A 53,711-nucleotide genomic window follows, 5' to 3' on the forward strand; every position below is an offset into this window, starting at 1 on the left:
GCCGCACCCGCAAGTCGAAGGCGGAAATCGCCCTGATGCAGCGCGCCAAGGACATGACCCTGGCCGTGCACATTGCCGCTGCCAGCATCCTGCGCGAAGGCATCACCACCACCGAGGTGGCGGAATTCATCGACAAGGCGCACCGTAAGGTGGGCGCGCCTGCCGGCTCCTACTTCGTGATCGTGCTGTTCGGCGTAGCCAGCTCCTTCCCGCACGGCGTCTCTTACGTGCAGGCGCTGAAGCAAGGCGACACAGTGCTGATCGACACCGGCTGCAAGCTGCACAACTACATTTCCGACATCACCCGCACTTATGTGTACGGCGAAGCGAGTGAGCGCCAGCGCGCCGTATGGAATGCGGAGAAAGCGGCGCAACTGGCCGCGTTTGAAGCAGCCCAGCTGGGCGTGCCGTGCGAAGAGGTGGACATGGCCGCGCGCCGTTCACTGCAGGCGGCCGGCTTCGGCCCGGAATACAAGCTGCCAGGCCTGCCGCACCGCACCGGCCACGGCATCGGCCTGGACATCCACGAATGGCCATACCTGGTCGGCGGCGACAAGACGCCGCTGGACGTCGGCATGACCTTCTCGAACGAGCCGATGATCGTGGTGCCAGGCGCATTTGGCGTGCGCCACGAAGACCACTTCTACATGGCGGAGGACGGCCCGCGCTGGTTCACAAAGCCATCTCACTCCATCGACGATCCATTCGGATTGCAGGCTTGATCAGTTGGACTTTGGCGCGCCGGTGAAGTTCAGGGACGGCAGTTCCCTGCGGGCTTCTTCGGCGCTGACCAGTTCCGGCACCACGCGGCCGACCTTCTCCTCAAACTGCGCCTTGGTGCGCACATACCTGGTCTCCCCGGGTTCAAGAACGAAACTGAGCTTTCTGGTAACCCTGGTAGCGGCGGATACTTCGTGCTTGCCCGGCGCCGCATCGAGATAGAAGTAGCCGCCTGGAAGAGAGTCGCCTACCACGATCCCATCCAGCTTGACCGGGGCCGTCATGCCGCCGCCAGTGAGCGCGTCAACGCGATAGAAATACACACGGCCCTGGCCGGGCGACAGCTTGGGCATGCCAGCCTCCTGCTGCGCAAACCTGGTTCCGGATACCGAAGTGCAGCCCGTCAGCAGGGCCATGGCGGCAATTGCCGCCAGCGATATGAATTTCATGCTTACCTTAAGAAGTTAAGAGCGGCGCAGCCCGCAGTGTAGCGAATCCATGTCCGCTTGTGGCATTTCATAATCGCTTCATTCTGAGCGCATACAGGCCATCTAAAGTACCGCTCATGAACATCTCTATTTCGATGCAGCGCGTCATGTACGCCCACCTCCTTGCGGTTAGCTGCGCCGCGCTCACCTTCGTCTTCGGCAACGAGCTGTGGGACTTCGTCGTGAACGGCGATAAAACCTTCCGCTTTCCCCTCGCTACACTGGTACTGGCATGGATCATGGCTTTCGCCGCCTCGGTCCTGCCTTTTGCAGGTGCGATGACGCTGGCCGTGCGCCGCGGCATCCGCAGCCCATGCTTCTTCATCGGCGGTGCAGTCCTCACCGCCATGGCATTCCTGCCGCTGCTGGCATGCGCCTATTCCGCGCGTCATCTGGTGCGGCTGGCCCCGATGCTTTTCCTCGCCGGACTTGCAGCGGGCAGCGCTTGCTGGCTTATGCTAAAGTCGGCGCACAATGAAGATATTGTTCCTGCTATTTAGTGCGCTGCTGGTGGCGGCGCTAGTGACCGACCGGCTGCGGCAATGGCGCGGCGGAAGGCGTAATGAGCGCGGTACCTGCGCGCTCTGCGCTGCTGAAATCAACTGGAATACCTATGAAGAGCTCCCGCTGGCAAGCGGTGGCGGTGCGAAAATGCGGGTTTGCCAGCGCTGCCATGCACGTCATTACAAGTTGAAGTGGTCGGCCGTGGCGCTGATCATTCTGGCGTTTGCAGGCGTGATCTACATAATGACGATGTAGCTGCGTTTCACAGCAGGTTCATACTGGCCGCACATTCGCCCGCTACAGTGCGGGACATGAAAAACACAATCACCTTTCGCCACGCAAATGTGGCATACCTCGCCGCTGTCACTGCTGCAGCAGCATGCGGCACCTTTACCTTCACCATGCAGGTCGGCGTCCAGATCGTGGGTGCCGTCATGCTTTTCGGGACCTCCTGGCTTTGCGCCTTTGTCAGCGCCCTGTTTCCGTACGTACTGACCATCCAGGTGGCCAACCGGCTGGGAACACGCCGCTGGAGCTATTTCGCCTCAGCGGGTGTCGTGACGGCCCTTGCTGTCTTCGGCACCGTGCTGGGGGTCGACGCTTATGCATGCGACGACGGCCCTGTGATGCAGGCCTGGAACTACGCCCTGCACATGGTGGCAAGCGGCGCCGCCGGCGGCACCGCTTGCTGGCATATGCTGGAACGTCAGGCGCGCTTGGATACGAGAGTCAGGATGTCGTAGCTGGCAACCAGTTCGTCGTTCTGGTTGGTCACCTGCACGTCCCACGCCACCACGCCCTGGCCACGGCCTTTGTCGTCGGTGCGGTTGCGGTCGACCTTGCGCTTGCAGGTCAGGCGGGCGCGGATGGTGTCGCCGATCGCTACCGGAGTGATGAAGCGCAGGTTGTCAAGGCCATAATTGGCCAGCACCGGGCCTGGCGCAGGGGACACGAACAGGCCCGCCGCCGCCGACAGAACGAAGTAGCCGTGGGCGATGCGCTTGCCGAACTGGGTGTCCTTGGCGGCGATCTCGTCGAAGTGCATGTAGAAGTAGTCGCCCGAAATGCCGCCGAAGTTGACGATGTCGGCTTCGCTCACGGTGCGGCGATGGGTTAGCAGCGAATCGCCGATTGCCAGATCTTCGAAGGTCTTGCGGAACGGATGGATGTCACCTTCCTTGACCGCGCCACCGCGCACGTACTCGCCGGTGATGGCAGTCAGCATCGTCGGCGAGCCTTGCACCGCGGCGCGCTGCAGGAAATGACGCACCGCGCGGATCCCGCCCAGTTCCTCTCCTCCGCCCGCGCGGCCAGGACCGCCGTGCTTCAGTTGCGGCAGCGGCGAGCCGTGACCGGTGGAATCCACCGAAGCTTCCCGATCCAGCACGTGCACGCGGCCATGCGAGGCAGCCGCGATCGGCACGGCGTAGGCAGCGGTTGCCGGGTCCTTGGTCACCAGGGTCGACACCAGCGAACCCTTGCCGCGCGCAGCCAGCTCCAGCGCCTCGTCGATGGAGTCGTAGGTCATCATGGTGCTGACCGGGCCGAAGGCTTCCACGTCGTGCACGGCATCGTTGGTCAGGGCGTTACGGCACAGCAGCAGGGTCGGCGAGAAGAAGGCGCCGTTCTCGACGCCTTCGCCCACCAGCTTCAGCGATCCGGCGCCACCGAACAGGATTTCATTGCCTTGCGCCAGCTGGGCTACTCGCTCGACCACGTCGCGCTGCTGGTCTTTCGAGGCCAGTGCGCCCATGCGAACGCCTTCCACCGAAGGATCGCCCACCACGACTTTGCCCAGGCGTTCGCGCAGTTTTTCCGCCACCGCGTCCGCATGCAGGCGCGGGACGATGATGCGGCGCACGGCGGTACATTTCTGCCCCGCCTTGGTGGTCATCTCACGCTGAACTTCTTTCACGAACAGGTCGAACTCGGGATCGTCAGGTGTGACGTCGGGCGCCAGGATGGCGCAGTTCAGCGAATCCGCTTCGGCCGTGAACGGGACTGAGTTGGCGATCAGGTTGCGGTTGGAGCGCAGCTTGGCCGCGGTGTCGGCGGAACCGGTGAAGGTCACCACGTCTGCACCGCCCAGGCGGTCCAGCAGGTCGCCGGTGCTGCCGATCACCAGCTGCAGCGAGCCTTCCGGCAGCAGGCCGGAATCGTTGATCATGCGGATCAGGGCTTCCGTCAGGTAGGACGTCGCGCTGGCAGGCTTGCCGATGCACGGCATGGCGGCAAGGAAGGAAGGCGCGAACTTTTCCAGCAAGCCCCAGATCGGGAAGTTGAAGGCGTTGATGTGCACCGCGATGCCGCCGCGCGGCACCAGGATGTGAGTACCGGAGAAGCCGCCGCGCTTGCCCAGCGCCATGGCCGGGCCTTCATGCAGCACGTTGGATGAAGGCAGCTCGCGGCTGCCCATGCTGGCGTAGGCGAACAGGGTGCCGATGCCGCCTTCCACGTCGACCCAGCTATCCGGGCGGGTGGCGCCGGTCAGGTGCGAGATCGCATACAGTTCTTCCTTGCGCTCCATCAAGTACATCGCCAGGGCTTTCAGGCGCTGGGCGCGGGTCTGGAAGTCCAGCTTCATCAGGGCCGGGATGCCGGTCTTGCGGCCGTAGTGCACGGCTTCGGCGAAGTCCAGTTTCTCGGCGTGGGTGTGGTAGATGACGCGGTTGTCCAGGGCGCTGTGCAGTGCGGTCGCGGCTTCCTTGCCTTGCCAGCGGCCGCCGATGAAGCTTTGCAGGGTGTGTACCATTTGTAGTCTCCGATTACTGTTTATTGTCGAATGCCTGCTTGTGCAGGTGCATAGGCAGCGAAGTGTCCCATTGCATGCGCTGGCGGCCCGGCGCTGCCTCGGTGTCGGGCTGGCACTCCACCATCGTCTGCATCGAGCGCACGGCCAGCTCATGATATTGGCCGGTGCCCAGCGTCTTCCAGGCGATCTCGCTGTCGCTGACCTGGCGCAGGATCTTGGCCGGCGCGCCGACCACCATGCTGCGCGGCGGGATTTCCATGCCGGCTTTGACGAAGGCTGCTGCACCGACGATGCTCTCTGCGCCCACCACCGCGTTATCCATCACCACCGCGTTCATGCCCACCAAGGCATTGCGGCCGATGCGGCAGCCGTGCAGCACTGCACCGTGGCCGATGTGGCCATCCTGCTCGACCACCGTGTCGCCGCCGGGGAAGCCGTGCATCACGCAGGTGTCCTGCACGTTGGCGCCCTCTTCCAGGATCAGGCGCCCGAAATCGCCGCGCAGCGATGCCAGCGGCGCCACGTAGCAGCGCGGGCCGACAATCACGTCGCCGATCAGCACCGCGGTCGGGTGCACATAGGCCGTAGGATGGACCACAGGCCGCACGCCATTGATCTCGTAGCAAGGCATGGTCAGACTCGCTCGATCACCAGCGCGATGCCCTGGCCTACGCCGATGCACATGGTGCACAGCGCGTAGCGGCCGCCGGTGCGTTCGAGCTGGTTCAGCGCGGTGGTCACCAGGCGCGCACCCGAGGCGCCCAGCGGGTGGCCGATAGCAATCGCACCGCCGTTCGGGTTGACGCGGGCGTCGTCGTCCTTCAGTCCCAGGTCGCGGGTCACTGCCAGGCCCTGCGCGGCAAAGGCTTCGTTCAATTCGATCACGTCCATCTGTTTGATGGTCATGCCCAGTTGCGCCAGCAGCTTCTTGCTGGCCGGCGATGGACCGAAGCCCATGATGCGCGGCGCCAGGCCGGCGGTCGCCATGCCCAGCACCTTGGCGCGCGGCTTCAGACCGAATTTGTCGACTGCAGCGGCGGATGCCAGCAGCAATGCGCAGGCGCCGTCGTTCACGCCGGAGGCATTGCCGGCGGTGACCGTACCATCGGGCTTGACCACGCCTTTCAGCTTGGCCAGCGCTTCAATCGTGGTGTCCGGACGCGGGTGTTCGTCGGTGTCCACTACCTTCGGTTCGCCTTTCTTCTGCGGGATGGTGACCGGCACGATCTCGCCCTTGAAGAAGCCGGCCGCATGGGCGGCTGCCCAGCGCTGCTGGCTGCGGATGGCAAAGGCGTCCTGGTCGGCGCGAGCCACGGCCCATTGCTCGGCCACGTTTTCCGCGGTCTCCGGCATCGAGTCAATGCCGTACTGCGCCTTCATCAGCGGGTTCACGAAGCGCCAGCCGATGGTGGTGTCTTCGATCTTCGCGCTGCGGGAGAACGCGCTGTCGGCCTTGCCCATGACGAAAGGCGCGCGGGTCATGCTTTCCACGCCGCCCGCAATCACCAGTTGCGCCTCGCCCGACTTGATGGCGCGGGCCGCGATGCCGACTGCGTCCAGCGAAGAACCGCACAGGCGGTTGATGGTGTTGCCCGGCACCTCCACCGGCAGGCAGGCCAGCAAGCCGGCCATGCGGCCCACGTTGCGGTTGTCTTCGCCGGCGCCGTTGGCGCAGCCGTAATAGACATCGTCCACCTGTTTCCAGTCGACGGAAGGATTGCGCGCCATCAGCGCTGCGATCGGGATGGCAGCCAGGTCGTCGGCGCGCACGCCTGCCAGTGCGCCGCCGTAGCGGCCGAACGGTGTGCGAACGGCGTCGCAGATGAATGCTTCGGTCATTATTATTCCTTGGGTCGTTTATCGATTACTCTTTTGGCCTTGCCGGTCGCGGTGCGTTCGATGCCGCCCACGCCGACCAGCGTGACGGTGGTGCTCACGCCGACATTGGTCTTGATGCGCTGTTCCAGTTCGCGCGCGACATCGCCTGCGTCGGCGCGCGCCAGTCCGGCGCGCAGCTCCACCAGCACTTCCAGCTTGTCGAGGTGGCCGTCGCGGGTTACCACCAGCTGGTATTGCGGTTCGAGCTTGGGCAGCTTGCAGATCTGCTCCTCGATCTGGGTCGGGAACACGTTCACCCCGCGGATGATCAGCATGTCGTCCGAGCGGCCGGTGATTTTGCCGATGCGGCGCATGGCGCGCGAAGTCGGCGGCAGCAGTCGCGTGAGGTCGCGCGTGCGGTAGCGGATCACCGGCATGGCTTCCTTGCTCAGGGAAGTGAACACCAGTTCGCCCTCTTCGCCATCGGGCAGCACTTCCCCTGTCTCCGGGTCGATGATCTCGGGGTAGAAATGGTCCTCCCAGATCACCGGGCCGTCTTTCGATTCGATGCACTCGCTGGCGACGCCTGGGCCGATCACTTCCGACAGGCCGTAGATGTCTACCGCGTCGATGCCGGCACGCCGTTCGATCTCTCCGCGCATGGCGTTGGTCCAAGGCTCGGCGCCGAAGATGCCCACCTGCAGCGAGGACTTAGCGCAGTCCAGTCCCTGGCGCTGGAATTCCTCGACGATGTTCAACATGTAGGACGGCGTGACCATGATGATCGATGGCTTGAAGTCCTGGATCAGCTGTACCTGCTTTTCGGTCTGTCCGCCGGACATCGGAATCACGGTGCAGCCCAGGCGTTCAGCGCCATAGTGCGCGCCCAGGCCGCCGGTGAACAGGCCGTAGCCGTAGGAGATGTGCACCATGTCGCCGGCGCGGCCGCCCGCTGCGCGGATGGAACGGGCCACCACGTCGGCCCACATGTCGATATCGCGCTGGGTGTAGCCCACCACGGTTGGCTTGCCTGTAGTGCCGCTGGAGGCATGCACGCGCACGACTTTTTCGCGCGGCACGGCAAACAGTCCGAAGGGATAGTTGTCGCGCAGGGTCTTCTTGTCCGTGAACGGGAACCTGGCCAGGTCAGACAGGGACTTCAGGTCGTTCGGATGCACACCCTTCTCGTCAAAGGCCTTGCGGTAGTGCGGCACGTTCTCGTAAGCGTGCATCAGCGACCATTTCAGGCGTTCCAGCTGGAGCGCCTGCAATTCGTCACGGCTGGCGCGCTCGATCGGCTCCAGGTCGGAAGGGGCGGGAATGCGTTGGACCACGGTGCTACCTCCATCAACTAGCTATGGGTTGGAACCACCTCTCCGGCGACGCGGTGCGATTTGCCGCGGAAAGTGGCGATCATCTTGCCCTCCTGGTTGCTGACGGTGACATCGTAGATGCCGGTCTTGCCGACCAGCGTTCGTTCAACCGCCTCCGCCGTCAGCAAGTCATCCATCCGCCCGGGGGCGAGGTAGTCGATCGTGCAGCCCGCGCCAACCGTCGTGTGGTTATAGCTGTTGCACGCGAATGCGAAAGCACTATCCGCCAACGCAAAGATAAAGCCGCCGTGGCAAGTCTGGTGCCCGTTCAGCATATCGCTCCGCACCGGCATGGTCATGCGCGCATAGCCGGGGCGGATTTCTACCAACTTCATGCCGAGGGCCTGGCTGGCGGCGTCGCGCGCGAACATCGCCGCGCCTGCCGCTTCGGCCAGGGCCTGCGGGTGCATCTTTGGGTCATGCATGGATCCTGGCTCCGCTCTGTTCGCGGCGGCGCAGCAGCGGCGACACGCGGTAGCGGTCTTCCCCGTAGCTGGTTGCCAGGTTCTCCAGCACTGTCACGATGTGCCTGACGCCCACCATGTCCGCCCAGGCCAGCGGGCCGCGCGGATAGTTGACGCCCTTTTGCATCGCCAGGTCGGCCGCCTGCGCGCTGCATACCCCCTGGTTGACGGCGTCGGCCGCTTCGTTGGCCAGCATGGCGACCGTGCGCATCACGGCCAGGCCTGGCACGTCATCCAGTCGCGTCACGGTGAAGCCGGCAGCCTGGAACATGCCGATGGCCGATGCCATGGCGCGCGGGCTGCACTGGTCGCTGCACGCGATGGCAATGCGCGGCGAAGCATTGAAGTCGAATACCAGGTCGTACACCACCATGTCGTCATGCTTGTCGTCGCGTGCGCGCTGGGTGGCGGTGCGGCCGTCGGTCAGGTAGATGGCGGCGCCGTTGGTATGGAAGGCAGGTGCTTCGGACGAACGGTGACCTTCGGCGGAATTGCGCTTGGTGACGGCAACGCCGCGCGCCTTCAGGCGCTCGATGAGCGTGGTCGCGATCGCGGTGTGGTCGCCCGGCTCGAAGCTGTAGCCGATGTACTCCGGCAGCGGCTGCGGCGCTTCGGAGCGCGGCAGCGGTGCTGCCGCGCCTTCGCTGTAATCGTAGAAGCCGCGGCCGGACTTACGCCCCAGGAAACCCGCGTTCACCATTTCCTGCTGCAGCACGGACGGCGTGAAGCGCGGGTCGTTGTGGTAGGCGCGGAATACGGATTCGGTGACGGAGTAGTTCACGTCGTGGCCGATCAGGTCCATCAGCTCGAAGGGGCCCATGCGGAAACCGCCTCCTTCGCGCATCACCGCGTCGATGGTGGCGGCATCTGCGGCCTGTTCGTTCAGCAGGCGCCAGCCTTCGGCGTAGTACGGGCGCGCAACGCGGTTGACGATGAAGCCCGGCGTAGACTTAGCGTGCACCGGGTTCTTGCCCAAGGCGATCGAGGTGTCGTACACGGCTTCGGCCACGGCGGCATCGGTGGCCAGGCCGCTGATCACTTCCACCAGCGCCATCAGCGGCACCGGGTTAAAGAAGTGCATGCCGACCAGGCGCTGCGGTTTGCGAAGCTTGGCGGCAATGGCGGTGACGGAAATCGAGGAAGTATTGGTGGCGAGGATGGCGTCGTCGGCAACGATGCCTTCAAGGTCGGCGAACAGGCTGCGCTTGACGTCCAGGTTTTCGACAATGGCTTCCACTACCAGCTTTGCATCGGCGACGTCCGCCAGGCCGGCTACGCCGTGCAGGCGACTGCGCGCGGCGTCGGCATCGGCGCCGGACATCTTGCCTTTTTCAACCAGCTTGCCGTACACCTTGCCGATATCGGCAATCGCCTTATCCACCGCTTCCGCGCGGGTGTCGAACAGTTTGACCGTGTAGCCGGAAGCCGCTGCGACCTGCGCGATGCCGGAACCCATTGCCCCGCTGCCGATGATGGCAACGACACTGCCTTTCGCCAGAGCCGCCATGCTTATTCCCCCTTGAAGTTTGGAGTGCGCTTGTTGATGAAGGCGTCCACGCCTTCGCGGTAGTCGTGGCTGTAGCCAAGCTCGCGCATCATTTCGCCTTCCAGCTTGAGCTGGTCGGACAGGGTGTTGCCGTAGCTGGCTTGCAGCGCGTGCTTGGTGAAGGCCAGGCCCTTGGTCGGGGCGGTAGCGAAGTGTTTGGCCATGGCCATCGTTTCGTTCATCAGTTCTTCGTCTGGCACCGCTTTCCAGATCAGGCCCCATTGCTCGGCGCGTTCGGCGGACAGCTTTTCGCCCAGCATTGCCAAGCCGGTGGCGCGGGCCTGGCCAATCAGGCGTGGCAGGTGCCAGGTGCCGCCGGTGTCCGGAATCAGGCCCAGTTTGCAGAAGGCTTCGATGAAGCTGGCGGATTTGGCGGCCAGCACGATGTCGCAGGCCAGGGCCAGGTTGGCGCCGGCACCGGCAGCAACGCCGTTCACGGCGCAGATGACGGGCATCGGCAGTTCGCGCAGCGCCAGCACCAGTGGGGCGTAGAATTTTTCGACGGATTCGCCGAGGTCCACTGCTGCGCCGCCTGGTGCGACTGCGCGGTCGCCCAGGTCCTGGCCGGCGCAGAAGCCGCGACCGGCGCCGGTCAGCACCAGCACGCGCACGGATTTGTCGGCGCGCAGCTGGGACAGGGCTTCGCGTACTTCCAGGTGCATGGCCTGGGTGAAGCTGTTCAATTTGTCGGGACGGTTCAGGGTCAGGGTGGCGACGCCTTCTGCGATTTCAAACTTGATGTTTTCGTAGCTCACTTTGTCTCCTTTTTAAACCAGGTAAACCAGTGTCAGACCCGCAGGGTCAGACACTGATACGCGGCGGTCGCGGGCCGGGTGTCGGACCCTGCGGGTCTGACACCGGTTCTCCGGTTTTATTCAGCCTGATCGAAATCGATAATCACTTTATCAGTGACCGGAAACGCCTGGCAGCTCAATACAAAGCCACGTGCAATCTCGTAGTCTTCCAGCGCGTAGTTGACGTCCATGTCGACTTTGCCTTCCACCATCTTGCAGCGGCAGGTAGAGCATACGCCGCCTTTGCAGGAATAGCGCATGTCCAGGCCCGCGCGCAAGCCGGCGTCCAGGATCGACTCCTTGTCCTTCTCCATGGTGAACGAAGCCGCATTCCCGTCCATGATCACGGTGACTTCCGTCAGGTGCGGTGCTGCATCGGCCTGCACGCGCGGCTTGTGCTGGTGCTTTGGAATGCTTGCAGCGAACAGCTCAATCTTGATGTTCGACTTTGGCATGCCAGCCTCCTGCAGGGCAGCGGAGACACCAAGCATCATGTCTTCCGGTCCGCAGATGAAGGCGGTGTCGTAGTCCTTGATGTCGATCCAGTGCTGCAGGAACTGCTCGGTTTTTTCCTTTGTGATGCGGCCGTTGAACAGCTCAATATCCTGCTGCTCGCGCGACATCACATAGACAATGTTCAGTCGTTCAAGATAGGCATCCTTCAGCTCCATCAGTTCCGTCTTGAAGATCACGGACGAGGAAGCGCGATTGCCGTAGAACAGGGTAAATCGGCTGGTCGGCTCGGTCATCAGGGTAGTTTTGATGATCGACAGGATAGGCGTAATGCCGCTGCCTGCCGCAAAAGCCAGGTAACTCCTGCTCTGCCCCGCATCCAGCGGCACGTTGAAGTGGCCCATGGGCGGCATCACTTCGATGGTCGCACCGGGCTTCAGCGCTTCGTTGGCCCAGGTCGAGAACATGCCGCCCGGCGTGCGCTTGATCGCCACGCGCAGCGCGCCGTCCTGCACGGCGGAGCAGATCGAATACGAGCGGCGCACGTCCTCGTTATTGATGTTCGTGCGCAGGGTCAGGTGCTGGCCTTGCTGGTATTTGAAGCTTTCCTGCAGTTCGGCAGGCACGGCGAAGGTGACGGCGATGCAGTCGCGGGTCTCCTGCTGCACCTTGGCGACGGACAGTGGATAGAATTTGCTCATGGTGTCAGTGGCACTTGAAGTAGTCAAAGGGCTCGCGGCAATCGAGGCACTTGTACAGCGCCTTGCAGGGCGTGGAGCCGAACTGGCTGGTGATTTCGGTGTGACTGGAGCCGCAGTGCGGGCAAACGACTTTCGGCGCCGACACCGCGCCGCGGGCAACTCCGGCCTTCAGCGGATCCAACGGCGCGGCGGAGGGGCGCGGGGCGCGCAGGCCGCTGATGTCGACCACGCGCTGTGCCGGCGGCGCGATGCCGTAGCCTTTCAGCTTGGCCTTGCCCGAATCGCTCATCCAGTCGGTCGTCCAGGCGGGCGACAGGCGGGTGATGATGTCGACCTGCCTGATGCCCGCATCGTGCAACGCGCCTTGCACCGCGTCGGCGATCACTTGCATGGCCGGGCAGCCCGAGTAAGTCGGCGTGATCGTGACCGCGCAGGACGATGCCCCGGTGACCTGCACATCACGCACGATGCCGAGGTCCACTACGGAGATCACAGGGATTTCCGGATCGGAGACCTGCTCCAGCAGCGTCCAGACACGCGCTGCGTCCATCACCACTCCGAACCCGGGTAAGCGCGCTGCAGGAACTGCATCTCCGCCAGCAGGTAGCCCAGGTGTTCGGTATGGCGGCCTTGCTTGCCGCCCTTCTGCATCCAGGCGTCGGCCGCTGGCATGGCCAGCGTCGCTTCTCCGAGGATATCCGACACGTGCGACAGCCACTGCTCGCGCAGCATGGCAGCCGGGGGCGCAACGCCTTCCGCAACCATGGCTTCATCCACCGCGTCGTAGTTGAACACCTCGCCGGTGTACATCCACAGTTCGTCAATCGCCGTCTGCGTGAACTGGTGCGACACGTCGGTGCCGTCGCCCAGGCGCACAATCAGGTCGCCGCTGCGGCGCAGGTGATAGGTCACTTCCTTCAGCGACTTCTCGGCGATCTCCGCGATGCGCGGATCGCTGCTCTTGGTCAGCGCGCCGATCAGGAAGTAATGCCAGGTATCGAAGAAGAACTGGCGCACCAGGGTGTGTGCATAGTTGCCGTTCGGCTGCTCGACCAGCAGCACGTTCTTGTAGTCATGCGCGTCGCGCAGGTAAGCCAGCTTGTCCTCGTCGCGGCCCGCGCCTTCCAGTTCTGCGGCGCAGGTGTACCACATGCGGGTCTGGCCCAGCAGGTCCAGCGACACGTTCGACAGCGCCATGTCTTCTTCCAGCGCCGGGCCCTTGCCGCACAATTCGCACAGGCGCTGGCTCAGCACCATGGCGTTGTCGCCCAGGCGCAGCAGGTAATTGACCTTGTTATCCATAGCAGGAAGCCTTACAGGTTCTTCACTTCTTCCGGCATCGGGAAGAAGGTCGGGTGGCGGTACACCTTGCTGTTGGAAGGCTCGAACAGCGGGCCCTTGTCGGCCGGCGCGCTGGCGACGATATCGGAGGCGCGCACCACCCAGATGCTCACCCCTTCATTGCGGCGGGTGTAGACATCGCGCGCGTTGTTGATTGCCATCTCCGCATCCGGAGCATGCAGGCTGCCCACATGCTTGTGCGCCAGGCCGTGCTGGCTGCGAATGAAGACTTCCCACAGTGGCCATTCTTTGCTCATCTTGTCTCCTCTCAGGCCGCAGCCTGCTCCTTATTATGTTTGTCGGCGTACGCCACCAGCGCGTCGCGGAACCACGCGCCGTCTTCATAAGCCTTGACGCGGGTGCGCAAGCGCTCGCGGTTGCAGGGGCCGTTGCCCTTCAGGACCTGGTGGAATTCTTCCCAATCGATTTCCCCGAAGTCATAGGAGCCGCGTTCCTCGTTCCATTTCAGGTCCGGGTCGGGGATGGTCAGGCCCAGGAATTCGGCTTGCGGCACGGTCTGGTCGACCATGCGCTGGCGCAGTTCGTCGTTGGAGAACAGCTTGATGCGCCATTGCGCGGATTGCGCGCTGTTGACCGATGCCGCGTCGGACGGGCCGAACATCATCAGCGAAGGCCACCACCAGCGGTTCAGCGCATCCTGCGCCATCGCCTTCTGTTCCGGCGTGCCTTTGGCCAGCGACATCATAATGTCGTAGCCCTGGCGGGCGTGGAAGGATTCTTCCTTGCAGACGCGGATCATGGCGCGCGAATACGGGCCATAAGAGCAGCGGCACAGCGGGATCTGGTTGATGATGGCCGAGCCGTCCACCAGCCAGCCGATGGCGCCCATGTCGGCCCAGCTCAGCGTCGGGTAATTGAAGATGGACGAGTACTTGGCTTTGCCGCTGTGCAGGGCCGCCAGCAGCTCGTCGCGCGATACGCCCAGGGTTTCGGCGGCGCTGTACAGGTAGAGACCATGTCCCGCTTCGTCCTGAATCTTGGCCAGCAGGATCGACTTCCGTTTCAGGCTCGGGGCACGCGTCACCCAGTTTCCTTCAGGCAACTGCCCGACGATTTCGGAGTGGGCGTGCTGGGAAATCTGGCGCACCAGGGTCTTGCGGTAAGCCTCCGGCATCCAGTCTTTCGGCTCGATCTTGATGCCGGCGTCGATGCGCGCCTGGAACTCGCGCTCCTGCGCGTCCATATCTTCTGCGGTCTGGACCTTTTTCAGGCCGGTTTCCACCATTTGTGCGTACATAAGGAGGGCCTCCTTGTTCGGGATAGCTTCATAATACGATACAAAAACCGCTTTGCAAACGAATTTTGTGTGTCATTTAAAAATTCTGTATCTAGATCAATGACAGTGTATAAAATCGGTCTATGCAAAAAAACCAGAAAATCAATGGCTGGATCGAAGAATTCCTGGCCAGCGACCCGCCGCGCTCCAAATCGCTGGTGATGACCATCTTCGGCGACGCCATCGTCCCGCACGGCGGCATGGTGTGGACCGGCAGCCTGATCGAACTGCTGACTCCCTTCGGCGTCAACGACCGACTGCTGCGCACTTCCGTGTTCCGCCTGGCGCAGGAAGGCTGGCTGGGCGCCCAGCGCGACGGCCGCCGCAGCAGCTACGCCATCACGCCCGACGCCATGCGCCGCTTCAGCCGCGCCTTCCGTCGCATCTACGCGCCGCTGAATGTGCACTGGAACGGCCAGTGGACCCTGGTGCTGGCCGCCGATGGCCTCGATGCCCCCGCGCGCAGCCAGTTGCGCAAGGAGCTGTTATGGGAAGGCTACAGCGTGATCGCGCCCGGCATCGCCGGCCATCCCGCCGGCGATATGGAGGCGCTGGAAGCCCTGCTGTCGCGCCTTGGCCTGCTGCAGAAGGTATATGTGGTACAGGCCAGCGAAGTGCCCGGCCTGCGCGCACGGCCGCTGGGCGAGATGGTGGCCGAAGGCTGGGACCTGAGCGAAGTGGCCGCCGGTTATGAGAAGTTCGTGGCCAACTTCAGCACCGTGCCCGGCCTGCTGGCCGAGGCAGGCGAAATCGATCCCGAGCAAGCCTTCGTGCTGCGCACTTTGCTGATCCACGCCTACCGGCGCGTACAGCTGCACGACCCGCAACTGCCGATCGAACTGCTGCCCGAGCCCTGGCCCGGCGCCCGCGCCTACGAACTGGCCAGCCAGCTCTATCGCCAGCTTTCCGGCCCTGCCGAAAGGCATATTCTCGCCGCCCTGCAACGTGAAGATCCCGGCGCCCCGCAACCCGAAACCAGCTTCCACCAGCGCTTCGGCGGCCTGCTATCATCAGCTTGATCACCGTGGTGCGACCGCCTCGGTGCCACCAGCACCCCCGTGGTCTACCTCGGCATCAACAACAATCCGCGCGAATATTTCGACACCCAGCACTGTCGCAATATCACCGGCGTGCTCGAACGCCCGAACATGAAACGCAACACGAAGTGTCCGGCATCCAGGTCGACCTGAAGCTGATTGCAGGTTGGGAGGACTGGCAGCATGAAGTGCTCAACGCCCGCGACGAGGTGGCGCGCTGGACATCCGAACACGCGCCCGTGCCCACGTTCGGCTTCTGTGACTGAGCGGTCGGCGCCGACAAGACCGCGGGAGGACTGGTGCTGTATGGTTACGACCAGGGCAAGGCAGCCGGCGAGATCGCGCTGCACATCCGGCGGCACGGGCCTTGCTGACAGAATGAAAGTCGGGGTCAGGTCTGGCAATCCGCCATTTTGGCGGATTGCCAGACCTGACCCCGACTTTCATTCGGTGTATCATGTCGGGCTTCGCGCGACGGCGCTTCATTTTTCCGACAGGACACACAATGTCTATCAAGATCAGCAGCCAGTTCGACGCTGGCGCCATCGATGTGGTCAGCGTTACCTCCGCTGGCGATATCGACGTCAATATCCGCAGGGACTCGCATGCGGACATCATCCAGTGGTTCTATTTCCGTGTGCAGGGCGCGCAGGCCGTGCCGCTGACCATCCGTTTCCTGAATGCCGGCAAGGCTGCCTATGCCGAGGGCTGGAAGGGCTATAACGCCGTTGCGTCCTACGACCGCGACAACTGGTTCCGCATCCCGACTTCCTTCGATGGCGAAGTGATGACCATCGAGCACGCGCCGGAACACGATTCCATCTACTACGCTTACTTCGAGCCGTATTCGTGGGAGCGCCACCTGTCCCTGCTGGACTCCGCGCAACTGCACCCGCTGGCCGAACTGGTCGACCTGGGCAGCACCGTGGAAGGCCGCGACATGAACATGCTGGTGATCGGCGACCAGGCAGCCGAAAAGAAGGTGTGGGTCATCGCGCGCCAGCACCCTGGAGAGACCATGGCTGAATGGTTCGTGGAAGGCATGGTCGAAGCCCTGCTCGACGCCGCCAATCCATATGCCCGCCAATGCCTGCAGGATGCCTGCTTCTACATCGTGCCGAACATGAACCCGGACGGCTCCGTGCGCGGCAACCTGCGCACCAACGCCGCCGGCGCGAACCTGAACCGCGAGTGGAACGAGCCGACCATGGAGCGCTCGCCGGAAGTCTTCTTGGTCAAGGAGAAAATGAAGGAAATCGGCTGCGACTTGTTCCTGGACGTGCACGGCGACGAAGGCCTGCCTTACGTCTTCGTGGCCGGCAGCGATGCCCTGCCGAACTTCACCAGGGAGCAGAAGGCCGCCCAGGACAAGTTCATCGCCGACTTCAAGCTGGCGTCGCCGGACTTCCAGTCCGAGCATGGCTATCCTGATTCGCCATACACCCCGGAAGTGTTGACCATGGGTTCGCCGCACATCACCCACCTGTTCGGCTGCCTGTCGCTGACCCTGGAACTGCCGTTCAAGGACAACGCCAACGATCCGGACGAACTGGTTGGCTGGAACGGCGCCCGTTCCGCCAAGCTGGGTGCGGACGTGCTGCAGCCTGTCCTGCGCTCCCTGCGCCGTTTCTAAACTATCGCAGCAGCGCCCGGAATGCCTTCGGTATCCACGGGCGCGCTGCCAGCATGATGGTCACCGCGCGGCGCTGTTCCCACGGCAGCCGCGCATCATCCTGGTGCTGCAGCGAGAACTCGTCCGCCACCTGCTTCAAGCGATCCAGCAAGGCACGTGTCGATTGCTGCGACAACATCACGCTCACCAGCCGCTGCACCTCATGATGGCCGTCGAAGCGGCTATCGAAATAATCGCTGTACGCTTCGTCGCGGAAGAAGCCCTGGATCGGGCCATTCGGCAGCCAGCTGAAAGTGCGCGCCACCAGCAGCTTCACCTTGTTGTTCGGCTTGAGCATCAGGAAGCCGATCTTGTCGAGCCTTAGCAGGCAGGCCGTCGCTTCGGCGGCGCTGATCTTGTAGTTCTTCACCACTTCTTCGATTGGCACCTGGTTCAGCGCCAGCACGGCCACCACCAGCAGCTTGGTGTCGCTGATGATTTCTTTCTCCTGCGCGTAGGTGAGTTGCGAGATCAAATGCGGCGTATCGGCGCTGGCTTGCGCCAGTTCGGCAAAGTCCATCTCCAGCACAGCCAATACCTGCTCCAGCCGGTCGAGCGTGAAATTGCGGGCTGCGAACATGCGCTTGATGCTGGGTTCGGAAAGACCGATCTTCTGCCCCAGGGCGGCGTAAGTGATGCCGCGCGCCTTGAGCTGGCGTTTGAGCGCGTCGACCAGGCGGATGACGTTGGACATGCTTGAATTTCCTGCAATAAAGTATCGCAATATGATACCACCAGCATGGCGCGGCGCTACAGTGCGCAAAGCAATTGCCCTGCCCCTGGCAACGCAGCAAGATGGCCGCTCCTTTAACCTGTGGAGCAAAAAATGAAACGCACCCTGATCGCTGCCTTGCTTGCTGTCGCTTGCGCCAGCAGCCAGGCGGTGAATGGTTCGCAAGCCCTGAGCCTCGGCGGCCTGTCCGCCGTGGTTGTCGTGGCGGGATCCGTGGTGACAATGATGACCGGCAACTCGCCGGTAGTCGATTCCGTCGAGACGGTCGGCGAAAGCGTGTTGGTCGTGGTCAAAGCGGTAGGCGACGGCAGCAAGGCTACCTTGCAGTTCAGCGGCAAGGCGCTGGAAGGCGTCTCGATGGTTGCCGGCACCGCGATCAGCGTTGTGGCCATGTCGGCCGGCCATGCGCTGGTAGTATCGGGCAAGGTGATCGCCTTCATCCCGAACGAGGCGGGCAAGGCACTGCTGCATCACAGCCAGGTGAGCTAAGCCATGCGACGCCTGATCCTTGCAGTGTCGTTGGCCGGTGCAATGGCCGGCGCGGCCCACGCGGGCCAGAGCTGCGAACACAAGCCCATGTCGGTGGAAGAGGTGAAACGCGGCCTGGACCTGGCCCAGCGCAGCATGCAGGCGCTTGACGCCAGCGGCGCACAAGTGGCCGTGATTGCACGCGCCGGGCAGGACCTGTCCAAATATGGCTTGCATTATTCCCACGTCGGCCTGGCATGGCGAGATCATCCGGCAGGCCGCTGGGTGGTGGTGCAGTTGCTGAACGAATGCGGCACGGCCGATTCAGCCCTGTTCAACGATGGCCTGGGGAACTTCTTCCTGTCCGGGGTGCACGAGTACAAGGCGCAGCTGATGCTGCCTGCGCCGGAAGTGCAGCAACGGCTGGCGCAGGTGCTGGCTTCGCGCACGCCGCTACGCCTGCACCAGCCGCACTACAACATGCTGTCCTACGCCTGGTCGACGCGCTACCAGAACTCCAACCAGTGGGCGCTGGAGACGCTGGCGGCAGCCAGTGCGGATGCCGGCCGCGTCGAAACACGCGCTGAAGCGCAGCAGTGGCTCGGCCAGGCCGGCTTCCGCCCGCAGCCGGTGGAAATCGGCGCCCTGACGCGGCTTGGCGGCCGCATGTTCCGCGCCAACGTCGCCTTCGACGACCATCCGATGGGCCAGCGCATGCAAGGCCATATTACGACCGTGACGGTGGACGGCATTGAGCAGTTCATGCACAGCCGCGGCGCGCAGGTGATTGAGCTGTGACTATTTTCGGCTGAGTTTCCGCACGCGCGTCACGTGCTTGCGGCGCAGCCGTTCAAGCTCACGCGCCTGCGGGTAGCCCGGCTGGCCGGGCGCGCGCAGGTGCGGCGGGATGAGGGACGGCGCCTCCGGCTCAAAATACAGCGCGGGAAGGCGCTCGCTTTGTCGTTTGCTGGTCATGCTTCATGTTAGGCCCAGCCCCCGGAAGTTGCCAGTTTTGCGCCGGCGCAAAGGCCGTGCCGCGATCTGCGCCGATCATGGGCCTTTATGGAGGCGAACATGAAGCTATTTATTCCCCTGCTGGCTTGCGCCTTGCTCGCCGGCTGCACCTCGATGCCCTATCGCCCGGCACAGGCGGATGGCGCCTTTCCCGGCCTGGCGGACTTTGCCGCCACGGCGCCGGGGCATAGCGTCGACGTGCTGCTGGTGCATGGCATGTGCACCCATGACGCGCGCTGGGCCGATGAAACAGTGGCGCAATTGGGCAGCGCACTCAAAGCCAGGGCGCCAGGCCCGTCCAGCGCGGTGCGCGCTATCGCAAGCGCGGATGGCATAGAGATAGTCGAGCGCACCATCACGTTGCAGCAAGGCGAATTGCGCATCAAGGCCCTGGTGTGGTCGTCCCTGACCACGGCCCTCAAGCGCCAGCTTGAATATGACCTCAGCACGCGCCTGCCGGCCACGCGCGCGAAGCTCAATGCACAGGCCAAGGACAAGCTGCTGGACGATTGCATCCCGGACGCCCTGATCTACCAGGGTGTCGCGCGCGACACCATCCAGCAGCGCATGGCGCAAGCAATCCTGCACGCGACCAGGGATGCCGCGCCGGACGCGCCGTTGCTGGTGCTGTCGTCCAGCCTTGGCAGCAAGATCCTGTTCGATACCCTGCTGCGCATGGAGGCCGCAGCCCAGAGCACCATCGACCGCATGGCCTACCTGGTGATGGCTGCCAACCAGATTCCCCTGCTTGCGCTGGCCGACCAGCAGCTGCCAGGCGCCACGCCAGGCTTGGCGGCAACCGTGGTGCAGCCGCCCGACAGCCTGCGAGCCGTCCTGCTGAAGCGCCGCGCGGGTCCAGCGCCGCGCAGCAGCAGCACGGGCAGACTGAACCTGGTGGCGTTCAGCGATCCCAACGACCTGCTGTCCTATACGCTGGAGCGCGAACGCTATGCCGGGCTGGGAGTGGACGTGGTGAATGTGCTGGTATCAAATGCGCCGACATGGCTTGGCCTGCTGGAGCGCCCCGACCACGCGCACACCAATTACCTGCTCAACCCAGACGTTGCCCGAATGGTCGCGTGTGGTGAGCCGCGGAGTGCGCGCTGCGAATGATTTCGTAGACCTTGCGCGCTTCGGCGATCGTGTCGAAGCGCGGCAGCTCTTCAACCCCAGGCCAGGAAGCCAGCCCGCTGAACATATTTCCCGCAGCTGATATGCCGAAGGCAATGGTGCCCTCGCCATTTCGGTTTTCGGTCAGCGAGAACTCGCCCATTGCGCGCAAGTTCAGGCTTTTCATCCTGCGCTTGAAAATGCCGGAGCGGATAATGATGCGTTCATCGGTGACCGCGTACTCGGTATACGCGCGCTGCCACGCTTCGACCACAAAGCGGCCGGCAATCATGTAAAGCCCGACCAGCACGAAGGGGATGCCCCACAGGCGAAACAACAGGGGCGCAGCTGAATTGAAGACGGAGTATTCCCAGAACAGGGCGAAGCCGCCCCACATCAGGCTGAATGGAATCATCAGCAAATCGGAAGCGCGCAGCATCAACCCCTGTCGCGGGGCGCCGCTCCATAAGACGCGTTCATTGATCGACAAGTTATCCATGCCGCCATCTTACCCGGCAGGAGTGCCTATAAATCTGGCAGATTGTCACTTCCAGAAAATCAGTAGGCGCTTCCACCAGCTTCGGCCCGTTGGCGCTGCGTCGTGCACGTTGGGAAGCACCGCGAAGTCGGTCACCAGGCTGGCCACGCGGCCATCCGCGCCATAACCGAAGTAGGAGGCGTACGGGCCGGCGCCAGCGCCGGCTGGAAAAGAGACGACGCAATCCGGGCCGGCCTGCGGGTCCATGAAACAGGCGCTGCCCGATTCCACGCTGTAGCCGAAGATCTCACCCGGCTTGAGCGTGCGGGCGTCCTGCGTCGCAACCAGCGCGGGGTACCAGTGGGCGACCGGCATGTCGGCAAGCTGCACACGGGCATAGGCGATGCGCTCCTCGCCGTTGTCGCACCCCGCCATCGCCAGCGTGACGGGATATTCGCCGTTCGGCACGCATTGCGTAAACGGCTGCAGCCCGGCTTCGGCCTGCGGGTCGCCAGCGGCGATCTTGCCGGAGATGACTGCCAGCCGGCCAGCTTCGGCCAGCGTGAACTGAATGGTGGTCTCTTCAAACGTAAAGCGCTCCGCGGCAAAGGCGGAGCGCAGTCCTTCGGGATTGGGCGCATAGCTCATGCGCCCATCATATTACTTTTGAAGGCGTGCCAGCAATTCCTTGCCCACCAACGGTGCCGACGCAGGATTCTGGCCGGTGATCAGTTCGCGGTCGGTCACCATATTGCCCTGCCAGTTGGCAGCCTTGGAAAACTGCAGGCCAGCCTTCTGCAGCGCGGTTTGCGGGTAGAACTTCATTTCGCCGCCGCCCAGTTGGGACTTGGACGCCTCCTCTTCATCGTTGGTGAAGACAGTGACCTTGTAGCCGGAGTAGATCCATTTCGGCTGGGCGGGCGTGGCGCCTTGCGCCAGCTTCATGGCGAAGCCCTTGGCATCAGGCATGGCCGACAGCAGTGCGATCGGACCGTGGCATACCAGCGCGGTCGGCTTGCCGTCCTGGTGGAAAGCAGCCAGCACCTTGCCCAGCGCGGGACTGGCCAGCAGATCCTGCATCGGTGCGTGGCCGCCAGGAACGTAGACCGCATCGAACTTGCCGTAGCCCTGCTGCTCCACGCGCGCCAGGCTGACCACTGGCGAATTGGCGCTGTCGGTCAGGCGCAGCTGTTCCAGCAGCTTGCGGTGCGCGTCCAGTGCCGCCTGGTCGCCGCCGAAGAACATGGCGTTGACCGAACCCTGGTCCAGCGTCGGCGCCTTGCCGTTCGGGGTGGCGAAGGTCACCGTGTGGCCTGCGTCCAGCAGCATCTTCACCGGCTGCATCAGCTCATTGAGGTAAAAGCCGGTCTGGAAGGTCTTGCCGGCTTTGAGGTCCAGCGTGGCCTCGTCGGACAGGACGACCAGCACGTTGCCGGCATTGGCGTGCATTGCCGCAGCGGCGAGCGCGATCGCAGTCAGTTTCTTCATCATGGTTTGCTCCTTGTGGAAGTTGATGGCGCTACTTTATTCGAACCTCCAACAACGATAAACTACCTTAAAACCAAACCATTTTTCCCTTAAAGGCAATAATGAGCCGAAAATACGACCACCTGGGCGACGTCGAAACCTTCGTCACCGTCGTGGAGCGCGGTTCGCTGACGGCGGCCGCCGTCGCCATGTCCACCACACCCTCGGTCGTCAGCCGCGCACTGGCCCGGCTGGAGGCGCGCCTCGGCACCCAGCTCCTGCGCCGCACCACGCGCAGCCTCGGGCTGACGGACGCCGGCCGCCTGTACCTGGAGCAGACGCGCGCCGCGCTGTCCCTGATCGACGACGCCGAACGCGCGGTGCAGGCCGAAGGGCGCGAAGTCACCGGCCGCATCCGCATCAGCGCCCCGACCACGTTCGGCCATTACCGCCTGCCCGCCCTGCTGCAGCAATTCTCCGAGCGCTATCCATCGGTACGCGTGGAGCTGAACATCACCAACCGCAACGTCGACCTGGCGGCGGAAAATTTCGATTTCGCCATCCGCCAGGGCACGCTGAAGGACAGCAGCATGATCGCCCGCAAGCTGGAGGATGCCCAGCTGGTGCTGGTCTGTTCGCCCGCATATGCGAAGCGGCGAGGCATGCCGCGCGACCTTGATGCGCTGGCAGGGCATGCGTGCCTGACATTCCAGCTGCCAAGCACGGGGCGCTCCTTCCCCTGGCAATTCCTGCGCGATGGCGAAGAGCTGGACTGGCCGCCGGCATCGGCGCTTGAAGTGACGGATGATGCGTTGGGAACGGTATCGCTGGCGGAGGCAGGCCTGGGCATATGCCAGACCTTCCGCTTCATTGCACAGGACCGGCTTGAACGCGGGGTGCTGGTGGAAGTACTGCCGGAACTGAAGGGCCGCAGCCGGCCCTTCTCACTGATCTACACGCCGCAGCGCCGGATGACCGCTGCGGCGCGCGCCTTCAGTACATGCCTCCTGGGACAGGCGTAATGGCTGATAAGCAATTTTGTTTGTTACAAAGAAAGTAACGTATAATTCCCGCCTTTACAAACCTGTCGTTCTGTCAACAATTCCGGATGGCAAGCGACCATCATCATGGAGCTCATATGGCTGCATTCCCTACCCGCACGCTGCTGATCGGCGCATGCCTCACCTCGGCCCTGTTTGGCTGCGCAACCGAAAGTTCGCGCAGCCTCGAAGTCGCAACCGTGGCAAGCGCCAGCCGCCCTTACGCCGGCCCGCGCAGCCTGATCGCAGTGGGTCGCTTCGACAACCGCTCCAGTTTCCAGCGCGGCATCTTTTCCGATGGCGTTGACCGCCTCGGCAGCCAGGCCAAGACTATCCTGATCTCCCACCTGCAGGAGACCAACCGCTTCAACGTGCTGGACCGCGATAACCTGGAGCAGTTGAAGCAGGAAGCAGACTTCAAACGGGAAGGCCAGTCCATCAAGGGCGCCGACTTCGTCGTGACCGGCGATGTGACGGAGTTCGGCCGCAAGGAAGTGGGCGACAAGCAGTTGTTCGGCCTGGCCGGGCGCGGCAAGACCCAGGTAGCGTACGCCAAGGTGACGCTGAATGTTGTCAACATCAAAACCTCCGAAGTCGTTTATACGGCGCGCGGCGCCGGCGAATTCAGCCTGTCGAACCGCGAAGTGCTCGGCTTTGGCGGCACCGCCAGCTATGACGCCACGCTGAACGGCAAGGTGCTCGACCTGGCCATGCGCGAGGCGGTGGAACGCTTGGTGGCCGGCGTCGAAAGCGGCGCACTGACGCTCGCCAAATAAGGACAGGCTGGGCATGAAACATATCTTCGTCAAAGCATCGATCATGATGCTCGCAGCCGGCGTGCTCGCCGGCTGCCGCACCAGTAATCCTGATCTTTACCAGTGGGGCTCGTACCAGCCGCAGGTGTACCAGCATTTGAAGGGTGAGAGCCCGAACGATCAAATCGCGGCGCTGGAGAAGGACTTGCAGCGCATGAATGCCGCCGGCAGGAAGGCGCCGCCGGGCTTCCACGCCCATCTTGGCATGCTGTATTCGATGGTCGGCCGAAGCGATCTGGTTGCGGCTGAATTCCAGGAGGAAAAAAGGCTGTTCCCGGAATCGACAACCTACATGGATCGCCTGCTTGGAACCATGAGCAAGGGTAGCAATTAAGATGTTGAAAAAAGTTTTCAAACTGGCCGCGGTATTTGCGCCGGCCGTCCTGATGGTCGGTTGTGCGACCCACACCGTGAAGCCTTACGACTACAAGGCATTCGAAGCGAGCAATCCGCGTTCGATCCTGGTGCTGCCGCCACTGAATAATTCGCCGGAAGTCGGGGCTACCGAGAGCGTGTATTCGAGCGTGAGCTACCCGTTGGCCGAAGCTGGCTATTACGTCTTGCCCGTTTCCCTGGTCAGCGAGACCTTCAGGCAAAACGGCTTGACCACCCCGGCTGACATCCACAACGTCGACACGGAAAAATTGCGGGAGATTTTCGGCGCCGATGCTGCCTTGTACATGACGGTGGAAAAATACGGCAGCACCTACAATGTTCTCAGCAGCGTTACCACGGTCTCTGCCAGTGCCAAACTGGTGGACTTGAAAACCAGGGCGCTGCTGTGGGACGGCAAGGCGACCGTCGTCGACGATGGCAACCGTGGCGGCAACAACGGGGGCGGCCTTGCCGGCTTATTGATCAAGGCCGTTGTCACGCAAATCATGAACTCCTCGACCAATCGCAGCCATGAGGTTGCCGCCCAGACCAATGCGCTCTTGCTGGCGGGAGGCAATTCGCAGGGCATTCTCTACGGCCCTCGCTCCCCGAAATACACGGGCCGCAATGGCGTCGCTCCGGGCGTCGAGGCAAATGCCGCGCGCGCCCAGCCGACCGCAGCGGCCCCGGCACCGGTTGCGCGGACGTCCCCCGCCCCAAGCGCCGATGCAGTTCAGCCAGTTGCCGCTGTGAAGCCCGTTGCAGCCATCAAGCCGGCAGCTGCCCCAGTCCAGCCAGTAGCGGCCACGGCGCCAGTTGTCGCGCAGCCTCAGCCGGCGGCGACAACGCCTGCGCCGGTGCCCGCGGTGCAGCGTAGTGCCGCGGAGCAGGGCTATGCGGATGCGCTGTCTCGCGCACAGTCCAGGTATCAGTCCCTCGATCCTGGCTCGCCATGGTATCGACAGGAGCTGTACGATTGGGTCATGGCGCGTAAAGATGAATTCGTCCGCGCTGGCAAGGCGCCTGAAGCCGCACTGAAGCTGGCACTGGCCTCCATGGAAGGCCGCTAATCGCGGCGCACGCAAGAAAAAATGCCGTTCAGCCTGCGCTGAACGGCATTTTTTTTGAACTACTTGCCTCCTCGGCCTGCCTTGATCAGGAAGTTCTGCATGGTCGATTCCGCCACCGAGGCCCACTGGTTCTGGTCGTTGCGGAAGCGCTTCCACGGTTCGTAGATCTTGGCGAACTTGGCGTTCTTCGAAGCTTCTTCCGCCATCAGCTCATTGGATGCCTTGTAGGCCGCTTCCATGATGTCGTTGGAGTAGTTGCGCAGCTTGACGCCGCTCTTCATCAGGCGGCCCAGCGCGGTCGGGTTCTTGAAGTCGTACTCGGCCTGCATCACCACGTGGGCCTCATAGGCGGAAGCTTCAATCGCGGCCTGGTACTCCTTCGGCAGCTTTTCCCATTCCTTGATGTTCACGTACAGGGTGAAGGAAGCGCCCGGCTCCCACCAGCCCGGGTAGTAGTAATACGGCGCCACCTTGTGGAAGCCCAGCTTTTCGTCGTCGTATGGACCGACCCATTCCGCCGCATCGATGGTGCCCTTTTCCAGCGCCGGGTAAATGTCGCCGCCGGCCAGCTGCTGCGGCACGGCGCCCAGGCGCTCCATCACCTTGCCGGCCAGGCCGGCGATGCGCATCTTGGTGCCCTTCAGGTCGGCCACGGATTTGACTTCCTTGCGGAACCAGCCGCCCATCTGGGTGCCCGAGTTACCGGCGATGAAGTTCATCACCCCGTAGTCCTTATAGAAGGCGCGCAGCAATTCCTTGCCGCCGCCCTGGTCGTACCAGGCGGTCTGCTGGCGCGAGGTCAGGCCGAACGGCACCGCGCAGTCGAAGGAGAACGTCGCGTCCTTGCCGTAGTAGTAGTACGAGGCGCTATGGCCGCATTCCACCGTGCCTGCCTGGACCGCGTCCAGCACCTGCAGGCCTGGCACCACTTCGCCGGCCGCAAACACGCGGATATTGAATTTGCCGCCGGTGAGCTGCGCCACGCGCTTGGTGAAGGTGTCGGCAGCGCCGTAAATGGTGTCGAGGGATTTGGGGAAGCTGGATGCCAGGCGCCAGGTGATGGCGGGCAGTTCGGCGGCGATAGCCGGTGCGGCGATAATTCCTGCGCCCGCACCTGCTGCGGCCTTCTTGATAAAGGAACGACGTTCCATACGTACTGTCTCCTTATGAGGGTTTTATCTCGGGACAGTGTATGGAAATATTTAGTTCCCGGCAACCACCATCTTTTCGATCAGGATCGAGCCTGTTTGCTTGGTGCCACGCACCAGGACATCGGTGCCGATGCCGACGATGTCCTGGAACATGTCCTTCATATTGCCGGCGATGGTGATCTCTTCCACCGGGTACTGGATCACGCCGTTCTCCACCCAGTAACCGGAAGCGCCGCGGCTGTAGTCGCCGGTCACATAGTTGGTGCCCTGCCCCATGAGCTCGGTGACCAGCAGGCCGGTGCCCATCTTGCGCAGCATGCCTTCGAAGTCGTCGTCCTTTTTCGTCTGCGAGGACGTGATGGACAGGTTGTGCGAGCCGCCGGCATTGCCGGTGGTTTTCATGCCCAGCTTGCGGGCCGAATAGGTCGACAGGAAATAGCCCTGCAGCACGCCGTTCTTTACCACGTCGCGCTTGTGGGTGCGCACGCCTTCCTCATCGAACGGCGCGGAACCGATGGCGCCCACCACGTGCGGGTCTTCCTTGACCTGGATGTGGGACGGGAAGATGTCCTTGCCCAGCGAGTCGACCAGGAAGGAGGACTTGCGATACAGGGCGCCGCCCGAAGTGGCCTGGACGAAGGCGCCCAGCAGGCCGGCGGCCAGCGGCGCCTCGAACAGCACCGGGCAGGTGCGGGTAGCCAGCTTGCGCGCATTCAGGCGCGCCAGCGAACGTTCTGCGGCATAGCGGCCGACGGCTTCGGCGCTGGCCATTTTCTTCGGATCGCGCACCGAGGTGTACCAGTCGTCGCGCTGCATCTTGGCGCCCTTGCCGGCGATCGGGGTCACCGACAGCGTGTGGCGCGAGTAAGGATAGCCGCCGATGAAGCCGCGCGAGTTGGCCGACACGAAGTGCGACTGCTGCACGTGCACGCCGGCGCCTTCGCTATTGGTCACGCGCGGATCGACCGCGAAGGCCGCCGCTTCGGCGCGCTGCGCCAGCTCCACAGCTTCTTCCGTGGAGATGGCCCATGGATAGAACAGCTTCAGGTCCTGCGGATTCTTCTCCAGCAGCTCTTCTTCCGCCAGGCCGGCGCAATCGTCTTCCGCCGTGAAGCGGGCGATGTTGTAGGCCGCTTCCACGGTCGCCTTCAGCGAAGCCGGGGAGAAATCGGAGGTGCTGGCATTGCCGCGTTTCTGGCCGATGAAGACCGTGACGCCGATGCCCTTGTCGCGATTCTGCTCGATGGTTTCGATCTTGCTCTTGCGGACCGAGACCGAAAGACCGCTGCCTTCGCTGATTTCGACGGCAGCATCGGTGCCGCCCTGCTCGCGCGCGTACTTCAACACGTCGCGGGCAAGCTGTTTCAACTGGTCCTGGGAATAGGAGAAGGCGGATTCGCTCATGGGGTCTTTTTGGGGGGCTGGGCGTTAAAACAGTTATCATAGCAGCCGTTTACCGTTTTTACAGGTAGGGTGTGACAGCCCCTGCCCCTCCTATCATGCCTAATCCAAACCGTGGCTCGTGCGGCTTCCAGTCCAGCGAGTTCGAACAAGAATACGAACGCCCATCCAAAACCGAAATGAAACGCCAGTCCGACGCCCTGCAAGACCTGGGCCGGGAACTGGTGGAGGCCCCGCGCGACCGCGTCAAGCGGGTGCCGATGCCGGAAGACGTGCGCGATGTCATTCTGGAATGCCAAAACATCAAGAATCACGAAGGCCGCCGCCGCCAGATGCAATTCATCGGCAAGAAGATGCGCACCCTGTCCGAAGAGGAAGTGGCGATCATCAAGCGCACCATCGAAGGCTGGAAAGGCGCCTCCAAGGCCGATACCGCCGCGCTGCACGCGCTGGAACGCCGCCGCGACAAGCTGCTGGCCGACGACAAGGCCCTGACCGTCCTGCTGGAAGAAGCGCCGCACCTGGACGTGCAGCACCTGCGCACCCTGATCCGCAACGCCCGCAAGGAACAGGCCGAGAACAAGCCTCCCAAGGCCTACCGTGAAATCTTCCAGATCCTGAAGGACCTGGACAAGAAGTCCGCCGCCTCCGAGCCATCGCCTGGTCCGGACGTTGACGTCGATGCGCCCGAAGGCGACGAAGATGAGTGACGAAACCCTGCTCGTTGGCCTGGTGTCGATCTCCGACCGCGCCAGCGGCGGCGTCTACCAGGACCAGGGCATCCCGGCGCTGGAAGATTGGCTGCGCAGCGCCATCGCCACGCCGCTGCGCTTCGAAACCCGCCTGATTCCCGATGAGCGTGCGCAGATCGAAGCCACCCTGGTGGAGCTGGTCGACCAGGTGCGCTGCCACCTGGTGCTGACCACCGGCGGCACCGGCCCCGCGCGCCGCGACGTGACGCCGGAAGCCACGCTGGCGATTGGCACCAAGGAAATGCCGGGCTTCGGTGAACAGATGCGCCAGGTCAGCCTGGCCTTCGTGCCGACCGCCATCCTGTCGCGCCAGGTTGCCGTGATCCGCGAAACCGCCGACCACGCTGCCCTGGTCATCAACCTGCCGGGCCAGCCGAAAGCCATCAAGGAAACGCTGGAAGGCCTGAAGGATGCCGACGGCAAGCAACTGGTAGGCGGCGTGTTCGCAGCCGTCCCTTACTGCATCGACCTGATCGGCGGCCCTTACGCTGAAACCAACGATGCGGTGTGCAAGGCATTCCGTCCCAAATCCGCCATTCGCAAGAAGGACAACGCATGACCCACCTGCTGGATTCCATCGTCATCGACACCAAGCCCAATCCTGAAGTCTCCGTGATCTGGATGCACGGCCTGGGTGACAGCGGCGAAGGCTGGGCGCCTATCGTCAATGAGCTGAACCTGGCCGGCCTGCCGGGCATCCGCTTCATCTTCCCGCATGCGAACACCATGCCGGTGACGATCAACGGCGGCTACGTCATGCGCTCGTGGTACGACATCGTGCATACCGACCTGGGTCGCCAGGAAGATGAAAAAGGCTTGCGCGAGTCGCAGATCCTGGTCGACGCGCTGATCGAACGCGAAATCGCACGCGGCGTTGCGGCCAACCGCATCGTGCTGGGCGGCTTCTCGCAAGGCTGCGCAATGACCTTGCAGGCAGGCCTGCGCTATCCGAAAAAGCTGGCGGGCCTGATGTGCCTCTCCGGCTACGTGCCGCTGGCCGACAAGGTGGCCGCCGAGCGCCACGCCGCCAACCAGGAGACGCCGGTCTTCATGGTGCACGGCCGCATGGACCCGGTGATCCCGATCGAGCGCGCAGTGGCATCGCGCGAGCTGCTGGTAAAGCTGGGCTACCAGGTCGAATGGCATGACTATCCGATGCAGCACTCGGCCTGCGCCGAAGAGCTGGTGCATGTCTCGGCATGGCTGAAGAAGGTGCTCGCCTAAAACTGCGCCGATCTCGCCGTTGCGGAACCCCGACGGCCCGCTGGTCGCCAAACCGCAAGCGTGAACGCACACGGCGTAGACCTGAACCGCAATTCTCCCGCCCTGCTGGCAGTACGAAGCGCCTCGCTACTGGGCCAAAGTCACTCGCAGCGACCCACGCCGCTTCTCCGGCAAGGCACCACTGTCGGAGCCGGAAAGCCGCTGGGTGCACGAGACCATCGAACGGTTTCCAGCCTGACCTGATCGTATCCTGCATGCGCCCTTCGTCGTGTTGGACTTCGACGGCGAGGCCGAACAGCGGCCAACACAAACAAAATGCCCGTGAACACGGTTAAATAGCCAGACGCCCAGGCCATGCCGATGGATGCGGAAATCCAGCGCATCTGGCTCGACATGATGGACTGGATCCGGCAGAACGTGAATTAGAGCCGGGCACTCAGTCCGCCTGCTCTGCCTTTTTCAGGTTGGCCTCGTAGCCGGCCAGCGCACCAGCATCCATCCCTTGCGATCGCCCAAGCGCCAATGCACGCTGGAACTGGGCCTTGGCCAGTTTCGTCTGCTTCATTTCGAGCAATGCTTCGCCATAGCTGTCATACGCGTTGGCCGACTCAGGGAAATTCTCGACGTTGAACTTCATCAGCATGGCCGCAAACTGAACCTTTTGCGGCTGTCCGAGCAGAGAGTAGGCCAGAGTGTTGATATCGGCTTCGCCAAGCTGGCTCGCTTTCAGCTGGGCGCCGACCAAGGACTCCGCTTCCCGCGCCCGTCGTGCCAGCACCAGTGGAGCTGCCTGGTCGACAGCCTTGAGCACACCTTCACGCGCCAACTGGCGGGCCTTGCGTTGTGCATGGGAGGTGGCACTAGCCATCACTTGCTCGACTGCACTGACCACCAGCTCCGGCTCGTCCAGCTGAATATAGTGGCCGCTGTTTGCCGTGACAATATGGCTGCCGTTGGAGAACTGCTTGAAAAACTCGTCGTGCAAGGTGCGCCAGGCTGACATGCCCGCTTGCGTATGCAGCACGAACTCGGGGTGTTCGTAAACCTTGGCGGAAGTCAGCACCACGGTTGGCACATCGGGCAATGGCGCGCCCTGCGGCAAGCTGCCCGCATCAAAAATTTGCTGAACCAGTCTGTATTCAGCCTTGTAAGGTGCGGGTATGAACGACTCGATTGCCTTCTGGTCTTGGGCAAACTTGGCCGGATCAATTTTCTTAAGTGCTGCGTCCAAGCCTTCAGCGCTGGCGTCGACAAATACCATACCCGCAACGTCGGCTGGGTGGTGCGCAGCAAACTGCCTCACCAGTAGCCCGCCATACGAATGGCCAACCAAGATGAAGGGCGGCTTGAGCTGGGCGGCCTTGATCATCTGCTCCAGTTCAGCGCCACTCTGCTCCAGTGTGCGCGGCTCCGGGCGAACATCCGACTTGCCGATGCCTGCGCGCGAATATGTGACGACCTTGGCCGACTTCGATAACGCCGGCGCAACCTTGCGCCAGACACTCAGGTCACCAGCAAATCCCGCTTCAAAAATAATCGTGTACGGCCCGCTGCCCGCGGTTTGTACATCCACGGAGTAAACACCAACACGCAGGCCCTCGGCCTGGCACACCGGGATAGTCATGCCCATCGCGAGCGACAAGAGGGAAACCTTCAGCAACTGCCTGGAGAGAAAATGCATAAACGACGCTGACCTTCTATTCGGGTTGAGGAATTTGCTTGCATATAATAAATTACAAAAAATGCAAACCACAACTCTATCTCACCCGCCGAACCTTGAGGGACCGAATCACCGCAGACTGGCTGGATCACCTGCCTGGCTTTGTTGGCTGTGAATTGAAGTCCGCCAAGAGCTCGTCAATCACTGGTGTGAGCTTCTCTTGCGTACGAGCCCATGTTCCTGAGCCAATTACCCTGGAATTTTAGTTGCGCACCAAGATCTAGACATTCATGTAATTAAAATTCGAGGAGATTGCGTGGATTTTTGTAGGAACAGGTCGGGCTCTCAGGGCGGAGTCACCTCGACCGCATCTAGCTAAGGTTGCGGCTCAACTTGTCGAGGCCCGCCGCCAGACGCTCCACGTCGCTGGCAGTGATCGCGCACGCTTCGGCGATCTGCTCGCTCACCTTCAACCCTGTAGCGCGCAGCTTGCGGCCTTTGTCGGTCAACGTCAGCACGAGGTTGCGTTCATCATTCGCATCGCGGCCGCGGGCAACGTAGCCTTCCGCCTCCAGGCGTTTGACCAGTGGCGTGATCGAGCCAGGGTCCTGCTGCAGGCGCTCGGCCAGCCCCTTGATGCCCAAGCCCTCCTGCTCCCACAGCACGACCATCACCAGGTATTGGGGATAGGTCAGGTTGAGCGGCGCGAGGATGGGCTTGTAAAGCTGGGTCAGCTTCAGCGAAGTCGAATACAGCTTGAAGCAGAGGTGCTGGTCCAGCGTAGGGGGCATGCGGTTTTCCATGGCGCGTACTGTAGCACAGCCCCCTGTCGGGATTAACGTTTGACCGCGGCCAGGATCACCTTGGCCACAGCTTCCGGTTGCGACGCCATCGGCACGTGGCTGCTTGGCAGCGTGGTGGTGGTCGCGTTGATCTTGGCAGCGAAGGACTTCTGCAGGCCCGGATCGATCATGCGGTCCTTGGAAGCGACGATGTAGTAGCTGGGCTTGGTCTTCCACGCAGCCACGTCCACCTTGTCGCCAAAGGCGCTGGCCTTGATCGGGCCCTGGGTCGCGGTCATCAGGCGATGCTCGGCAGGAGTCAGGTCCTGGGCGAAGTTGACTGCCATCGATTCGGCCGACAGGTGGATAAATCCGTTGTTGTCGGGCTTCAGCGATGCGATGCCAGGTGGCAGCGGGAAATCCTTGCCCAGTTCACCCACCACTTCGCCCTCCGACGGCGCGAAAGCAGCCACGTAGACCAGGGATTTCACTTTGTCGCTGGCGCCGGCCTGGGTGATCACCGCGCCGCCCCAGGAATGGCCCACCAACACCACCTTGCCGCTCTGCGCATCGATCACGCGCTGGGCAAAGGCCACGTCGTCCGCCAGCGAGGTCAGAGGGTTCTGCACCGACACCACTTTCACGCCCTGCTTCTGCAGGATCGGGATCACCTTGTTCCAGGCGGAGCCGTCGGCGAAGGCGCCGTGTACCAGCACGACGGTGGTGTCTTCGGCAGCGTGGACAGGAACCAGGGCAGCGCCGGCAACCAGGGAAGCAGCAAACAGGGCGGATTTGATGGACGATTTCATGGCAAAACTCCTATAAATAGTGTGTTAATGATTAGCGCGCTCAGCGCATGAGTGAAACTATAGCGCACAAATAATTAGTGCGCAAACTATTTTTTCAGCACGGTCGTTCGCCTGCCAGGATTGCAGGCGTGGCGCACCACTCACGGTTCCCCGGAGCGCCGGTTCTTCCTGACGATCGCCACCAGGATCAAGCCGTACTCGACCAGGCGCAACAAATAGGATGGCGGCGCATCAGGGCCGTCGGCCGGCCAGGCTTGCAAAAGCCGATGCACGCCTTCGAGCACAAATGCGATTGCAAAGTAGATGAAGAGGCTGTCGCGCGATTGCCGCCAGTAGCGGACAAAAAACAGGGCGATCACCATCGCCGCCATGAAGATTGCCCCATTCAGCCAGGAGTTGATTTGCATCACTCGCCCTCCCATACCAGGCCATACAGCAGCGGAAGCAAAGCGACCAGGCCGGCCACCAGGCGTACTGTGGATAAATCGGTGTCCGGGAGGATCAGGCGGTCAATGATCAGGAGCACGTTGGAAAGAAACATACCGCCAAAACACAGGCCGCTCCAGAAAAGCAGGCGATGCCGTGTCGTCCGATAGCTCCGCAGCACGAGGATGGCGCATGCCAGGGCGGTCGCCGCACACATCAGGTATATGACACTTGCCATCTACTTACCCTTTCGCCAGACAAACGCATCGGCCAGCATCTGTGCTTTGCCGCCTGGTTTGGTATGAATGAGCGTACTGACTTCGATCAAATGGTGCGCATACACTACCGCCAGCCTGGTCCACAGTTCGTCCAGGTCCGCGGAGGCCGGGCTATAGCGCAGGCCGCCGGCATCGCCGGCAATGATGCCATCGGCCTGCATCCTGGCCAACAGGCGCTGCGTGTCATCCTCGCTGAGGTAAAGGCGGCGCGCAAGGGCATCCGGCTGCCACGCATGCCTGCCTTCACGCATCAGCAGTACCGCTTCGATATAGGGTACGGACGGCACGCACTGCACCAGGTAACGCCGGATGTCATCCGGAATCGGTGGAGAAACCATGGTCAGGCGACCGCCCTTGATCGGAGAGAACAGGATGTTATGCGCATGGAATTTATATTGCACCATCCATATTTCGCTTGCAAGAATACAGCCCCAACCGTGCGCGACGCGCGGCGCCCGACAGTCAGTCACAACAGGCGGAACCAGAAAATCACACCAGCTTGTCGAGAGTAATCGGCAGGTCGCGCACGCGCTTGCCGGTGGCGTGGTAGACCGCGTTCGCCACTGCGGCGGCCACGCCGACGATCCCGATCTCGCCGATGCCGCGCGCGCCCAGTTCATTGAAGCGGGTGTCATTGCCCGGCAGCGCCACCACGTCGATGTCGCCCACATCGGCGTTCACCGGCACGTGGTAGTCGGCCAGGTTGGCATTGGCAGCACGGCCGTAGCGCCAGTCCATCTCGGTCTTTTCCATCAGGGCCATGCCCAGGCCCCACACGATGCCGCCGATGAACTGGCTGCGCGCGGTCTTCGCATTCAGCACAGTGCCCACGTCGTAGCAGGCCACGATGCGCGGCACACGCACTGTGCCAAGGTCAGGATCCACCTGTACTTCAACAAACACCGCGCCGAAGGAATGCATGGAATATTGCTTCTTTTCCTCGCCCGGCATGGCTTCCGCGTCGCCGGTAACGGCTTGCCCGCCGTTGCGCGCGATCACTGCCGCCATCGGTTCGCCGCGCTCCGGCGTGACGCGCAGCCGCAGCCAGCCGCCTGCCGTCTCCACTTCGGCCGCATTGAAGCCATGCATCGGCGATGCCTTGTCGGCCACCGCCATCGTCACCAGCTTGTCGCGTGCGGCCGTGCAGGCGCGATGCACGGCCGGTCCTATGCTGGCCGCCGTCATCGAGCCGCCCGATACCGGCGCTTCCGGCATTTCCGTGTCGCCCAGCTCGAAGCGTACTTTCTCCAGCGGCAGGCCAAGCGCGTCTGCCGCCACCTGGGTCATGATGGTGTAGGTGCCGGTACCTATATCCTGTGAGCCGCAGCGCACCAGCGCCGTACCGTCGGGCGCAATGCTGGCCCAGGCCTTAGCCGGCATGCGGTTGGCCGGATAGGTGGCCGTGGCCATGCCCCAGCCGACCAGCGTGCGGCCGGCTTTCATCGAACGCGGCGCGGAGGTTCGCCTGGCCCAGCCGAAACGTTCCGCTGCAACCTTGTAGCACTCGCGCAGCTGCTTGGCCGAGAAGGGGATGTTCTTCTCCGGATCTTGATCGGCGTAGTTCTGCAGCCGCAGCGCGACCGGGTCCATGTTGAGCGCATAGGCCATTTCGTCGATGGCGCATTCAAGGGCAAAGCTGCCCGTCGCCTCGCCTGGCGCGCGCATATAGGTCGGCACGCCAACGTTCAGCGTCGCCAGTTGCTGCGTGGTTTGCAGGCTGTCGCTGGCGTACAGGACGCGGGTTGGCGAACTGCATGGCTCCGTAAAGTCGTCCTGCACGGACGTGTGCGAGATCGTGTCGTGCACGACCGCGAGCAGGCGCCCATCGGGGTTGGCGCCAATGCGCAAGCGCTGTTCCGTCATCGGCCGGGCCCCGACCGGTGCGAACATCTGTATCCGCTCCAGCGCAAGCTTGACAGGACGTCCCACCATGCGCGCGGCCATTGCGGCCAGCACCACGTGCGACCACATATTGCCTTTGCAGCCAAAGCCGCCGCCAACGTAGGGCGACACCACCCTCACCTTTTCCGGCGGGATGCCGAGCGCACGGGCGCAATTCTTTTTCACGCCCGAAATGTACTGCGTGGCGTCGTACAGCGTGAGGTGGTCTCCCTCCCAGGCAGCGATGGTGGCATGCGGTTCCATCGGGTTGTGGTTCTCGACCGGCGTCGTGTACAGCACGTCGATGCGCTGGGCGGCTTGCGCCAGGCTGGCCTGCACATTGCCCCGCTGCGTCTGCATCGGCCGGTCCGGCTGCTCCTTGGGCTTGCGCAGCTTGCGCTTGGCGGCCTGGAAGTCCAGCAGCGCCGGCTGAGGCGCATAGCGCACCTTGATCGCGCGTGCCGCATCCTGCGCCTGCTCCAGCGTTTCCGCTACCACCACCGCAATCGGCTGGCCGTTGTACCTGATCTCGTCGTCCTGCAGGAGGTTCAGCTTGGGCGGCGGTGGTTTCTGCTCCTCGCCGCCCGGCTTTTCGCGCGGCAGGCGCGGGGCATTCTTGTGCGACATGACGGCCAGCACGCCGCGCATGCCGCTTGCCCGTGCCGTATCGATCGCATTGACGCGGCCCTTGGCGATGGTGCTGAGCACCAGCACGGCGTGCGCCACGCGCGGCAGGGCATGCTCGGCAGAAAAGGGGGCGGCGCCCATGACCTTCAGGCGCCCATCGGTGCGCGGGATGGCTTGTCCGACCTGTTTCATACGCCCTCCCCTGCGATGCGTAGCGCGCGCACGATGGCGCGCTGCGCGAGGTCAACCTTGAAGCGGTTGCCTTCCAGCGGTTGCGCCCCTTCGAGCAGGCGCTGGGCGGCGGCGCGGCACTGCGCCTCGTCGAGCGGGCGGTCCCGCAACAGGGCTTCGGCTTCAGGGCGGCGCCATGGCTTGTGTGCCACGCCGCCCAGTGCAATGCGCGCTTCGCGCACCGTGCCACCGTCCATCGCCAGCGCGACCGCCACCGACACCAGCGCGAAGGCATAACTGGCCCGGTCGCGCAGCTTGAGATAGTGGCTGTGGCGCGCCATGCGCGATGGCGGCAGGTCGATGGCGACGATCAGCTCGCCGGGCTGCAATACCGTGTCCCGCTGCGGCGCATCGCCCGGCAGGCGGTGGAAGTCGCCCAGCGCAACTTCGCGATCGCCTTGCGAGCCGCGCAGCAATACCACGGCATCCAGCGCCGCCAGCGCGACGCTCATGTCGGAAGGATTGACTGCCACGCAGGATGGGCTGGCGCCCAGGATCGCATGCATGCGCTGGTAGCCTTCGCGGGCATCGCAGCCCGAGCCGGGCTGGCGTTTGTTGCAATGGCTGAAGGCCGTATCAGTAAAGTAAGGGCAGCGGGTGCGCTGCATCAGGTTGCCGCCCATGGTTGCCATGTTGCGCAACTGCGCCGAGGCGCCGGACAGCATGGCTTGCGCCAGCAAAGGATAGCGCTCGCGCACCACGGCATGGCGTGCCGCATCGGCATTGCGGACACTGGCGCCGATGCGCAGGCCGCCGCCGGGCAATTCCTCGATCCGGTCCAGGCCCGCGCGGCTGATGTCGACCAGCCGCAGCGGGTGCTCGACGTCGCCCTTCATCAGGTCCAGCAGGTTGGTTCCGCCGGCGATGAAGCGCGCACCGTCCTGCTGCGCCAGGCGCAAGGCGTCCGCCGCATCGCGGGCACGTTCATAGTAGATGGATTGCATGGCGCGCTCGCTCAGCTGCGCCGCAGCGCCACCTCGCGGATGGCGGCGACGATATTGGGATAGGCGCCGCAGCGGCAGATATTGCCGCTCATGCGCTCTCGGATTTCATCATCGGTGAAACCTGCCCCGTCGGCGCGCACCTCCTCCAGCAAGGCCGTGGCGGAGCAAATCTGGCCCGGCGTGCAGTAGCCGCACTGGAAGGCGTCGTGCTCGAGGAACGCTTGCTGCAGCGGCGACAGCGCGTCGCCCTGCGCCAGCCCTTCGATCGTGGTGATGCGCTGGCCTTCATGCATGACGGCCAGCGTCAGGCAGGCGTTGATGCGGCGGCCGTCGACCAGGACCGTGCAGGCGCCGCATTGGCCGCGGTCGCAGCCCTTCTTGGTGCCGCCCAGGCCGATATGCTCGCGCAACGCATCGAGCAGCGTCACGCGCGGCTCAAGCGAAAGGCTGTAATCTCGGCCATTGATGTTCAGGTGGACCGGCCGCGGTGGCGCAGCGGGTGCCGCCGCGGCGGTGGGCGGCGCTGCGCTCGTCGCGGCCGGCACTTGTGTGGCGCCGACGACGGCCAGCGCGGATTGCAGGAAACTTCGGCGGTCAGGCATCGTTCGCTCCCCGGAAAAAGCAGCGCTATCGATGGTGCCGCGCCAGGCGCCGGGCTTCCGTTAGCCCGCGCACACAAAGGCTATATTGCGAGGGGAGTTGCGGTCGACGGCGGCGCTGCCGAGCGCGCGCCATTCATCACCATGGCCAGCAAGGTGTAGTAGCCGTTGATGCCCATCAGGTCCGTCACGCCCTTTTCGCCGAATTGCAGCATGGCCGCCGCCCAAGTGGCGTCGCTGACTTGCCTGGTGCTGTGAAGTTCATGGCAGAAATCATAGACCGCCTGCTCGTCCGGCTGCAAGCCGGCCGGCGCCTGACGTGCTGCGATGGCGTTGATCACGGCTTGCGGAATCCCTGCCTGCGCGGCAATCGGCGCGTGGATCGCCCATTCCACCTGCTGGTCCCACTGGCGCGAAGTGACCAGGATGGCCAGCTCGGTCAGGCGGGTGCCGATCGCGCTGCGGTAGCGCAGGTACTCGCCGAGCCGCTGGGTGCAAGCCATCAGTTCGGGACTGTGCAGCAGCGGCACGAAGGGGCCATACAACGCGCCGCGCGGGCCATCGATGACTGCCTGCGCGGCGGCGCGCTGCTCGGCTGTCATCTCCGATGGGGGAATAGGTCCTAGTCGTTCACTCATAGCCACAAATGGTCGCACAGGACAGGAGAAAAATCAAAACACGGCCGCGGCACGCGCGCTAATGTCCTTGGACGACCAATCCTGCGAGGAGCCGCCATGACCCACCTGATCCACCGCGACCTGCGCCGCACGCCGCCCGTAGCCGTCTGCGCTTTCGGAATGCAAGTGCGCGACAGCGAGGGCAAGACCTATCTCGATGCCAGCGGCGGCGCCGCTGTCTCCTCGCTGGGGCATAGCCATCCGGACGTGCTGGCGGCCATGCAGTCGCAGCTCAAGGTGGCAGCCTATGCGCATACCTCTTTCTTCACTACCGAGGTGGCGGAAGAACTGGGCGAGCGGCTGGCGCAGGATGCGCCCGGCGACTTGAATTATGCCTATCTGGTATCGGGCGGATCGGAAGCCATCGAGACAGCGCTGAAACTGGCGCGCCAGTATTTCGTCGAGCATGGCCAAACGGAGCGGCGCGTGTTCATCGCCCGCCGCCAGAGCTATCACGGCAACACGCTGGGCGCGCTGGCCCTGGGCGGCAACGAGTATCGCCGGCGCCATTTCGAGCCGATGCTGATGGACGTGGCGCGCGTATCGCCCTGCTTTGAATACCGCGAGCGCCGCGCCGGGCAGGATGTGCACGAGTACACGGCCAACCTGCTGCAGGAGCTGGAGGCCAAGATTCTCGACCTGGGGCCGCAACACGTAATCGGCTTCTGCGCGGAGACGGTGGTGGGCGCAACCAGCGGCGCGGTGCCGCCGACGCCGGGCTATTTCAAGGGCGTGCGCGCGCTGTGCGACAAGTATGGCATCCTGATGATCGCCGATGAAGTCATGTGCGGCATGGGACGCACCGGGACCTTGTATGCCATCGAGCAGGAAGGCGTGGTGCCCGATATCGTGGCGCTGGGCAAGGGGCTGGGCGCGGGCTACCAGCCGATCGGTGCGGTGGTTGCGCGTGACCATATCGTGCAGCGCCTTCGCTCAGGCAGCGGCGTGTTCCAGCATGGGCATACTTATGTGGGACATCCGGTGGCGGCAGCGGCGGCGCTGGCGGTGCAGAAGGTGATCCGGCGCGATTCGCTGCTGGGGGCGGTGACTGTGCGCGGAGCGTCGTTCAAGCGCATGCTGCGCGATGCGTTCTCGTTGCATCCGAACGTGGGGGACATCAGGGGGCGCGGCATGCTGCTGGCCCTGGAGCTGGTGCAGGATCGGGAGGGCAAGCGGCCGTTCGATCCGGACTTGCGGCTGCATGCCGCGGTGAAGGATGCCTGCATGGAGTGCGGGTTGATGGTGTATCCGATGGGGGGCACCATCGACGGCCGGCGGGGGGATCATGTGCTGCTGGCGCCGCCGTTCATTGCGACAGAGGCGGATTTGCAGCAGATTGTGGCGCGCTTGAGCGATGGGCTGGAGCGGGCCTTGCTTCGCGTGCGGCCGGCTTAAAACCCGCAAGACGGTGCCTGACCCGCAGGGTCAGACACCGATTCGCGGCCGTCGCAGGCCAAGTCTTTAGAACTCCTGGTAACCGATGACGTCCTGCTGCTGCTCGCCAAGGCCTGCAATTCCAAGGCGCACGAAGTCGCCCTTCTTCAGGAAGCGCTTGCGCGCCAGCCCAACGCCGGGCGGGGTGCCGGTCGCGATGATGTCGCCCGGCTCCAGCGTCATGAAGCGCGAGATATAGGCCACCAGCTGCGGCACCTTGAAAATCATGGTCTCCGTGCAGCCGGTCTGCATGCGCTTGTCGTTCACCTCGAGATAGAGGTCCAGCTTGTCCAGGTCCCACACCTCATCGCGCGTCACCAGCCACGGGCCGACCGGGCCGAAGGTATCGCAGCCTTTGCCCTTGTCCCAGGTGCCGCCGCTCTCGAGCTGGAACTCGCGCTCGGACACGTCATTCACCACGCAATAGCCGGCGATATGCTTCTCGGCGTCTTCCTCGCTGACATTGCGCGCACGGGTGCCGATCACCACGCCCAGTTCCACTTCCCAGTCGGTCTTCTTCGAACCTTTCGGCAGCATGATCGGATCGTCCGGGCCGGACAGGCAGGTAATCGCCTTCATGAAAATAATCGGTTCGCTCGGAATCGGCAGGCCGGCTTCCTTCGCGTGGTCGGCGTAGTTCAAGCCAACGCCGATGAACTTGCCCACTTTGGCAACGGGCACGCCAAAGCGCGGATTGCCGCGCACCACCGGCAGCGTTTCGGGATCGATCCTGGCCAGCTTGCGCAGTACCTTGTCGGACAGGTTGGCGCCGGCGAAATCGCTGATCTCGCCGGACAGGTCTCGCAGTTTGCCGAATTCATCGATCAGGCCAGGTTTTTCTTTGCCTATACGGCCGTAACGAACCAGTTTCATAAATCTTCCTTCGTGTTGAAGGCGACATTCTACCGGAAGCGTCGGAGCAGGTAGCGGCACAGGCCCGGCAACTGGATCAGCACCAGCAAAGCGAAAGCGCATTGATAGGCCAGGGCCGGGTAATTCCCCAGCGGCGATGGCCGCCACAAGCCGATCACCTGGCCGAAGCCGGCCTGCACGATGAAGGCGCCGATGAAGATCAGCAGGTTGAGGCAGGTCGAGGCGCGCCCCGTCAATGCTGGCGGCATCGCTTGCGCCACGATGGAATATTCCATTCCGGTGACGCAGCCGACCAGCATGAACAACACCGGCAGCACCTGCTGCGCCGGGCGCCAGCCTGATGCGAAAGCACATTGCAACAGCACGAAGACCAGTATTCCCGCAGCCGCAATATCGAGCGTGCGCCAGCCTCGCTTTGCCGCCCATTCGGTCAGCATGCCGACCGCGATCGAGCCGAAGATCACCGCCGCCATCCCAAGGTAGAGCAGCCAGGCGATAGCTTGCTCGCCGTAGCGGGGCACATCGGCCAGCCAGCGCGCTATCCACAATCCCTGCACGCCAAAGAAGACCGTGTGCGGCAGCAGCACCAGCATCGCGGTCTCGCGGAATACCGGGTGGGTGAAGGTTTCCACCAGTGCGCTGCGGGTGAACGGGCGCGGTGGCGCGGCCGGCGGGGTCGGAGCGAGAAACAGGATCAACAAAGCGACCGCGATGCAGGCACCGGCCAGCGCGATCATCAGCCATTGCCAGCTCATATGGTGCAAGGCCAAGCGCACGGGCAAAGTGGCCGTTGCCGCGCCCAGGCCGCCGGCAGCGATCAGGTAGCCTTGCACAGAAGGCAGCTTGTGCGCCGGCAGCCAGGTGTTAAGCGCCTTGATGGCCGACATGAAACAGGCCGCCAGTCCAAACCCCATGAGCGCGCGTGCAATCGCAAGGCCGGCGAAATCCCTGCCGCCCGCAAAAGCCAGCGTGCCGATGGCTGCGATCAGCAGCAGCACGAACTGCACGCGGCGCGGCCCGTAGCGGTCCAGCGCAATGCCGATCGGAAGCTGGGCGAACGCGAAGGCGAGGAAGTAGGTACTGGTCAACATGCCAAGCTGCGACGGCGTCAGGTTTGCCTGCGCCACGAGCTGCGGCGCCAGCATGGCGTTCACGCTGCGCAGCAGCCAGGAGATATAGTGTCCCAGCGCGAAGGGAATGAACACCAGGAACAGCGTGGCGGGACCGGACAAGGTGCCCGGCACCCGCTCGCGCCCGCACCACCAGCGCGCAGGCGCTCTCGCCCATCGCCTGCGCCAATCACCGGGAAGCGGCGCTGCCGCTTGCGCATCGCGAGTGGCGGCGGGCGCGCGCATCGCATGCTCCTATGCGACCAGCGGAATCACCCGGCGCGGCAGCACCGGCACCGTTGCCACACCCGGTACATGCCCGGCTCCCTGCTCGCCCTCCTCGAAGAAGAACTTGTCGCGTCCGAACGCCGGCCGGAGCTGGTCGAACCAGGTCGCGGTCGGGTCGTACTTGGCGTAGAAGGGCTTGCGTACCCAGTCCGCATTGCGCGCCTGCAGGAACTGCAGGGCAAACACCTTCTCGCCGCCGACCTGGGCCACGCCGTCGATCACCACCTTGCCGGGAAATGCACTCATGGAGGGGCCGCGCACCGTGCGCGCCAGTCCGGACACCATCTGGTAAGCCTGCTGGAACACCTCGTGCGCACGCGCCAGCGGCAACTGGAAATACTCGCGCGGCCCCGTATCGCGCTCGACGAACATGTAATACGGGATCGCTCCCAGCCTCACGCCGGTGCGCCACAGCTCCGCCCAACTGGCCGCGTCCTCGTTGATATGCCTGATCAAGGGCCCTTGCATGCGCAAGGTGGCGCCGGTGCCGACAATCCTCTTGACCGCCTGCTGCGCTACTTCCTGCCGCAACTCCACCGCGTGGTTGTAGTGCCCCATGATCGCCATGTTCTTGCCCGCTGCGACAACGCGCTCGAACAGGCGCAGCAGGTCGTCGGCATCGCGGTCGCTGACATAGCGCTGCGGCCAGTACGACACGGACTTGGTGCCGACGCGGATGTTCTGGATATGCTCCAGGCCGGGCGCGAGCAGGGGGGCGATGATCTCCTCCATCGAGCGCGTGTTCATGATCATCGGATCGCCGCCCGTGATCAGCACGTCCGTCACGTCCTTGTGCATCTTCAGGTACTCCACCAGCTGCGTGGTTTCGCGCGCGTCGAACTTCATGTCGTCCATGCCGACGAACTGCGGCCAGCGGAAGCAGAAAGTGCAGTAGGCGTGGCAGGTCTGGCCCGCGCTGGGGAAGAACAGCACCGTCTCCTTGTACTTGTGCTGCAGGCCGCGCAAGGGGGCATCGTTCACGCGCGGCACGTTGTGCGTCATCTGCCCTGCCGGGTGCGGGTTCATGCGCAGGCGGATCTGCCGCACCAGCTGTTGCGCGGCTGCGTCATCCTGCCTGACCAGGACCAGGTCGCGCAGCTGCCAGTATTCGTGCGCGGGCAGCATGTCGCGGTGCGGGAACACCAGGCGGTAGATCGGATCGTCCGGGATATTGTCCCAGTCGATCAACTGGTCCAGCACGTACTGGTTGGTGCGAAACGGCAGCACATGCGAGATGACCTGCACCGCTTCCTGCTGCTCGGGCGTCAGCAGTTCCCACTGCGGCGCCTGGCGGATGGTTTGGCGGGTGTATGGCTTGAACTTGGGCAGGGCATCGGCGGTCATGGCGTACTCCTGGGTGGGTGGGCTAGGACTTCATGATGGTCCGATTAAGAAACGGCCTATTGCCGTAGCTCAATGCCCAGCCGGAAAAATCCTACGAGCTTGCGTTTGCGCAATTGCCGACCAGGTGTGCAGACGTACAGTTGGGCTTCCATCCCAGCCAAGGAGACCGGCATGAAACACATCCTGCTAGCACCACTGCTCTTCCTCGCCATGGCGGCGCCCCAAGCCAGCGAGCCGACCGAAAAGGACGCCATCGCCATGGTGGAAAAAGGCGCGGCCTTCATCAAGCAGCATGGCAAGGACAAGTTCATCGAGAAGATCTCCGCCAAGGATCCTGAATTCATCCAGGGCGCGCTGTACGTCGATATCCGCGACCTGCAGTCGGGCATCGTGCTGGCGCACCCGGTCAATCCCACCATCGTCGGCAAGGATCTGACCGATGTGCCCGATGCCAGCGGCAAGAAGTACCGGCGCGAGATCATCGAACTGGCTGCCCGCAAGGGCAAGGGCTGGGTCGACTACATGTACAAAAACCCCACCACCGGCAAGATCGAGCCGAAGACCACCTACATCCAGCGCGTCGGCGATGCGGTGCTGGAAGCAGGCATTTACAAAAAGTAGGAGGCGGCCATGCTGAACCGACTGCGGATTGGACCCAAGCTGTTGTTGGCGCCGGGCGTGGTACTGGCGCTGCTGCTGGCGACAGCGGCATGCGCCTGGTTCGGCATGGTAAGGCAGAACGCATCGATGGAAAACCTGGTGCAGCTGCGCGCGGCGCGGCTGCAGGCGGTGGCCGACGTGGCGGGCGAGGCGCGCATGGCGCATGCCAATATCTACCAGCTCCTGGCCTGGATCAACGGCAGCTTTGCGCAGGCGCGGCTGGACGCACTGACGGCGCAGCTGCGCAACCGGCATGCTGCAGTCGGCACGCGGCTGGAGCAGCTGGGGCGCGAGGCGGCGCCCGACGAGCGCGGCTTGCTGACAGGCTCGCAGCAGGCACTGGCGAGCTATCGCAAGGCGGTGCAGGAGACCATCGAACTGGCGCAGGTGGACCAGTCGATCGCGACCAATGCCATGGCCAAGGCGGAGCGCCAGTTTGCGGCGCTGGACCTGCAGCTGTCGCAACTGGCTGCGCAGGAAAAAGCCCTCAGCGAGGCTGCCTATGTCGGCGCGCGCCAGGAGTTCCGCCTGCTGGGCATGACGATGGCCGGCTTGCTGCTGCTGTCGGTGGCGCTATCGCTGGCGGTGTCGATGCTGGTGCGGCGCGCACTGTTGCGGGACATCCATGCCATCGGCGATGGCGTGCGCAGCCTGGCGTCGGGCCGGCTGGCAGCGCGCCCGCCGGCGCGCGGTCGCGATGAAATTGCCGATACGGCGCGGGCGCTGGACGGGAGCGTGGCGCAACTGAACGGCACCATCCGCGCCATCCGCGGCGCGGTGCAGCAGATCGACCTGGCGTCGCGCGAGATCGCGACCGGGAATATGGACCTGTCGGCACGCACCGAGCTGCAGGCCAGCTCATTGGAGGAAACGGCCAGCGCCGTCGACAGCCTGGCGGCGGCGGTGCGCAGCAATGCCGACCATGCGCGCGAGGCTTGCCAGGTGGCCGCCAATGCCAACGAACTGGCGGCGCGCGGCGGCGCGGCAGTGTCGGATGCGGTGCAGACCATGGAGGCGATTCGCTCTTCTTCCCGCAAGATTGTCGAGATCATCGGCGTGATCGACGGGATTGCGTTCCAGACCAACATCCTGGCGCTGAACGCTGCAGTGGAGGCGGCGCGGGCGGGCGAGCAGGGTCGCGGGTTTGCGGTCGTTGCGGCGGAGGTGCGCACGCTGGCGCAGCGCAGCGCCACGGCGGCGCACGAGATCAAGGCGCTGATCAACGCTTCGGTGGCGACCATCGACCGCGGCGCGGAATCGGTGGGCGTTGCCGGGGGCAGCATGGGGGATATCGTGGCCTCGGTACGGCAGGTTGGCAGCATTATCCAGCGCATCAGCGATGCCAGCGCGGAGCAGGCGCGCGGGATCACCGAGGTCAACCAGGCGGTGGGGCAGATTGATGACGTCACCCAGCAGAATGCGGCCCTGGTCGAACAGGCGGCTGCCGCCGCCGCCAGCCTGCAGGAACAGGCGGCCGGGCTGGCGCAGGCGGTCGCCGTGTTTGAACTGGGCGACGAGATGGCGCCCGGCTGGGGCGAAGCGCACGGCAGCGAAGGCGCCGCAGCGGGCAGTGGCGGCGGTGCGGAAGCGATCGGCTTGGACGACTGGCGCGACGTGGCGCATGGCGGCGAGCGCCGCGTGGCGGGCAGCCCGATGCGCGCGCGGCAGGGCTTAGCGGAATGGGCGGCTGACAAACGGCGAACCAGCCAGGCCGAAACGCCAGGGAACATCCACCGCCTTTGAAATGCCGATGCGCGGCCCGACCACGACCTGCACCCGCCCCTTGCGCGGCAGCAGTTCGAACGGCGCCGCGCCAAGCGACATGGCATTCAGTTCGCGCGTCACGCCCATCGCCTGCGCCAGCCGGCCCGGCCCGGAGCACAGCAGCCGCACGTCGTCCATGCCGCGCCGCGCCTGCATCTGCCGGATGCCCTGCAGCGGCTCGATGGCGCGGATCAGCACCCCGGCGCCGTGCCCCTCTTCCCGGCACACAAAATTCATGCACCAGTGGATGCCATGCGAGAGGTAGACATAAGCATGGGCAGGGGGACCGAACATGGCGAAATTGCGCGCCGTTTCGCCGACAAAGGCGTGTGACGCCGGATCTTCCCGGTCATACGCCTCCACCTCGACAATACGTCCCCCAACGCCATTGACGAGCACCGTCACGCCGATCAGGCGGCGCGCCACTTGCTGTGCGGGAGCGCTGAAATCAATACCAGCCAAAATGTGAGAAGACATGCTATCGATTGTAGCAATCCTGTTATTTATGCATGAAAAAAAACTCATTCGTGCCCCGGGTTGCAGGCAAAAAACAGGCGATAATGACGGGGCCCGCCAGCAGAACAACATTCGAAGCAAAATGACAACAGCAGCAGCCCGGCTCCCGGCCCACAATACGACCGCAGAAGACGCGCTGTTGCGCTCCATCCGCATCCCGCCGCGTCCCAGCCTGCTGGTCGACCTGCAGCGCGAACTGGCGCAGGACGACCCGTCGCCGCGCGCCATCGCCCGCATCATCGGCAACGACGTCGGCATGTCGGGCGCCCTGCTGAAACTGGCCAACTCGCCGTTCTATGGCGCCACGCGCAAGGCCAAGTCGGTCGAGCAAGCCATCAACTTCCTCGGCATCAACCAGTGCGCTGCCATGTTGACCGGCATCCTGGCGCGCGAAGCGGTCGGCGCCAACAACCCGGCCCTGAACCAGTTCTGGGAAGTGTCGTCCTGCCGCGCCCAGGCCCTGGTCTTCATTTCCCGCAAGCTGCGCCTGGCGCCGCCCGATATCGCCCATACCTTCGGCCTGTTCTGCGACATCGGCATCCCGATCCTGATGGCGCGCTTTGAAGACTACGGGCAGACGCTGGACATCTGCAACGGCGCCGCCAGCCGCAAGTTCACCGAGATCGAAGATGCCCGCCACACGACCAACCACGCCGCCATCGGCTGCCTGCTGGCGCGCAACTGGGGCCTGTCGCCGGACGTGTCCTGGGCCATCCTGCACCACCACGACTACGAAGTGCTGTGCGACGACGCCACCGACGACGCGATCCGCTCCCTGGTCGCCGGCGCGGTGCTGGCCGAACGCGCCATCCAGCGCTATCACGGCAACAGCGCGTCGCTGGAATGGGAAAAAGGCGGCGAGGCCGCCTGCCGCCACCTCGGCATGAACGAGGACGAAACAGCCGACCTGCTGGACGAATTGCACGAAACCTTCCACATTGAACACTGAGCCGCATGCAAAAGACAAAGAACAAGCGCCCAGCACCACGCAAGCCCAATACACCTCCAGCCGACAAAGATGAAACCCTGAGCCAGGAACTGTTCAGCCTCGCGCTGGCACAGGAAGATGACCTGCGCCACGCCGTGCGGCGCTACCTGCGCCAGGGCAAGGACGCCATCCTGTATGGTGCCATCGAACTGGCGCGTGGCGAGGATGTCGCTGCCTATCGCACGCTGAAGGAGGCGATCGAAGAAGACGCCGGCACCGTCCTGCTGCGCAAGGGCGATGGTCCGGAAATGGAAATCAACGCCTTTGCCATCCCCGTCTTCGTGCACAGCCAGGGTGGCTTGCGCGAAGCGGAAGGCTTCCTGGACGAAGCGGCGTATGCTGCCCTGCTGGACAGCTTTACCGGCGCCGGCCTGGAAAGCCCGAAAGCCAGGGTGGTGCTGGTGCAGCACGCCTACGACCTGGCCGAAATGGAACGCATCAGCGCCAGCCAGCTGAACGCCATGGTGCACGAAGCGGCAGCGGCCATGATGGACAAGAAAGTCGCCGAAGCCCCGGCCCTGCTGCGCAGCATCGCCGGCTGGCAGCCGGCCGCGTTCGGCGCCGACGACGAAGCTGTCGAGCTGCGCTTCCTGCTCGGCTTCGCCCTGAAGCGTGCCGACGACCCGTTCTACGCCATGCCGGCAGCCGGCAAAAAGCAGGACGCCTGGTTCGAAGCGCGCATGCAGCGCTACCAGGACTGGACCGTTTCCGCCGCGCCGCTGGTGCAGCGCTGCCTGGCCGGCGCCGGACGCGCCGGCGAACTGCGCCTGAACTTCCTCTACCAGGACCTGTTCCATGGCGCCCTGCAGCAAGGCAAATCCGAACACTGGATGCTGGCCATGATGGCCGAATTCGGCGCCGCGCTGGACGGCCAGGGCCCGGCCCGCGCCATCATCACGCTGGTGGAGACCGAGGACGATGCGGCCCTCGGCGTGCAACTGATCGGCGCGGCCGGCGAGCTGGCGCACGCAGACCGCCGCCTGGACGTGGGCGACGAGGTGGAAGCGGAGATCGACGACCTGCGCGACGCCCTGGCGACCCTCGGGATCGACGACATTACCGTCGAATTGACAGCCCCCTGAGACGCGCACATACTTGTTTCATAGAGGTGAGGAGACGCCACCATGAAACTACTGTCAACATTGATTTTCGCTGCATTGCTGGCCGGCTGCGCAAGCGGTCCGCCGGCAGTTTCAACGCCTGAACGCGCGCTCTTCACCGACGCAGCCTTCCGCAAGCCGGCCGACATGATCACGCCGGAGCAAGTCTTTGAACTGTCGCCGGAAATGAAGGCCTATGCGAATAGGCTGCGTTCATCGCTAAGCGGCAAGTCGAAGCACCAGGCTCTGTATGAAGCGCTGTACCAGCGCGACCAGCTTCGCCTCGAATACGACTCCGAAACAACGCGCACGGCCGCCGAGGCCTTTGCAGCGCGCGCCGGCAATTGCATGTCGCTGGTGATCATGACGGCCGCCTTCGCCCAGGAACTGGGGCTGGAGGTGCAATTCCAGCGCATCACCAGTGAAGACACCTGGAGCCGTTCCGGTTCGCTGTACTTCAGCAGCGGCCACGTCAACCTGGTATTGAGCAAGCCAAATCCTGTATCGGAGCGTACCTACGATACCATGCGCTCGATTGTCATCGACTTCCTGCCGCCGCCGGATGCCGAGCTGATGCCGACCGAAATCATTTCGCAGCGCACCGTGGTGGCCATGTACATGAACAACCGCGCCGCCGAGACGCTGGTACAGGGCAAGCTGGACGAGGCTTACTGGTGGGCCCGCGCCGCCATCGAATACGAGCCCAACTTCCTGATGGGGTACAACACCCTGTCCACCGTCTACCAGCGCCACGGCGACATGCAGATGGCCGAAACGACGCTGCGCTTCGCCCACCAGCATGATCCTCTGAATACGGTGATCCTGTTCAACCTGTCCGAAGTCGCCAATGCGCTGGGCAAGAAGGACGAAGCGGCCAAATACAAGGCCGAGCTGGCACGGCTGGAACCCTACCCGCCCTTCTACTTCTTCCACATCGGACAGAAAGCAATGGCCGAAGGGGACTACCAGAAAGCGCGCTCGATGTTCGTGCGCGAAGTACAGCGTGCTCCGTATTACCACGAGTTCCACTTCTGGCTGGCCAAGGCATCTTTCGCACTGGGCAACCTGAAGGAAGCCGACAAGCATATGTCGCTGGCAGTAATGAACAGCACCACGCGCGGCGACAGCGCCATCTACGCCGGCAAACTGGCCGCCCTGCGCCTGTACGAATCGCGAGCCCGTCTTCGACCGGGAGAAATCTAAGTAACCCCGGTGCCAGCTCCTGACACGCGTAGCGTGTTGGGCCCTGGAACCGGCATCTCAAGTCCCGGTGCCAGCTCCTGACACGCGCAGCGTATTGGGCCCTGGCACCGGCATAATAAAGGAATCATGCTTTCCAAACTCAGCCCCCTCGCCCTTTCCCTTGCACTGGCCTTCGCAGGCGCCGCCCACGCGGCGCCTGATGAAAAGCCGGACCTGCGCTCCTCCTACACCAAGTACGAATTCCGCATCCCCATGCGCGACGGCGTGCGCCTGTTCACGGCCGTCTACGTGCCGAAGGATGCCGGCAAGTCCTATCCCTTCCTGATCGAACGCACGCCCTACAGCGCGGGCGTGAATGTCGACGGCCAGCTCCAGTACGGACCTGACTTTTTCCCGCGCCGCCTCGGCCCTTCGGCCGATTTCAGCGACGCCGGCTACATCTTCGTCAAGCAGGACGTGCGCGGCCGCTACATGTCCGAAGGCAAGTGGCAGGAAATGACGCCGCATGCCAAGACCGCGCTGGAGCCGGGCGAAGGCAATGAAAGCCGCGACATGCACGACACGGTCGACTGGCTGCTCAAGCATGTGGCCAACAACAACGGCAAGGTCGGCATCTACGGCATCAGCTATCCCGGCTTCTACACAGCAGCCAGCATCATCGACTCGCACCCGGCGATCCGGGCCGCCTCGCCGCAGGCGCCGGTCACCGACCTGTTCATGGGCGACGATTCCTACCATGGCGGCGCCTTCATGCTGGCGGCTAACTTCGACTTTTACGCCGCCTTCACGGAAGAAAAGAACCCATCACCCCTGCCCAAGAGCTGGAGCGATTTCGATTACGGCACCACCAGCGGCTACGACTACTTCCTGCAGCGCCTGACCATGTCGAACATCCTGGCCGGCATGCAGCCCAAGCAGCTGGCCTACCTGAAGCCGACCATCGACCACGACACCTACGACGAATTCTGGAAGTCGCGCAACCTGGCGCCGCACATGAAGAACGTCAAGGCCGCCGTGATGACCGTCGGCGGCTGGTTCGATGCGGAAGACCCGGCAGGACCGTTCTCGATCTACCGCGCCGTCGGCAAGAACAACCCGGGCATCTACAACGGCCTGGTAATCGGCCCATGGTCGCACGGCGGCTGGGCCAGCGGCGAAGGCAAGCGCCTGGGCCACGTGAAATTCGACAGCAAGACCAGCGAGTATTTCAACAAGAAGCTCTTGTTCCCCTTCTTCGAGGAGCAGTTGAAGGGCGTCAAGCCGGCGCAGCCGATTGCCGCCGTCAACACCTTCGAGACCGGTACCAACGTCTGGCGCCAGTACAGCGCATGGCCGCCGGTGCAGGCCAAGGCGAAGATGCTATACCTGGGCCCGAACGGCACCCTTGGCTGGACCCAGCCTGCTGCCGGCGGCGGCTTCGACGAATACATCAGCGACCCGCGCAGGCCGGTGCCTTATATCGGCTATCCGGCGACCGGCGTGCCACGCGAGTACATGGTTTCCGACCAGCGCTTTGCTTCGACGCGCCCCGACGTGCTGGTGTACCAGAGCGAAGTGCTGGAAGAAGACGTGACCATCGCCGGCCCGGTGACGCCCAAACTGTTCGTCTCCACCACCGGCACCGACAGCGATTTCGTGGTCAAGCTGATCGACGTCTACCCGAACGACTATCCGCAGGACAAGGAAGAAGAAAAGCACACGGACGTGGCGCCGCCGTCAGTGAAGATGGGCGGCTACCAGCAACTGGTGCGTGGCAATCCGCTGCGCGGCAAGTTCCGTAACAGCTTCGAAAAGCCCGAGCCTTTCGTGCCGGGCAAGGTGGAGCCGCTCAGCTACCAGCTGGGCGACGTGCAGCACACTTTCCGCCGCGGCCACCGCATCATGGTGCATGTGCAGAGCAGCTGGTTCCCGCTGGTCGACCTGAACCCGCAGACCTTCGCCAACATCCCGAACGCGAAGCCGGAAGACTTCGTGAAGGCCACCCAGCGCGTCTACCATGCGCCGGGCACGGCGTCGGGCCTGCAGCTGATGGTGATGCCTTGAGCGGTGCCTAGCAGTTCTCGTACTTCCAATGCCGCTTCTTGCCCTCGGCAATCCACTCGACCGCCTGGGCCATGCGCTTGTCGCGCGTGGCCTCGGTCTTTGCTTCGGTCAGCCAGTCGCAGTAATCGCGCTTGGCGCTGGTTGAAAACTCGTTAAAGACCTCATATGCAGCCGGGTTGGCTTCCAGCGCAGCGATGAAGTAATCCGGCACCACCAGTTCGCGCGGCGCTGCCTTCGGACGCGCGACCTTGGTCCCCTGTTCGTTGAGCTTCATGGCCTTCTTGATGTAGGCAGTGAGCTCTTTCTTCGGCGGCAAGTCCTTGATCGAGGTAATGCGGCCGAACTGGCCCATGGCTTCCTTGCCCTTGTCATTCTCGGCCGCAATCAGCAATTCAGCCTTCCAGAAGTTCAGGGCGCAATGCTGCTTGAAGGCGGCAAAGCTGCAGATGATTCCGTGGTAGTCGAAGTTCGGCATGCTCCACTTGATGGTTTCCTTCACCTCAGGACAAGCCGCGTGGATCACTTCCCGCAGGTGGGTCAGGATGGGCTGGGCGAATTCGGCCGACTTGGCGATGTACTCGTCGACGCGCGGATCAATGGTGGGCATGGTCATCCTATCAAGTGTGTTGCCACAATCTGACATCGGTGCGTTGCTTAACGCAGTTTGCTCAGCATTAGGAGCATACTAAGACACATGAACAATTCACGCAAAGTGGCCGCCGCCGCTGGCGCCGTGGGTTTCGTCTGGGCTGGATTGACGGCCCTCCTCATGGCCGGCCAGCGCAAGCTGCTGTTCAATCCCACCGTCAAGCGCGAGGTACAAAGCCCGCGCAGCAGCGGCCACCGCACACGTGCAATCGTGTTGCGCGGCGACGACGGAACGCGTCTGGCGGGCTGGCTGATGACGCCGCGCGAACCGGGCGTGCGGCCTGCCGTGGTGTATTTCGGCGGGCGCTCGGAAGAAGTGTCCTGGCTGGTGCGCGATGCCGGGAACCTGTTCCCCGGCATGACGGTATTGACCCTGAATTACCGCGGCTATGGCGATTCGCACGGCGAGCCCGGCGAAGAAATGCTGGTTGCCGACGCCTGCATGCAGCTCGACTGGCTGTGCAAGCACCACAAGGTCGACCCGACCCGCATTGCGGTGGTGGGGCGTAGCCTTGGTTCCGGCGTGGCAGTGCAGCTGGCGATGCAGCGGCGGGTGCAGGCCACGGTGCTGATCACGCCGTACGACTCCATCCTGGCGCTGGCGCAGCGTAAATTCCCTGCGCTGCCGGTGTCGATGCTGCTGCAGCATCGCTTCGAATCGGTCAAGCACGCGACGCAACTGGCGGCGCCGACCTACGTGCTGCGCGCGGCAAGCGACGATATCGTGCCGCATTCGCACACCAATGAGCTGGTCAGCAAGCTGGCCTGC

Annotated in this window: 59 protein-coding genes and 1 pseudogene (2 of these 60 cut by a window edge); 25 read left to right on the top strand and 35 right to left on the bottom strand. The window is 63.6% G+C overall.

All coding sequences use genetic code 11. From position 1 onward, the window contains the following. Positions 1 to 722 carry the 3' portion of a M24 family metallopeptidase gene (locus tag ACN9M3_RS28095; RefSeq protein ID WP_426165029.1) on the top strand. Its footprint begins 511 nt before the window's first position, so the window shows 722 of its 1,233 coding nt (coding positions 512-1,233); the start codon falls outside the window, past its left edge; it ends in the stop codon at positions 720 to 722. Here the strand turns inward: ACN9M3_RS28095 and ACN9M3_RS28100 are convergent, their stop codons facing one another. Then, positions 723 to 1,169, bottom strand: a complete 447-nt coding sequence (locus ACN9M3_RS28100; RefSeq protein ID WP_426165031.1) for a DUF2846 domain-containing protein — start codon at positions 1,167 to 1,169, stop codon at positions 723 to 725. It lies immediately after the preceding gene. A gap of 116 nt (positions 1,170 to 1,285) precedes the next feature. Here ACN9M3_RS28100 and ACN9M3_RS28105 point away from each other — a divergent pair, with 116 nt between their 5' ends. From ACN9M3_RS28105 to ACN9M3_RS28115, 3 genes are read left to right on the top strand one after another with little or no spacing between them, the layout of a single operon-like run. Next, the gene (locus tag ACN9M3_RS28105; RefSeq protein WP_426165033.1) at positions 1,286 to 1,708 is read left to right on the top strand and encodes a hypothetical protein; all 423 of its coding nucleotides are present in this window, start codon (positions 1,286 to 1,288) and stop codon (positions 1,706 to 1,708) included. Then, positions 1,683 to 1,967, top strand: a complete 285-nt coding sequence (locus ACN9M3_RS28110) for a hypothetical protein (protein WP_426319314.1) — start codon at positions 1,683 to 1,685, stop codon at positions 1,965 to 1,967. Before ACN9M3_RS28105 ends, ACN9M3_RS28110 begins: the two co-directional genes overlap by 26 nt. 56 nt (positions 1,968 to 2,023) lie before the next feature. Beyond that, on the top strand, positions 2,024 to 2,455 hold the full coding sequence (locus ACN9M3_RS28115) for a hypothetical protein (protein ID WP_426319315.1): 432 nt from the start codon (positions 2,024 to 2,026) through the stop codon (positions 2,453 to 2,455). On the opposite strand, the gene paaZ is transcribed toward ACN9M3_RS28115, so the two are convergent. From paaZ to paaA, 12 genes are all read right to left on the bottom strand, one after another. After that, complete coding sequence (paaZ, locus tag ACN9M3_RS28120) at positions 2,419 to 4,464, bottom strand: phenylacetic acid degradation bifunctional protein PaaZ (RefSeq protein WP_426319316.1); 2,046 nt, start codon at positions 4,462 to 4,464, stop codon at positions 2,419 to 2,421. The two genes, ACN9M3_RS28115 and paaZ, sit on opposite strands and share 37 nt — an antisense overlap. Before the next feature lie 13 nt (positions 4,465 to 4,477). Further along, positions 4,478 to 5,095 (bottom strand): phenylacetic acid degradation protein PaaY, encoded by a 618-nt coding sequence (gene paaY, locus ACN9M3_RS28125; RefSeq protein WP_426165039.1) that lies wholly within the window; start codon positions 5,093 to 5,095, stop codon positions 4,478 to 4,480. A 2-nt stretch (positions 5,096 to 5,097) separates the two neighbouring features. After that, positions 5,098 to 6,303 (bottom strand): 3-oxoadipyl-CoA thiolase, encoded by a 1,206-nt coding sequence (gene pcaF, locus ACN9M3_RS28130; RefSeq protein ID WP_426319317.1) that lies wholly within the window; start codon positions 6,301 to 6,303, stop codon positions 5,098 to 5,100. 2 nt (positions 6,304 to 6,305) lie between these two features. Next, a complete protein-coding gene (paaK, locus tag ACN9M3_RS28135; protein ID WP_426319318.1) occupies positions 6,306 to 7,616 on the bottom strand; it encodes a phenylacetate--CoA ligase PaaK in 1,311 nt (436 codons plus the stop codon). 17 nt (positions 7,617 to 7,633) lie between these two features. Continuing rightward, on the bottom strand, positions 7,634 to 8,080 hold the full coding sequence (paaI, locus tag ACN9M3_RS28140; RefSeq protein WP_426319319.1) for a hydroxyphenylacetyl-CoA thioesterase PaaI: 447 nt from the start codon (positions 8,078 to 8,080) through the stop codon (positions 7,634 to 7,636). Then, on the bottom strand, positions 8,073 to 9,626 hold the full coding sequence (paaH, locus tag ACN9M3_RS28145) for a 3-hydroxyacyl-CoA dehydrogenase PaaH (RefSeq protein ID WP_426319320.1): 1,554 nt from the start codon (positions 9,624 to 9,626) through the stop codon (positions 8,073 to 8,075). The genes paaI and paaH overlap by 8 nt, the downstream gene beginning before the upstream one ends. 2 nt (positions 9,627 to 9,628) lie before the next feature. Continuing rightward, entirely contained in the window at positions 9,629 to 10,420 is a 792-nt protein-coding gene (gene paaG / locus ACN9M3_RS28150) for a 2-(1,2-epoxy-1,2-dihydrophenyl)acetyl-CoA isomerase PaaG (RefSeq protein ID WP_426319321.1), read from the bottom strand. 116 nt (positions 10,421 to 10,536) lie between these two features. After that, positions 10,537 to 11,613, bottom strand: coding sequence for a 1,2-phenylacetyl-CoA epoxidase subunit PaaE (gene paaE, locus ACN9M3_RS28155; protein WP_426165051.1), 1,077 nt, complete (start codon positions 11,611 to 11,613; stop codon positions 10,537 to 10,539). Between the two features lie 4 nt (positions 11,614 to 11,617). Continuing rightward, positions 11,618 to 12,163, bottom strand: a complete 546-nt coding sequence (paaD, locus tag ACN9M3_RS28160) for a 1,2-phenylacetyl-CoA epoxidase subunit PaaD (RefSeq protein WP_426319322.1) — start codon at positions 12,161 to 12,163, stop codon at positions 11,618 to 11,620. After that, the gene (gene paaC, locus ACN9M3_RS28165) at positions 12,163 to 12,915 is read right to left on the bottom strand and encodes a 1,2-phenylacetyl-CoA epoxidase subunit PaaC (protein WP_426319323.1); all 753 of its coding nucleotides are present in this window, start codon (positions 12,913 to 12,915) and stop codon (positions 12,163 to 12,165) included. Before paaC ends, paaD begins: the two co-directional genes overlap by 1 nt. Positions 12,916 to 12,926: 11 nt before the next feature. Then, a complete protein-coding gene (paaB, locus tag ACN9M3_RS28170) occupies positions 12,927 to 13,211 on the bottom strand; it encodes a 1,2-phenylacetyl-CoA epoxidase subunit PaaB (protein ID WP_057260923.1) in 285 nt (94 codons plus the stop codon). A gap of 11 nt (positions 13,212 to 13,222) precedes the next feature. Next, on the bottom strand, positions 13,223 to 14,212 hold the full coding sequence (gene paaA / locus ACN9M3_RS28175; RefSeq protein ID WP_426319324.1) for a 1,2-phenylacetyl-CoA epoxidase subunit PaaA: 990 nt from the start codon (positions 14,210 to 14,212) through the stop codon (positions 13,223 to 13,225). Positions 14,213 to 14,334: 122 nt separating this feature from the next. Between paaA and paaX the strand changes: the two genes are divergently transcribed. The 3 genes from paaX (at position 14,335) to ACN9M3_RS28190 (ending at position 16,921) form a co-directional block, all read left to right on the top strand. Then, a complete protein-coding gene (gene paaX / locus ACN9M3_RS28180; RefSeq protein ID WP_426319325.1) occupies positions 14,335 to 15,270 on the top strand; it encodes a phenylacetic acid degradation operon negative regulatory protein PaaX in 936 nt (311 codons plus the stop codon). 146 nt (positions 15,271 to 15,416) lie between these two features. Further along, the gene (locus ACN9M3_RS28185) at positions 15,417 to 15,554 is read left to right on the top strand and encodes a hypothetical protein (RefSeq protein WP_426319326.1); all 138 of its coding nucleotides are present in this window, start codon (positions 15,417 to 15,419) and stop codon (positions 15,552 to 15,554) included. A gap of 239 nt (positions 15,555 to 15,793) precedes the next feature. Further along, positions 15,794 to 16,921, top strand: coding sequence for a M14 family metallopeptidase (locus ACN9M3_RS28190; protein ID WP_426319327.1), 1,128 nt, complete (start codon positions 15,794 to 15,796; stop codon positions 16,919 to 16,921). 1 nt (position 16,922) lies between these two features. Here ACN9M3_RS28190 and ACN9M3_RS28195 read toward each other — a convergent pair whose 3' ends face one another. Further along, positions 16,923 to 17,654 (bottom strand): helix-turn-helix domain-containing protein, encoded by a 732-nt coding sequence (locus ACN9M3_RS28195; protein ID WP_426165064.1) that lies wholly within the window; start codon positions 17,652 to 17,654, stop codon positions 16,923 to 16,925. A 132-nt stretch (positions 17,655 to 17,786) separates the two neighbouring features. Here ACN9M3_RS28195 and ACN9M3_RS28200 point away from each other — a divergent pair, with 132 nt between their 5' ends. Together ACN9M3_RS28200 and ACN9M3_RS28205 are read left to right on the top strand one after the other, a co-directional pair. Continuing rightward, complete coding sequence (locus ACN9M3_RS28200) at positions 17,787 to 18,182, top strand: hypothetical protein (protein WP_426165066.1); 396 nt, start codon at positions 17,787 to 17,789, stop codon at positions 18,180 to 18,182. A 3-nt stretch (positions 18,183 to 18,185) separates the two neighbouring features. After that, on the top strand, positions 18,186 to 18,959 hold the full coding sequence (locus ACN9M3_RS28205) for a DUF2145 domain-containing protein (RefSeq protein ID WP_426165068.1): 774 nt from the start codon (positions 18,186 to 18,188) through the stop codon (positions 18,957 to 18,959). Here the strand turns inward: ACN9M3_RS28205 and ACN9M3_RS28210 are convergent, their stop codons facing one another. Next, a complete protein-coding gene (locus tag ACN9M3_RS28210; protein ID WP_426165070.1) occupies positions 18,960 to 19,136 on the bottom strand; it encodes a hypothetical protein in 177 nt (58 codons plus the stop codon). Between the two features lie 99 nt (positions 19,137 to 19,235). Here ACN9M3_RS28210 and ACN9M3_RS28215 point away from each other — a divergent pair, with 99 nt between their 5' ends. Beyond that, positions 19,236 to 20,288 carry a hypothetical protein gene (locus ACN9M3_RS28215; RefSeq protein WP_426319328.1) on the top strand — a complete coding sequence of 351 codons (1,053 nt, stop codon included), beginning with the start codon at positions 19,236 to 19,238 and terminating at the stop codon, positions 20,286 to 20,288. On the opposite strand, the gene ACN9M3_RS28220 is transcribed toward ACN9M3_RS28215, so the two are convergent. From ACN9M3_RS28220 to ACN9M3_RS28230, 3 genes are read right to left on the bottom strand one after another with little or no spacing between them, the layout of a single operon-like run. Beyond that, a complete protein-coding gene (locus ACN9M3_RS28220) occupies positions 20,227 to 20,784 on the bottom strand; it encodes a PH domain-containing protein (RefSeq protein WP_426165074.1) in 558 nt (185 codons plus the stop codon). The two genes, ACN9M3_RS28215 and ACN9M3_RS28220, sit on opposite strands and share 62 nt — an antisense overlap. 45 nt (positions 20,785 to 20,829) lie before the next feature. Next, positions 20,830 to 21,411: a DUF4241 domain-containing protein gene (locus ACN9M3_RS28225; protein ID WP_426319329.1), complete on the bottom strand. Its 582-nt coding sequence runs from the start codon at positions 21,409 to 21,411 to the stop codon at positions 20,830 to 20,832. Positions 21,412 to 21,423: 12 nt separating this feature from the next. Continuing rightward, the gene (locus ACN9M3_RS28230) at positions 21,424 to 22,254 is read right to left on the bottom strand and encodes a type 1 glutamine amidotransferase domain-containing protein (RefSeq protein WP_426165078.1); all 831 of its coding nucleotides are present in this window, start codon (positions 22,252 to 22,254) and stop codon (positions 21,424 to 21,426) included. A gap of 98 nt (positions 22,255 to 22,352) precedes the next feature. Here ACN9M3_RS28230 and ACN9M3_RS28235 point away from each other — a divergent pair, with 98 nt between their 5' ends. The 4 genes and pseudogenes from ACN9M3_RS28235 to ACN9M3_RS28250 form a co-directional block, all read left to right on the top strand. Beyond that, positions 22,353 to 23,252, top strand: coding sequence for a LysR family transcriptional regulator (locus ACN9M3_RS28235; RefSeq protein WP_426165080.1), 900 nt, complete (start codon positions 22,353 to 22,355; stop codon positions 23,250 to 23,252). Positions 23,253 to 23,368: 116 nt separating this feature from the next. Next, positions 23,369 to 24,046, top strand: coding sequence for a CsgG/HfaB family protein (locus tag ACN9M3_RS28240; RefSeq protein WP_426319330.1), 678 nt, complete (start codon positions 23,369 to 23,371; stop codon positions 24,044 to 24,046). A 13-nt stretch (positions 24,047 to 24,059) separates the two neighbouring features. Next, complete coding sequence (locus ACN9M3_RS28245) at positions 24,060 to 24,419, top strand: DUF4810 domain-containing protein (protein WP_426165084.1); 360 nt, start codon at positions 24,060 to 24,062, stop codon at positions 24,417 to 24,419. Between the two features lies 1 nt (position 24,420). Beyond that, a pseudogene (locus tag ACN9M3_RS28250) lies at positions 24,421 to 25,077 on the top strand (DUF799 domain-containing protein); the annotation flags it as partial. 512 nt (positions 25,078 to 25,589) lie between these two features. On the opposite strand, the gene ACN9M3_RS28255 reads toward ACN9M3_RS28250, so the two are convergent. Together ACN9M3_RS28255 and pmbA are read right to left on the bottom strand one after the other, a co-directional pair. Continuing rightward, positions 25,590 to 26,681, bottom strand: a complete 1,092-nt coding sequence (locus ACN9M3_RS28255) for a TRAP transporter substrate-binding protein (RefSeq protein ID WP_426165086.1) — start codon at positions 26,679 to 26,681, stop codon at positions 25,590 to 25,592. Between the two features lie 51 nt (positions 26,682 to 26,732). Beyond that, a complete protein-coding gene (gene pmbA / locus ACN9M3_RS28260; protein ID WP_426165088.1) occupies positions 26,733 to 28,085 on the bottom strand; it encodes a metalloprotease PmbA in 1,353 nt (450 codons plus the stop codon). Positions 28,086 to 28,180: 95 nt separating this feature from the next. Between pmbA and yjgA the strand changes: the two genes are divergently transcribed. From yjgA to ACN9M3_RS28275, 3 genes are read left to right on the top strand one after another with little or no spacing between them, the layout of a single operon-like run. Next, positions 28,181 to 28,792, top strand: a complete 612-nt coding sequence (gene yjgA / locus ACN9M3_RS28265; RefSeq protein WP_426165090.1) for a ribosome biogenesis factor YjgA — start codon at positions 28,181 to 28,183, stop codon at positions 28,790 to 28,792. Next, on the top strand, positions 28,785 to 29,393 hold the full coding sequence (gene mog / locus ACN9M3_RS28270) for a molybdopterin adenylyltransferase (RefSeq protein WP_426165092.1): 609 nt from the start codon (positions 28,785 to 28,787) through the stop codon (positions 29,391 to 29,393). Before yjgA ends, mog begins: the two co-directional genes overlap by 8 nt. Continuing rightward, positions 29,390 to 30,058 carry an alpha/beta hydrolase gene (locus ACN9M3_RS28275; protein ID WP_426319331.1) on the top strand — a complete coding sequence of 223 codons (669 nt, stop codon included), beginning with the start codon at positions 29,390 to 29,392 and terminating at the stop codon, positions 30,056 to 30,058. The genes mog and ACN9M3_RS28275 overlap by 4 nt, the downstream gene beginning before the upstream one ends. A gap of 436 nt (positions 30,059 to 30,494) precedes the next feature. On the opposite strand, the gene ACN9M3_RS28280 is transcribed toward ACN9M3_RS28275, so the two are convergent. The 10 genes from ACN9M3_RS28280 to ACN9M3_RS28325 form a co-directional block, all read right to left on the bottom strand. Continuing rightward, positions 30,495 to 31,739, bottom strand: a complete 1,245-nt coding sequence (locus tag ACN9M3_RS28280; RefSeq protein ID WP_426319332.1) for an alpha/beta fold hydrolase — start codon at positions 31,737 to 31,739, stop codon at positions 30,495 to 30,497. 350 nt (positions 31,740 to 32,089) lie between these two features. After that, positions 32,090 to 32,509 (bottom strand): MarR family winged helix-turn-helix transcriptional regulator, encoded by a 420-nt coding sequence (locus ACN9M3_RS28285; protein WP_426319333.1) that lies wholly within the window; start codon positions 32,507 to 32,509, stop codon positions 32,090 to 32,092. Positions 32,510 to 32,553: 44 nt separating this feature from the next. Beyond that, positions 32,554 to 33,309 carry an alpha/beta fold hydrolase gene (locus tag ACN9M3_RS28290; RefSeq protein ID WP_426319334.1) on the bottom strand — a complete coding sequence of 252 codons (756 nt, stop codon included), beginning with the start codon at positions 33,307 to 33,309 and terminating at the stop codon, positions 32,554 to 32,556. 140 nt (positions 33,310 to 33,449) lie between these two features. Beyond that, entirely contained in the window at positions 33,450 to 33,716 is a 267-nt protein-coding gene (locus ACN9M3_RS28295) for a DUF5985 family protein (protein ID WP_426319335.1), read from the bottom strand. After that, positions 33,716 to 33,973, bottom strand: coding sequence for a DUF5985 family protein (locus ACN9M3_RS28300; protein WP_426165118.1), 258 nt, complete (start codon positions 33,971 to 33,973; stop codon positions 33,716 to 33,718). Before ACN9M3_RS28300 ends, ACN9M3_RS28295 begins: the two co-directional genes overlap by 1 nt. Further along, complete coding sequence (locus tag ACN9M3_RS28305) at positions 33,974 to 34,417, bottom strand: hypothetical protein (protein WP_426319336.1); 444 nt, start codon at positions 34,415 to 34,417, stop codon at positions 33,974 to 33,976. It lies immediately after the preceding gene. An 85-nt stretch (positions 34,418 to 34,502) separates the two neighbouring features. Next, positions 34,503 to 36,713: a xanthine dehydrogenase family protein molybdopterin-binding subunit gene (locus ACN9M3_RS28310; RefSeq protein WP_426319337.1), complete on the bottom strand. Its 2,211-nt coding sequence runs from the start codon at positions 36,711 to 36,713 to the stop codon at positions 34,503 to 34,505. After that, on the bottom strand, positions 36,710 to 37,696 hold the full coding sequence (locus tag ACN9M3_RS28315) for an FAD binding domain-containing protein (protein ID WP_426319338.1): 987 nt from the start codon (positions 37,694 to 37,696) through the stop codon (positions 36,710 to 36,712). Before ACN9M3_RS28315 ends, ACN9M3_RS28310 begins: the two co-directional genes overlap by 4 nt. A gap of 11 nt (positions 37,697 to 37,707) precedes the next feature. Next, a complete protein-coding gene (locus tag ACN9M3_RS28320; RefSeq protein ID WP_426165126.1) occupies positions 37,708 to 38,298 on the bottom strand; it encodes a (2Fe-2S)-binding protein in 591 nt (196 codons plus the stop codon). Positions 38,299 to 38,378: 80 nt separating this feature from the next. After that, entirely contained in the window at positions 38,379 to 38,933 is a 555-nt protein-coding gene (locus ACN9M3_RS28325) for a carboxymuconolactone decarboxylase family protein (protein ID WP_426319339.1), read from the bottom strand. A gap of 96 nt (positions 38,934 to 39,029) precedes the next feature. Between ACN9M3_RS28325 and ACN9M3_RS28330 the strand changes: the two genes are divergently transcribed. Further along, the gene (locus tag ACN9M3_RS28330; RefSeq protein WP_426319340.1) at positions 39,030 to 40,367 is read left to right on the top strand and encodes an aspartate aminotransferase family protein; all 1,338 of its coding nucleotides are present in this window, start codon (positions 39,030 to 39,032) and stop codon (positions 40,365 to 40,367) included. A 66-nt stretch (positions 40,368 to 40,433) separates the two neighbouring features. Here ACN9M3_RS28330 and ACN9M3_RS28335 read toward each other — a convergent pair whose 3' ends face one another. From ACN9M3_RS28335 to ACN9M3_RS28345, 3 genes are read right to left on the bottom strand one after another with little or no spacing between them, the layout of a single operon-like run. Then, on the bottom strand, positions 40,434 to 41,279 hold the full coding sequence (locus tag ACN9M3_RS28335) for a fumarylacetoacetate hydrolase family protein (protein WP_426319341.1): 846 nt from the start codon (positions 41,277 to 41,279) through the stop codon (positions 40,434 to 40,436). 29 nt (positions 41,280 to 41,308) lie between these two features. After that, a complete protein-coding gene (locus ACN9M3_RS28340) occupies positions 41,309 to 42,634 on the bottom strand; it encodes an MFS transporter (RefSeq protein WP_426319342.1) in 1,326 nt (441 codons plus the stop codon). A 9-nt stretch (positions 42,635 to 42,643) separates the two neighbouring features. After that, positions 42,644 to 44,020, bottom strand: a complete 1,377-nt coding sequence (locus ACN9M3_RS28345; protein ID WP_426319343.1) for a KamA family radical SAM protein — start codon at positions 44,018 to 44,020, stop codon at positions 42,644 to 42,646. A gap of 171 nt (positions 44,021 to 44,191) precedes the next feature. On the opposite strand from ACN9M3_RS28345, the gene ACN9M3_RS28350 reads away from it, so the two are divergent. Together ACN9M3_RS28350 and ACN9M3_RS28355 are read left to right on the top strand one after the other, a co-directional pair. Further along, a complete protein-coding gene (locus ACN9M3_RS28350) occupies positions 44,192 to 44,641 on the top strand; it encodes a cache domain-containing protein (protein ID WP_426319344.1) in 450 nt (149 codons plus the stop codon). Positions 44,642 to 44,650: 9 nt separating this feature from the next. Beyond that, the gene (locus ACN9M3_RS28355) at positions 44,651 to 46,423 is read left to right on the top strand and encodes a methyl-accepting chemotaxis protein (protein WP_426319345.1); all 1,773 of its coding nucleotides are present in this window, start codon (positions 44,651 to 44,653) and stop codon (positions 46,421 to 46,423) included. Here the strand turns inward: ACN9M3_RS28355 and ACN9M3_RS28360 are convergent. Then, positions 46,352 to 46,921, bottom strand: coding sequence for a DNA-3-methyladenine glycosylase (locus ACN9M3_RS28360; protein WP_426165142.1), 570 nt, complete (start codon positions 46,919 to 46,921; stop codon positions 46,352 to 46,354). The two genes, ACN9M3_RS28355 and ACN9M3_RS28360, sit on opposite strands and share 72 nt — an antisense overlap. Before the next feature lie 121 nt (positions 46,922 to 47,042). On the opposite strand from ACN9M3_RS28360, the gene ACN9M3_RS28365 reads away from it, so the two are divergent. From ACN9M3_RS28365 to ACN9M3_RS28380, 4 genes are all read left to right on the top strand, one after another. After that, positions 47,043 to 47,909: an HDOD domain-containing protein gene (locus tag ACN9M3_RS28365; protein ID WP_426165144.1), complete on the top strand. Its 867-nt coding sequence runs from the start codon at positions 47,043 to 47,045 to the stop codon at positions 47,907 to 47,909. Between the two features lie 5 nt (positions 47,910 to 47,914). After that, the gene (locus tag ACN9M3_RS28370) at positions 47,915 to 49,030 is read left to right on the top strand and encodes a hypothetical protein (protein ID WP_426165146.1); all 1,116 of its coding nucleotides are present in this window, start codon (positions 47,915 to 47,917) and stop codon (positions 49,028 to 49,030) included. 42 nt (positions 49,031 to 49,072) lie between these two features. Continuing rightward, entirely contained in the window at positions 49,073 to 50,251 is a 1,179-nt protein-coding gene (locus tag ACN9M3_RS28375; RefSeq protein ID WP_426319346.1) for a tetratricopeptide repeat protein, read from the top strand. A 126-nt stretch (positions 50,252 to 50,377) separates the two neighbouring features. After that, entirely contained in the window at positions 50,378 to 52,294 is a 1,917-nt protein-coding gene (locus ACN9M3_RS28380) for a CocE/NonD family hydrolase (protein ID WP_426319347.1), read from the top strand. A 7-nt stretch (positions 52,295 to 52,301) separates the two neighbouring features. On the opposite strand, the gene ACN9M3_RS28385 is transcribed toward ACN9M3_RS28380, so the two are convergent. Further along, positions 52,302 to 52,901 carry a YdeI/OmpD-associated family protein gene (locus tag ACN9M3_RS28385; protein ID WP_426319348.1) on the bottom strand — a complete coding sequence of 200 codons (600 nt, stop codon included), beginning with the start codon at positions 52,899 to 52,901 and terminating at the stop codon, positions 52,302 to 52,304. 87 nt (positions 52,902 to 52,988) lie between these two features. Here ACN9M3_RS28385 and ACN9M3_RS28390 point away from each other — a divergent pair, with 87 nt between their 5' ends. Then, positions 52,989 to 53,711 carry the 5' portion of an alpha/beta hydrolase gene (locus ACN9M3_RS28390; RefSeq protein WP_426165154.1) on the top strand. It continues 114 nt past the right edge of the window, so 723 of the gene's 837 nt are visible here — the first part of the coding sequence; the start codon lies at positions 52,989 to 52,991; the stop codon falls past the right edge of the window.

The sequence above is a fragment of the Pseudoduganella sp. R-43 genome, assembly GCF_049913255.1.
Taxonomy (GTDB): domain Bacteria; phylum Pseudomonadota; class Gammaproteobacteria; order Burkholderiales; family Burkholderiaceae_D; genus Rugamonas.

Excerpts from the sequence above, each read along its gene's own strand:
- ACN9M3_RS28210 (WP_426165070.1), bottom strand. The coding sequence starts at position 19,136 with ATGACCAGCAAACGACAAAGCGAGCGCCTTCCCGCGCTGTATTTTGAG.
- ACN9M3_RS28200 (WP_426165066.1), top strand. The coding sequence starts at position 17,787 with ATGAAACGCACCCTGATCGCTGCCTTGCTTGCTGTCGCTTGCGCCAGC.
- ACN9M3_RS28100 (WP_426165031.1), bottom strand. The coding sequence starts at position 1,169 with ATGAAATTCATATCGCTGGCGGCAATTGCCGCCATGGCCCTGCTGACG.
- ACN9M3_RS28380 (WP_426319347.1), top strand. The coding sequence starts at position 50,378 with ATGCTTTCCAAACTCAGCCCCCTCGCCCTTTCCCTTGCACTGGCCTTC.
- paaB (WP_057260923.1), bottom strand. The coding sequence starts at position 13,211 with ATGAGCAAAGAATGGCCACTGTGGGAAGTCTTCATTCGCAGCCAGCAC.
- paaY (WP_426165039.1), bottom strand. The coding sequence starts at position 5,095 with ATGCCTTGCTACGAGATCAATGGCGTGCGGCCTGTGGTCCATCCTACG.
- ACN9M3_RS28365 (WP_426165144.1), top strand. The coding sequence starts at position 47,043 with ATGACAACAGCAGCAGCCCGGCTCCCGGCCCACAATACGACCGCAGAA.
- ACN9M3_RS28195 (WP_426165064.1), bottom strand. The coding sequence starts at position 17,654 with ATGTCCAACGTCATCCGCCTGGTCGACGCGCTCAAACGCCAGCTCAAG.
- paaH (WP_426319320.1), bottom strand. The coding sequence starts at position 9,626 with ATGGCGGCTCTGGCGAAAGGCAGTGTCGTTGCCATCATCGGCAGCGGG.
- ACN9M3_RS28215 (WP_426319328.1), top strand. The coding sequence starts at position 19,236 with ATGAAGCTATTTATTCCCCTGCTGGCTTGCGCCTTGCTCGCCGGCTGC.
- ACN9M3_RS28285 (WP_426319333.1), bottom strand. The coding sequence starts at position 32,509 with ATGCCCCCTACGCTGGACCAGCACCTCTGCTTCAAGCTGTATTCGACT.
- ACN9M3_RS28320 (WP_426165126.1), bottom strand. The coding sequence starts at position 38,298 with ATGCCTGACCGCCGAAGTTTCCTGCAATCCGCGCTGGCCGTCGTCGGC.
- paaI (WP_426319319.1), bottom strand. The coding sequence starts at position 8,080 with ATGCATGACCCAAAGATGCACCCGCAGGCCCTGGCCGAAGCGGCAGGC.
- ACN9M3_RS28360 (WP_426165142.1), bottom strand. The coding sequence starts at position 46,921 with ATGTCTTCTCACATTTTGGCTGGTATTGATTTCAGCGCTCCCGCACAG.
- ACN9M3_RS28205 (WP_426165068.1), top strand. The coding sequence starts at position 18,186 with ATGCGACGCCTGATCCTTGCAGTGTCGTTGGCCGGTGCAATGGCCGGC.
- ACN9M3_RS28280 (WP_426319332.1), bottom strand. The coding sequence starts at position 31,739 with ATGCATTTTCTCTCCAGGCAGTTGCTGAAGGTTTCCCTCTTGTCGCTC.
- yjgA (WP_426165090.1), top strand. The coding sequence starts at position 28,181 with ATGCCTAATCCAAACCGTGGCTCGTGCGGCTTCCAGTCCAGCGAGTTC.
- ACN9M3_RS28290 (WP_426319334.1), bottom strand. The coding sequence starts at position 33,309 with ATGAAATCGTCCATCAAATCCGCCCTGTTTGCTGCTTCCCTGGTTGCC.
- ACN9M3_RS28305 (WP_426319336.1), bottom strand. The coding sequence starts at position 34,417 with ATGGTGCAATATAAATTCCATGCGCATAACATCCTGTTCTCTCCGATC.
- ACN9M3_RS28345 (WP_426319343.1), bottom strand. The coding sequence starts at position 44,020 with ATGACCGCCGATGCCCTGCCCAAGTTCAAGCCATACACCCGCCAAACC.
- pmbA (WP_426165088.1), bottom strand. The coding sequence starts at position 28,085 with ATGAGCGAATCCGCCTTCTCCTATTCCCAGGACCAGTTGAAACAGCTT.
- ACN9M3_RS28105 (WP_426165033.1), top strand. The coding sequence starts at position 1,286 with ATGAACATCTCTATTTCGATGCAGCGCGTCATGTACGCCCACCTCCTT.
- ACN9M3_RS28340 (WP_426319342.1), bottom strand. The coding sequence starts at position 42,634 with ATGCGCGCGCCCGCCGCCACTCGCGATGCGCAAGCGGCAGCGCCGCTT.
- ACN9M3_RS28230 (WP_426165078.1), bottom strand. The coding sequence starts at position 22,254 with ATGATGAAGAAACTGACTGCGATCGCGCTCGCCGCTGCGGCAATGCAC.
- ACN9M3_RS28310 (WP_426319337.1), bottom strand. The coding sequence starts at position 36,713 with ATGAAACAGGTCGGACAAGCCATCCCGCGCACCGATGGGCGCCTGAAG.
- ACN9M3_RS28350 (WP_426319344.1), top strand. The coding sequence starts at position 44,192 with ATGAAACACATCCTGCTAGCACCACTGCTCTTCCTCGCCATGGCGGCG.
- ACN9M3_RS28220 (WP_426165074.1), bottom strand. The coding sequence starts at position 20,784 with ATGGATAACTTGTCGATCAATGAACGCGTCTTATGGAGCGGCGCCCCG.
- ACN9M3_RS28255 (WP_426165086.1), bottom strand. The coding sequence starts at position 26,681 with ATGGAACGTCGTTCCTTTATCAAGAAGGCCGCAGCAGGTGCGGGCGCA.
- ACN9M3_RS28375 (WP_426319346.1), top strand. The coding sequence starts at position 49,073 with ATGAAACTACTGTCAACATTGATTTTCGCTGCATTGCTGGCCGGCTGC.
- paaX (WP_426319325.1), top strand. The coding sequence starts at position 14,335 with ATGCAAAAAAACCAGAAAATCAATGGCTGGATCGAAGAATTCCTGGCC.
- ACN9M3_RS28335 (WP_426319341.1), bottom strand. The coding sequence starts at position 41,279 with ATGAAACTGGTTCGTTACGGCCGTATAGGCAAAGAAAAACCTGGCCTG.
- ACN9M3_RS28370 (WP_426165146.1), top strand. The coding sequence starts at position 47,915 with ATGCAAAAGACAAAGAACAAGCGCCCAGCACCACGCAAGCCCAATACA.
- ACN9M3_RS28240 (WP_426319330.1), top strand. The coding sequence starts at position 23,369 with ATGGCTGCATTCCCTACCCGCACGCTGCTGATCGGCGCATGCCTCACC.
- ACN9M3_RS28245 (WP_426165084.1), top strand. The coding sequence starts at position 24,060 with ATGAAACATATCTTCGTCAAAGCATCGATCATGATGCTCGCAGCCGGC.
- ACN9M3_RS28235 (WP_426165080.1), top strand. The coding sequence starts at position 22,353 with ATGAGCCGAAAATACGACCACCTGGGCGACGTCGAAACCTTCGTCACC.
- ACN9M3_RS28110 (WP_426319314.1), top strand. The coding sequence starts at position 1,683 with ATGAAGATATTGTTCCTGCTATTTAGTGCGCTGCTGGTGGCGGCGCTA.
- ACN9M3_RS28330 (WP_426319340.1), top strand. The coding sequence starts at position 39,030 with ATGACCCACCTGATCCACCGCGACCTGCGCCGCACGCCGCCCGTAGCC.
- paaC (WP_426319323.1), bottom strand. The coding sequence starts at position 12,915 with ATGGATAACAAGGTCAATTACCTGCTGCGCCTGGGCGACAACGCCATG.
- pcaF (WP_426319317.1), bottom strand. The coding sequence starts at position 6,303 with ATGACCGAAGCATTCATCTGCGACGCCGTTCGCACACCGTTCGGCCGC.
- paaE (WP_426165051.1), bottom strand. The coding sequence starts at position 11,613 with ATGAGCAAATTCTATCCACTGTCCGTCGCCAAGGTGCAGCAGGAGACC.
- ACN9M3_RS28325 (WP_426319339.1), bottom strand. The coding sequence starts at position 38,933 with ATGAGTGAACGACTAGGACCTATTCCCCCATCGGAGATGACAGCCGAG.
- ACN9M3_RS28385 (WP_426319348.1), bottom strand. The coding sequence starts at position 52,901 with ATGCCCACCATTGATCCGCGCGTCGACGAGTACATCGCCAAGTCGGCC.
- paaZ (WP_426319316.1), bottom strand. The coding sequence starts at position 4,464 with ATGGTACACACCCTGCAAAGCTTCATCGGCGGCCGCTGGCAAGGCAAG.
- paaD (WP_426319322.1), bottom strand. The coding sequence starts at position 12,163 with ATGGACGCAGCGCGTGTCTGGACGCTGCTGGAGCAGGTCTCCGATCCG.
- ACN9M3_RS28115 (WP_426319315.1), top strand. The coding sequence starts at position 2,024 with ATGAAAAACACAATCACCTTTCGCCACGCAAATGTGGCATACCTCGCC.
- ACN9M3_RS28295 (WP_426319335.1), bottom strand. The coding sequence starts at position 33,716 with ATGCAAATCAACTCCTGGCTGAATGGGGCAATCTTCATGGCGGCGATG.
- mog (WP_426165092.1), top strand. The coding sequence starts at position 28,785 with ATGAGTGACGAAACCCTGCTCGTTGGCCTGGTGTCGATCTCCGACCGC.
- ACN9M3_RS28190 (WP_426319327.1), top strand. The coding sequence starts at position 15,794 with ATGTCTATCAAGATCAGCAGCCAGTTCGACGCTGGCGCCATCGATGTG.
- ACN9M3_RS28275 (WP_426319331.1), top strand. The coding sequence starts at position 29,390 with ATGACCCACCTGCTGGATTCCATCGTCATCGACACCAAGCCCAATCCT.
- ACN9M3_RS28315 (WP_426319338.1), bottom strand. The coding sequence starts at position 37,696 with ATGCAATCCATCTACTATGAACGTGCCCGCGATGCGGCGGACGCCTTG.
- ACN9M3_RS28355 (WP_426319345.1), top strand. The coding sequence starts at position 44,651 with ATGCTGAACCGACTGCGGATTGGACCCAAGCTGTTGTTGGCGCCGGGC.
- ACN9M3_RS28300 (WP_426165118.1), bottom strand. The coding sequence starts at position 33,973 with ATGGCAAGTGTCATATACCTGATGTGTGCGGCGACCGCCCTGGCATGC.
- ACN9M3_RS28225 (WP_426319329.1), bottom strand. The coding sequence starts at position 21,411 with ATGAGCTATGCGCCCAATCCCGAAGGACTGCGCTCCGCCTTTGCCGCG.
- paaA (WP_426319324.1), bottom strand. The coding sequence starts at position 14,212 with ATGTACGCACAAATGGTGGAAACCGGCCTGAAAAAGGTCCAGACCGCA.